Annotated in this window: 31 protein-coding genes, 2 tRNA genes and 2 pseudogenes; 14 read left to right on the top strand and 21 right to left on the bottom strand. The window is 74.3% G+C overall.

Annotation, left to right across the window (positions count from 1 at the left end; genetic code table 11):
- Positions 1-169: 169 nt before the first annotated feature.
- The gene (locus ACZ4UX_RS21360) at positions 170-1,078 is read right to left on the bottom strand and encodes an NADP-dependent oxidoreductase (protein ID WP_465707816.1); all 909 of its coding nucleotides are present in this window, start codon (positions 1,076-1,078) and stop codon (positions 170-172) included.
- A gap of 257 nt (positions 1,079-1,335) precedes the next feature.
- Between ACZ4UX_RS21360 and ACZ4UX_RS21355 the strand changes: the two genes are divergently transcribed.
- Both ACZ4UX_RS21355 and pgi read left to right on the top strand, forming a co-directional pair.
- Positions 1,336-2,919 (top strand): Na+/H+ antiporter, encoded by a 1,584-nt coding sequence (locus ACZ4UX_RS21355; RefSeq protein ID WP_329487767.1) that lies wholly within the window; start codon positions 1,336-1,338, stop codon positions 2,917-2,919.
- Positions 2,920-3,175: 256 nt separating this feature from the next.
- Entirely contained in the window at positions 3,176-4,837 is a 1,662-nt protein-coding gene (gene pgi / locus ACZ4UX_RS21350; protein ID WP_465707815.1) for a glucose-6-phosphate isomerase, read from the top strand.
- 110 nt (positions 4,838-4,947) lie between these two features.
- Here pgi and ACZ4UX_RS21345 read toward each other — a convergent pair.
- The 6 genes from ACZ4UX_RS21345 to ACZ4UX_RS21320 all read right to left on the bottom strand — a co-directional run bounded on the left by ACZ4UX_RS21345 (position 4,948) and on the right by ACZ4UX_RS21320 (position 10,844).
- Positions 4,948-5,021 (bottom strand) — tRNA-Lys (locus ACZ4UX_RS21345).
- A 147-nt stretch (positions 5,022-5,168) separates the two neighbouring features.
- Positions 5,169-5,822 carry a bifunctional DNA primase/polymerase gene (locus tag ACZ4UX_RS21340; RefSeq protein ID WP_465707814.1) on the bottom strand — a complete coding sequence of 218 codons (654 nt, stop codon included), beginning with the start codon at positions 5,820-5,822 and terminating at the stop codon, positions 5,169-5,171.
- A 62-nt stretch (positions 5,823-5,884) separates the two neighbouring features.
- A complete protein-coding gene (locus ACZ4UX_RS21335; RefSeq protein ID WP_465707813.1) occupies positions 5,885-6,292 on the bottom strand; it encodes a hypothetical protein in 408 nt (135 codons plus the stop codon).
- 213 nt (positions 6,293-6,505) lie between these two features.
- On the bottom strand, positions 6,506-7,861 hold the full coding sequence (locus ACZ4UX_RS21330; RefSeq protein WP_465707900.1) for an AAA family ATPase: 1,356 nt from the start codon (positions 7,859-7,861) through the stop codon (positions 6,506-6,508).
- Between the two features lie 8 nt (positions 7,862-7,869).
- Positions 7,870-9,519 (bottom strand): hypothetical protein, encoded by a 1,650-nt coding sequence (locus ACZ4UX_RS21325; RefSeq protein WP_465707812.1) that lies wholly within the window; start codon positions 9,517-9,519, stop codon positions 7,870-7,872.
- Entirely contained in the window at positions 9,516-10,844 is a 1,329-nt protein-coding gene (locus ACZ4UX_RS21320; protein WP_465707811.1) for a hypothetical protein, read from the bottom strand. Before ACZ4UX_RS21320 ends, ACZ4UX_RS21325 begins: the two co-directional genes overlap by 4 nt.
- Positions 10,845-11,080: 236 nt before the next feature.
- On the opposite strand from ACZ4UX_RS21320, the gene ACZ4UX_RS21315 reads away from it, so the two are divergent.
- Positions 11,081-11,731: a histidine phosphatase family protein gene (locus ACZ4UX_RS21315; RefSeq protein WP_465707810.1), complete on the top strand. Its 651-nt coding sequence runs from the start codon at positions 11,081-11,083 to the stop codon at positions 11,729-11,731.
- A gap of 82 nt (positions 11,732-11,813) precedes the next feature.
- On the opposite strand, the gene ACZ4UX_RS21310 is transcribed toward ACZ4UX_RS21315, so the two are convergent.
- Positions 11,814-13,421: a tetratricopeptide repeat protein gene (locus ACZ4UX_RS21310; RefSeq protein WP_465707809.1), complete on the bottom strand. Its 1,608-nt coding sequence runs from the start codon at positions 13,419-13,421 to the stop codon at positions 11,814-11,816.
- Between the two features lie 480 nt (positions 13,422-13,901).
- Here ACZ4UX_RS21310 and ACZ4UX_RS21305 point away from each other — a divergent pair, with 480 nt between their 5' ends.
- Both ACZ4UX_RS21305 and ACZ4UX_RS21300 read left to right on the top strand, forming a co-directional pair.
- Positions 13,902-14,423, top strand: a complete 522-nt coding sequence (locus ACZ4UX_RS21305; RefSeq protein ID WP_465707808.1) for a hypothetical protein — start codon at positions 13,902-13,904, stop codon at positions 14,421-14,423.
- Positions 14,424-14,617: 194 nt separating this feature from the next.
- Positions 14,618-15,577 (top strand): spermidine synthase, encoded by a 960-nt coding sequence (locus ACZ4UX_RS21300; RefSeq protein ID WP_465707807.1) that lies wholly within the window; start codon positions 14,618-14,620, stop codon positions 15,575-15,577.
- Positions 15,578-15,794: 217 nt separating this feature from the next.
- Here ACZ4UX_RS21300 and ACZ4UX_RS21295 read toward each other — a convergent pair whose 3' ends face one another.
- The 5 genes and pseudogenes from ACZ4UX_RS21295 to ACZ4UX_RS21275 form a co-directional block, all read right to left on the bottom strand.
- Positions 15,795-16,823, bottom strand: a complete 1,029-nt coding sequence (locus tag ACZ4UX_RS21295) for a hypothetical protein (RefSeq protein WP_465707806.1) — start codon at positions 16,821-16,823, stop codon at positions 15,795-15,797.
- Positions 16,824-16,955: 132 nt separating this feature from the next.
- Entirely contained in the window at positions 16,956-17,402 is a 447-nt protein-coding gene (locus tag ACZ4UX_RS21290) for a DUF4442 domain-containing protein (protein ID WP_329487756.1), read from the bottom strand.
- Between the two features lie 142 nt (positions 17,403-17,544).
- Positions 17,545-17,620, bottom strand: a tRNA-His gene (locus ACZ4UX_RS21285).
- A gap of 182 nt (positions 17,621-17,802) precedes the next feature.
- The gene (gene orn, locus ACZ4UX_RS21280) at positions 17,803-18,405 is read right to left on the bottom strand and encodes an oligoribonuclease (protein ID WP_465707805.1); all 603 of its coding nucleotides are present in this window, start codon (positions 18,403-18,405) and stop codon (positions 17,803-17,805) included.
- Positions 18,406-19,231: 826 nt separating this feature from the next.
- Positions 19,232-20,231 (bottom strand): annotated as a pseudogene (locus ACZ4UX_RS21275) (helix-turn-helix domain-containing protein); the annotation flags it as partial.
- 1,140 nt (positions 20,232-21,371) lie between these two features.
- Between ACZ4UX_RS21275 and ACZ4UX_RS21270 the strand changes: the two are divergent.
- Positions 21,372-22,190, top strand: coding sequence for a GNAT family N-acetyltransferase (locus ACZ4UX_RS21270; protein WP_465707804.1), 819 nt, complete (start codon positions 21,372-21,374; stop codon positions 22,188-22,190).
- Positions 22,191-22,422: 232 nt separating this feature from the next.
- Here ACZ4UX_RS21270 and ACZ4UX_RS21265 read toward each other — a convergent pair whose 3' ends face one another.
- Positions 22,423-23,334 (bottom strand): HAD family hydrolase, encoded by a 912-nt coding sequence (locus tag ACZ4UX_RS21265; RefSeq protein ID WP_465707803.1) that lies wholly within the window; start codon positions 23,332-23,334, stop codon positions 22,423-22,425.
- A gap of 1,118 nt (positions 23,335-24,452) precedes the next feature.
- Here ACZ4UX_RS21265 and ACZ4UX_RS21260 point away from each other — a divergent pair.
- Positions 24,453-24,887: pseudogene (locus ACZ4UX_RS21260) on the top strand (universal stress protein); the annotation flags it as partial.
- A 296-nt stretch (positions 24,888-25,183) separates the two neighbouring features.
- Here the strand turns inward: ACZ4UX_RS21260 and ACZ4UX_RS21255 are convergent.
- From ACZ4UX_RS21255 to ACZ4UX_RS21240, 4 genes are all read right to left on the bottom strand, one after another.
- The gene (locus tag ACZ4UX_RS21255; RefSeq protein ID WP_329487752.1) at positions 25,184-26,374 is read right to left on the bottom strand and encodes an acyl-CoA dehydrogenase family protein; all 1,191 of its coding nucleotides are present in this window, start codon (positions 26,372-26,374) and stop codon (positions 25,184-25,186) included.
- A 179-nt stretch (positions 26,375-26,553) separates the two neighbouring features.
- On the bottom strand, positions 26,554-27,540 hold the full coding sequence (locus tag ACZ4UX_RS21250; protein WP_465707802.1) for a hydroxymethylglutaryl-CoA lyase: 987 nt from the start codon (positions 27,538-27,540) through the stop codon (positions 26,554-26,556).
- A complete protein-coding gene (locus ACZ4UX_RS21245) occupies positions 27,537-29,924 on the bottom strand; it encodes an acetyl/propionyl/methylcrotonyl-CoA carboxylase subunit alpha (protein WP_465707801.1) in 2,388 nt (795 codons plus the stop codon). Before ACZ4UX_RS21245 ends, ACZ4UX_RS21250 begins: the two co-directional genes overlap by 4 nt.
- A gap of 256 nt (positions 29,925-30,180) precedes the next feature.
- Positions 30,181-31,914, bottom strand: coding sequence for a carboxyl transferase domain-containing protein (locus ACZ4UX_RS21240; RefSeq protein WP_380387887.1), 1,734 nt, complete (start codon positions 31,912-31,914; stop codon positions 30,181-30,183).
- A 133-nt stretch (positions 31,915-32,047) separates the two neighbouring features.
- Between ACZ4UX_RS21240 and ACZ4UX_RS21235 the strand changes: the two genes are divergently transcribed.
- Entirely contained in the window at positions 32,048-32,704 is a 657-nt protein-coding gene (locus ACZ4UX_RS21235; RefSeq protein ID WP_352294963.1) for a TetR/AcrR family transcriptional regulator, read from the top strand.
- 599 nt (positions 32,705-33,303) lie between these two features.
- Positions 33,304-37,161 carry an ABC transporter ATP-binding protein gene (locus tag ACZ4UX_RS21230; protein WP_465707899.1) on the top strand — a complete coding sequence of 1,286 codons (3,858 nt, stop codon included), beginning with the start codon at positions 33,304-33,306 and terminating at the stop codon, positions 37,159-37,161.
- A 48-nt stretch (positions 37,162-37,209) separates the two neighbouring features.
- Here the strand turns inward: ACZ4UX_RS21230 and ACZ4UX_RS21225 are convergent, their stop codons facing one another.
- A complete protein-coding gene (locus tag ACZ4UX_RS21225) occupies positions 37,210-38,229 on the bottom strand; it encodes an ATP-grasp domain-containing protein (RefSeq protein WP_465707800.1) in 1,020 nt (339 codons plus the stop codon).
- A gap of 222 nt (positions 38,230-38,451) precedes the next feature.
- On the opposite strand from ACZ4UX_RS21225, the gene ACZ4UX_RS21220 reads away from it, so the two are divergent.
- Positions 38,452-38,982 (top strand): NUDIX hydrolase, encoded by a 531-nt coding sequence (locus ACZ4UX_RS21220; RefSeq protein ID WP_465707799.1) that lies wholly within the window; start codon positions 38,452-38,454, stop codon positions 38,980-38,982.
- Between the two features lie 82 nt (positions 38,983-39,064).
- Here ACZ4UX_RS21220 and ACZ4UX_RS21215 read toward each other — a convergent pair whose 3' ends face one another.
- Both ACZ4UX_RS21215 and ACZ4UX_RS21210 read right to left on the bottom strand, forming a co-directional pair.
- Positions 39,065-40,372: a hypothetical protein gene (locus ACZ4UX_RS21215; protein WP_465707798.1), complete on the bottom strand. Its 1,308-nt coding sequence runs from the start codon at positions 40,370-40,372 to the stop codon at positions 39,065-39,067.
- A gap of 142 nt (positions 40,373-40,514) precedes the next feature.
- Positions 40,515-41,615 carry an ABC transporter substrate-binding protein gene (locus tag ACZ4UX_RS21210; protein ID WP_465707797.1) on the bottom strand — a complete coding sequence of 367 codons (1,101 nt, stop codon included), beginning with the start codon at positions 41,613-41,615 and terminating at the stop codon, positions 40,515-40,517.
- A 441-nt stretch (positions 41,616-42,056) separates the two neighbouring features.
- Between ACZ4UX_RS21210 and ACZ4UX_RS21205 the strand changes: the two genes are divergently transcribed.
- The 4 genes from ACZ4UX_RS21205 (at position 42,057) to ACZ4UX_RS21190 (ending at position 46,546) form a co-directional block, all read left to right on the top strand.
- Positions 42,057-43,514: an APC family permease gene (locus ACZ4UX_RS21205; protein ID WP_465707898.1), complete on the top strand. Its 1,458-nt coding sequence runs from the start codon at positions 42,057-42,059 to the stop codon at positions 43,512-43,514.
- 175 nt (positions 43,515-43,689) lie between these two features.
- Entirely contained in the window at positions 43,690-44,784 is a 1,095-nt protein-coding gene (gene trpS, locus ACZ4UX_RS21200; RefSeq protein WP_465707796.1) for a tryptophan--tRNA ligase, read from the top strand.
- 97 nt (positions 44,785-44,881) lie between these two features.
- Positions 44,882-45,838, top strand: coding sequence for a S66 peptidase family protein (locus ACZ4UX_RS21195; RefSeq protein WP_465707795.1), 957 nt, complete (start codon positions 44,882-44,884; stop codon positions 45,836-45,838).
- A 33-nt stretch (positions 45,839-45,871) separates the two neighbouring features.
- Positions 45,872-46,546, top strand: a complete 675-nt coding sequence (locus tag ACZ4UX_RS21190; protein WP_359839929.1) for a nucleoside/nucleotide kinase family protein — start codon at positions 45,872-45,874, stop codon at positions 46,544-46,546.
- The last annotated feature ends 357 nt before the right edge of the window (positions 46,547-46,903 follow it).

Raw genomic sequence — 46,903 nt, 5'->3', positions numbered from 1 at the left:
GGGGAAGGAGTGCGTTTCACGAACCGGGGGAGGGGGGGGCCGTGTGGAACGGGAGAAGCCTCATTGGGAAAACAAAAAAAACCATTGTGGGGGCCCCCCCCCCCCCCCGCGCCCCGGCCCGCCGCCGGGGGCCGGGGCGCGGCGTCCGGGGATCGGGGGCGCGCCGGGATCACGGGGTGAGCACCACCTTGCCCCGGACGTGGCCGGTGCCGACCATCCGGTGCGCCTCGGCCGCGCGCTCCAGCGGGAAGGTGTCGGCGATCTCCAGCCGCAGACCGCCCGCCTCCCAGAGTTCGACCAGCTCGGCCAGCCGGGCCGCCGTCCGCGGCCCCCGCAACATGCGCAGGCCGAGCCGCGCGGCGGTCGGGAAGTCCACGATGGTGCCGATCCGGTCCCGGTCGGCGACCAGCTCCACGGAGGCCTCCAGGGCGCCGCGCCCGGCCGCGTCGAAGGCCGCGTCCACCCCCTGCGGCGCCACCGCCCGCACCCGCTCGACCAGCCCGTCCCCGTACCCGACCGGGATCGCGCCCAGCTCGCGCAGATAGGCGTGGTTGCGTTCGCTCGCGGTGCCGATCACGGTGGCGCCCCAGGCGCGGGCGAGCTGGACGGCGACCGTGCCGACTCCGCCCGAGGCGCCGTGCACCAGGACGGTGTCGCCCCGGCCGACCCCCAGCAGGGTCAGCGCGACATGGGCGGTCTGCCCGGAGGCGGACAGCGAGCCCGCCTGCTCCCACGGCATCCCGGCCGGCTTGGGGACCAGCTGGGAGCCGTCGACGGTGACGAACTCGGCGTGGCTGTTCAGCGGCCGGAAGCCCAGCACCTGGTCGCCGACCGCCCAGCCCCGGCTGTCGGGGCCGAGCTGGTCGACCACCCCGGCGAACTCGTTGCCCGGGACGGCGGGCAGCTCGACCCGCACGCCCGGTGGTGCCCAGCCCTCCCGGACGGCGAGGTCGGCGGGCTGCACCCCGGCCGCGTGGACCCGGACCCGCACCTCGCCCGGTCCGGCGGCGGGGGTGGGTACCTCGGTCACCCGCAGTACCTCTGGGCCGCCGAACCGGGGGACGGTCACAGCCTTCATCTGGAGCTCCTGCCTCGTGGTCCGCGCTCTCGGTCCTGCCTGCGCCCCGATCATCGAAGGTGAAGCGGACTTGAGGTCAAGGGCCCTCCGGCGTGTTGCGTCAACTGAGCGCATTGTCGGATTTATCCTCGACGGCGGCCCGAGTCGCGCCCGGCCGCCCCCGTCGTCCGCCACCTGCCCGTCGCCACCCGCTCTCCGCCAGCCACCCGCCGCCACCCGCTCTCCGCCACCGATCCGCCGTCGAGAGGAACCTCCCCGTGGGCCAGCTGCCCCTGCTCTTCGTGGTGCTGCTCGCCTCCGTCGTGACCATGCCGCTCGCCCGGCGGACGGGCGTGCCGCAGCCCGTGCTGATGACCCTGCTGGGCATCGTCATGGCGCTGGTCCCGCAGATCCCGGACGTCACCCTCGACCCGGACCTGATCCTCCCGCTGGTCCTGCCGCCGCTGATCTTCGCCGTCGCCCGGCGCTCCTCGGTCCGCTACTTCCGGGCCAACATCCGCTCCATCCTGCTGCTCGCGGTCGCGCTGGTGGTGGTCACCACCACCGCGGTCGCCGGCACCGTGCACGCCCTGCTTCCCGCGCTGCCGGTCGCGGCCGCCGTCGCGGTCGGCGCGCTGGTCTCCCCGCCGGACCCGGTCGCCGCCGTCGCGGTGGCCGGCAGCATCGGCCTGCCGCGCCGGCTGGTGTCGATCCTGGAGAGCGAGGGCCTGTTCAACGACGTCACCGCGATCGTCATCTACTCGCTGGCCATCGACGCGGTGGTCAGCGGCGACTTCTCGCCCGGCCACGCGGTGCTGCGCTTCGTGCTCTCGGCCGTCCTCGCCGTCATCATCGGCGTCGGCCTCGGCTGGCTCAACGCCAAGCTCGCCTCCTTCCTGGAGGACCCCACCCAGCAGGTCGCGCTCAACCTGCTGGTGCCGTTCGCCGCCTACACCCTGGCCGAGGAGATCCACGGCTCCGGTGTGCTCGCCGTCGTGGTCTGCGCGCTCTACCTGGCGGAACGCGCCGCGGAGGCCGACGCCGTCTCCTACCGGCTGGTCGGCAACGCCTTCTGGGAGATCGTCGAGATCCTGATCACCGGGGTCGCCTTCGGCCTGATCGGCCTGGAGCTGGCCACCGTCCTGAAGGAGGCCGGCACCGGCTGGACGAGCATGCTCGGCGACGCGGCCGCCGTCATCGCCGTCGTGGTCGTGACCCGGCTGCTCTGGCTGCTGCCGGCCGGCTGGCTCTCCCGGAAGCTGCGGGCCGACGTGGAGGAGGACACCCCGATCAGCTGGCAGGAGAGCGTGGTGCTCTGGTGGTCCGGGATGCGCGGGGTGGCCACCGTCGCGCTCGCCCTGGCCGTCCCGCTGACCGTCGACTCCGGCGAGGGCTTCCCCGAACGCGGCCGGCTGGTCTTCATCGCCTTCAGCGTCGTCCTCTTCACCCTGCTGGTCCAGGGGCTCACCCTGCCGTGGCTGGCCAAGCGGCTGCACCTGGACATCGACCAGGACAAGCACGAGCAGGCGGTGCGCGAGCTCTGGTGGCGGGCCGCCCGGGCCGGGCTCGAACGGCTCGGCGAACTGGAGGAGCAGGACAAGCTGCCCGCCGAGGTCGCCGACCGCCTGCGGGACCGTCAGCACGACCGGCTGGCCCGGCTCTGCCCGGAGAAGTACGCCGAGGAGGAGGCCAGCGAGGCCAAGCTGCGGCTGAGCCAGTGGCGCGCCGCGTACAGCGTCGAGCAGGAGATGATCGCCGCCTCCCGGCGCGAGATGCTGGCCGCCCGCAGCGAGCTCGGCGCCGACCCGGAGCTGGTCGACCGGGTGCTGCGCGGGCTCGACCTCCGCTCCGAACGGAAGTGACGCGCCGTCCGGGGGCGCCGGCGGCGCCCGCGCAGCCGGCCCGGGGGCACCCCGGCGTCGGCCCGCCGGGCCGGTGGCCGCCGGGCCACGGAGCGTCCCCGAACGGAATGTGCGCAGGTGGTCCCGACGTTGCATAGGCTGGCCCCGGGCAGGCCGTCAACGGAGTCGGCGCACCATCAGTACCCGCACGACCTCGCGAAAACCCTCCCGCCTGGCCCTGCCGGTATCTGCACCCAGATGAAACGAGGAGCCACCGATGTCGGAGACCCGTGCCGACTCCCGTACCCCCCTGGACCGCACCCCGCAGTGGGCCGCCCTCGGCAAGCACCGCGCGGAGCTGGGCGAGACGCACCTGCGCGAGCTGTTCGCCGCCGACCCGGAGCGCGGCCGCCGCTACACCCTCCAGGTCGGCGACCTGCACGTGGACTACGCCAAGCAGCTGGTCACGGACGAGACGCTGACCCTGCTGCGCGAGCTCGCCGAGGCCACCGGCGTCGCCCGGCTGCGGGACGCGATGTTCCGCGGCGAGAAGATCAACAACACCGAGCACCGCGCCGTCCTGCACACCGCGCTGCGCGCCCCGCGCGGCGCCGTCGTCGAGGTGGACGGCGAGAACGTGGTGCCGGCCGTGCACGCCGTCCTCGACAAGATGGCGGCCTTCGCCGAGCAGGTCCGCGGCGGCGACTGGCGCGGCCACACCGGCAAGCGGATCCGCACGGTCGTCAACATCGGCATCGGCGGCTCCGACCTCGGCCCCGCGATGGCCTACGAGGCGCTGCGCTCCTTCGCCGACCGCGACCTCGACGTCCGCTTCGTCTCCAACGTGGACGGCGCCGACCTGCACGAGGCCGTCCGCGACCTCGACCCGGCGGAGACGCTCTTCATCGTCGCCTCCAAGACCTTCACCACCATCGAGACCATCACCAACGCGGTCTCCGCCCGCGGCTGGCTGCTCGCGGGCCTGGACGCCGGCACCGAGGCGGTGGCGAAGCACTTCGTCGCCCTCTCCACCAACGCCGAGGGCGTCGCGGACTTCGGCATCGACACCGCCAACATGTTCGAGTTCTGGGACTGGGTGGGCGGCCGCTACTCCTACGACTCGGCGATCGGCCTCTCGCTGATGATCGCCATCGGCCCGGACGCCTTCCGCGAGATGCTGGACGGCTTCCACCTGGTCGACGAGCACTTCCGCACCGCTCCCGCCGAGGAGAACGTCCCGCTGCTGCTCGGCCTGCTCGGCGTCTGGTACGGGGCCTTCTTCGACGCCCAGGCGCACGCGGTGCTGCCGTACTCGCACTACCTGTCGAAGTTCACCGCCTACCTCCAGCAGCTGGACATGGAGTCCAACGGCAAGTCGGTGGACCGCGAGGGCAACCCGGTGAGCTGGCAGACCGGCCCGGTGGTCTGGGGCACGCCCGGCACCAACGGCCAGCACGCCTACTACCAGCTGCTGCACCAGGGCACCAAGGTCATCCCGGCCGACTTCATCGGCTTCGCCCGGCCGGTCGCCGACCTGCCCGACGGCCTGGTCGCCCAGCACGACCTGCTGCTCGCCAACTTCTTCGCCCAGACCCAGGCGCTGGCCTTCGGCAAGACGCCGGAGGAGGTCGCGGCCGAGGGCGTGCCGGCCGAGCTGGTCCCGCACAAGACCTTCAAGGGCAACCACCCGACCACCACCATCCTGGCCGGGGAGCTGACCCCGTCGGTGCTCGGCCAGCTGGTCGCGCTGTACGAGCACAAGGTGTTCGTCCAGGGCGCGATCTGGAACATCGACTCCTTCGACCAGTGGGGCGTCGAGCTCGGCAAGGTGCTCGCCAAGCGGATCGAGCCGGTGCTGCTGACCGGTGAGGGCGCCGACGCGCTGGACAGCTCCACCGCGGAGCTGGTCGCGCGCTACCGCTCGCTGCGCGGCCGCTGAGCCCGCGGGGTGCCGGACGGGATCGACCCGTCCGGCACCCCGTACCTGCCCCAAGGACCGGAAAACGCCGGAAGGCCCCTCGCTCTCGCAAGGGGCCTTCCGGCTGTCTGTGCGCCGCCAGGGACTCGAACCCCGGACCCGCTGATTAAGAGTCAGCTGCTCTAACCAACTGAGCTAGCGGCGCCTGCTGACAGAGAAGACTTTAGCAGCGGCGCGCGGCCCGGCCAAAATCGAATACCCGGAGCCGGGGGCGGCCGCGGCGCCCGGCCCACCGGCAGCGCCGGGCTCAGCCGACCGGCCGACCGGGCTGAGCCCACCCGCGGGGCCGGGCTCAGCCCATCGGCAGGGCCGTCGAACCGGCCCGCTCGGCCGACTCCCGGGCCGCCCGGACGCAGGCCCAGAGCACCACCGAGGCGCCCGGCAGCCACGGCTCCCGGGCCTCCGGGGCGACGATCCACCGCCCGGCACCCAGACCGGGCGAGTCCGGGCTGTGCAGCATCCGCTGCACCGGCGGGACGGTCACCGCGTCGCCGCGGCCGTGGCAGAGCAGCGGCGGGACGTCCCGGGCCCACTCCTCCCAGGCGAGCAGCCGCCGCAGCCGGGCCGCCGCCCCGGGCCGGACGAACAGCAGGGTGCGCCCCCGGTACACGGCGACCGGGCCGCAGCCGGGGCCGGAGGTCCACAGCTCGTCCAGCACCCGCCGGCCGAACAGGGACGGCATGCTGATCACGTCGAAGGCGCGCCCGCAGGGCAGCACCGAGGGCGCCCACGGGCGCGACTCCCAGAGGGCGCGCATGCTGCGGGGGTACTCGCTGGCGGAGGCGAGCCAGGCCTCCCCGGCCACCGTGACGTACTCCACCGACTGATAGGTCCAGATGTCCACGGACAGCAGAGTGGGGTGTCCGCCGGGTGTCCGGGAGGGAAAGCGTGGTTCGCCGGACAGCACGGCGGGGAGCGGCGTACCCTGCCGCGCCGCATATGCCACTGGCGAGGTTGCCGACCCGATCGCGGCCCGGCCCCCGATCGCGGTCCGGTCCCCGGGAGGGGTCAGCCGTCGTGGCGGCGGGGCTGGAGCAGGCCGCGGCCGTACTCGATCATCTTGGTCGCGTAGTCCGGCGTCCAGTCCGCCCGCTCGGCGATCTCGGCCTCGGAGAGCGCGTCGAACCGGCGGGTGTCCGCGAGCTGCGCGGCGGCGACGGCCTGGAAGTCGGTGGCCCGCTCGGCGGCCGCGCGGAAGGCCAGCGCCAGCTCGGTGGAGCGGCGCAGCAGCTCGGCCGGGTCCTCTATCGACTCCAGGTCGAAGAACCGCTCCGGCTCCGGCTCGGCGAGGTTCGGCTCGAACAGCAGCTGGACCGGGCGCCGGCGGCGGGCGGGCGCTTCACCGGCGCCTGCGCCCGGACCGGCCGGCACGGTCGAACGGCTCGGGTCGGACGCCTGGGCGTGGGAGTCGGGCATGGACGGACACCTCCGGGGGCTCGGTGGGGGCGGACTGCGGCGGCCGGGGAGGACGCCGCCCGGTCCTGGCCGCCGTCCATTGTCTCGCGGCGACTGCCGGTAACGGAACGGTGCGAGTCCGGGCGCTATTCCCTCCCGGCGCGCCGGGGGCGTGCACCCGGCGGGAGGCGCCGCCGACCTGCGGGAACGGGCCACCGCCCCCGGCCGGCCCGCTCAGCGCGCCAGCCGTACCCGGTGCCCGGCGAGGTGCTGCAGCACCTGGTGGTTGGCCTCCCAGCCGTCGGGGAACTTGACCGAGACGCCCAGCTGGACGGGTTCGGTGGCCGGGTGCTCGTCCAGCAGCTCGGCGATGCCGGCCCGGGCCACCACGATGCACGCGTGCCGGTGCCGGGAGGCGAGCACGCAGAGCCGGCCCGTCTCCAGGTGGAAGGCGGTCGCGTCCGGCCGCCCGGAGAGCGGGTGCAGCACCACCGTGACGTCGTACTCCCGGCCCTGCAGCCGGTTGGCGGTGTCCACCGTGACGGCCGGGCCGGTCGTCGGGTCGACCGGGACGCCGGCCCTGACCAGCGCCGCCCGGACGGCCGCCGCCTGGTCCCGGTGGGCCGTGCCGACCGCGATCCGGCCGGGGGCGAGCGGGACGGTGCCCTGCTCGGAGTGGGCCGTCAGACCGCGCTCCAGCAGCCGGCGGACGGTCGCCGCCACGGCGGCCACCGCCTGCGGATCGGTCCGGACGGTGTGCCGGGCGGGCAGCTCCAGCAGCGCCCAGCCGTGCTCGGCCGCCCGGTCGATCGCCGCGTCCAGCGCGGAACCGTCCGGCCGCACCGAGGCGGTGAGCAGCCGGTCGCCGGGCCCGGTGCCGGACCGGAACGGCGTGTACGGGTAGAACGCGTCGGAGATCAGCGGCGCCGCGCTGGCCGGCAGCCGCCAGGAGACCGGCAACCGGTGCGGCTCGATCTGCGGGTTGTGCGCGAGCAGCGTGACCACGGCGCTGCTCGACGGGTCGTACGACAGCCCCGCCCACTGCTCGGTGCCGACCACCGTGAACGGGTCCAGCTGGCCCGGGTCCCCCACGAACAGGGCCCGCTCGAACAGCCGGGCCACCGCGAGCAGGGCGTCCGAGCGCATCTGGTACGCCTCGTCGACGATCGCGTGCCGCCACGGCGCCTCGGTCCTCACCCACTGCCACTTGGCGGCCGTCGAGACCACCACGTCGTGCTCGGCCAGCTCCGCCACCTTGTCGGAGGGCGTGACGTTGGGGTGCCGCAGCACCTCGGGGCCGGGCCGGGAGTCCGCCGCGTGCAGCCGGCCGATCGTCAGCCCGGGCGCCTTCTCGGCCAGCCGGTCGACCAGGTCGTCCACCTGTCCGTTGGTCTGCGCGACGATCATGAGGCGCTCACCGGCCTCGACCAGCTCCCGGGCGGCCCGCACCACCAGGGTGGACTTCCCGGCGCCGGGCGGGGAGTCGACCACCACACCGCGCGGGGCGCCGACGGCCGGGCGGACGGTGGCCTCCAGGATCCTGGCCACCGCGGCGTCGGCGGCCGCCCCGGGGGCCTGCTCGCTGTTCATCGGCCGGGTCACTCCCACTCCTCGACGGCGGTGGCGGCTGCGGCGCCGGCGGCGGCCGGCCCGGTGGTGGCGGCGGCGCCGGGCGGGCCGCCGTGCGTCCACGGCGTGTCGTCCGGCTCGGGCAGCGGCGCGGACTGGCGGACGGTCAGTTCGAACAGGGTGAAGGTGATCCGCTCGCCGGGCTCGGGCAGGCTGCCCGGCTCCGGCTCCTTCCGGCGCCCCATGCCGGACAGCACCCGCAGGGTGATGGTGCCCGCCACCGGGTCGACCGCGGTGATCACCGCCTTCTGCGGGCTCGGCGCGACACCGGAGTCCGCGAGGGGGGAGGCCCGGACCCGGTGCGCCTCCCGGCCGAGGTCCGCGTGCGGGCGGTCGGCGGTCCGGACGGTCACCAGCGGACGCGGCTTGGGCGAGCGCCCCGAGGTGTCGTAGTCCGGCACCACCTCGGTGACCACACCCGCGAAGGCCTCGCCGGCCAGCCGGTGCTCGGCCATCGCCAGCGGGTCGTCCAAGGCCTCCTGGACGTCCAGCCGGGCCTGCTCGCGCTCGCGCTGCGCCAGCTTCCGGGCGGCCGTCACGGCGTCGTCCTGCCGGGGCTGCGGCGGCTCGCCGGCCGCCAGCCGGTCCCGGTGGCCGGTGTAGGACCAGCGGTCGCCCGTCCAGCGCTCCGCCAGGTGCCCGGCCGGCGGCAGCTCGCGGAGCAGGTCCAGCCCGTGCCACACGTCGTGCCAGGTGGGCAGCAGCACCCGGGAGAGCACCGCGCGCAGCTGCTCGACGGCCGTCCGGACGGCGGCCCGGGCCTGCTCCGCGTCGCTGCCGCCGGGCTCCTGGGCGGCGTGCGCCAGGGCGGCCGCGGCGGCGTCGTAGCGGGCGATGGCCGGGCCCAGCACCAGTTCGTCGAAGCGCGGGTCGGTGGCCGGGCCGGCGGGCGGGTGGAGCAGCTGGCCGGCCCCGTCCCGCGCGGACTCGGCCAGCTCGGCGGCCTCGGCCCCGGTCAGGCCGGCCGGCGGCGCGTGCCAGGCCAGCCGGGCGGCGAGGTGCTGGTCCTCCAGGTGGCTCTGGCCGGTCGCCCAGTGCCGGGAGAGCAGGCCGGTCATCGCCAGCAGCAGGCTGGAGCCGGGCACCTGGGCCCGGTCGGTGAGGTGGGTCAGCCAGCGGCCGAGCAGCGGCACCCGGGCCGGCGCCGGGTAGGGGCCCGGCTCGTCGTCCTCCACGGTGCGGCGGAAGCGGGTGGAGCGGCCGAGCAGGGCGAGGTGGTGCACGCCCGCGGCGTTGGGCACGATCAGCTGCGGCGCGTCGGCGCACAGCTCGCGGAAGACCTGCGTCTTCTCGCCGGTCTCCGGATCCTTCTCGGAACCCTCGATCTGCTCCACCTCGTCGGCGAAGGACTCCAGGTAGGGCAGCAGGTCGGCGGCCAGTTCGGCCAGGAAGTCGAAGCGCAGGGTGCGGTTGAGCGGCTGCGGGACGATGTGCAGCCGGGGCGCCGAGCGGTCGGTGCCCAGCAGCACGGCCAGCGGCGCGCCCGCCTCGCCGGCGGCGGTCAGCGGGACGACCACCATCGGGCGTTCGGCGAGGTGCCGGTGGCGGACGGTGGCCAGCGGCTCGGCCCGGCCGCTGCGGACGGCCTCCAGCCGGGCGAGGGTGCCGAGCAGGCTCATCGGGCGGCTCCGGCCCCGGCGAACGCCTCCGCCGGGGGCGCGGCGAGCGGCCGGCCTAGCGCCTCGGCGCGCAGCGCGGCGGCGTACGCGAGCCGGGCGGCGGCCTCGTCGTTGCCGTCGCCGCTGTCGTCCTCGTGCTTGTCGTCGTGGCCGGCGTCGGCGGGGCTGTCGTCGGCGGCCGTGGTTTCGGGGTGGGCGGCCTCGGGGCGGGGGCCGGTCTCCTCGGCGGCGGCCAGTGCCTCGGTGACGGTCCGGATACTGCCCAACTCACCGCGCACGCCCCGGCCGAGCTGCTCGACCCGGTCCTCGCAGCGGGCCCGGGCACGGCAGTGGAAGCCCAGCTCGCAGGTGGAGAGGCAGTCCGGGCTGTACGCGGCCGGCACCGCCTCGACCGACTCGGCCAGCTGCTCGGCCGAGCGGGCGGGGGCCCCCGTCGGATCCGACGCGAGGTCGAAGCCGGCTCCCGGCGGCAGCGCGTCCAGCAGCCGGCCGATGCCGGTCATCCGGCTGAGCTGGCGGCGGGTGGTGGCCAGCTCGCGCCGGACGTCCACGGTCACCGCGGTCGGCCGGTTGCTGAAGTCCTTCGGGCAGACCAGCAGCACGCTCAGCCGGGGGCTGCCCGGCAGCCGCTGCTCGACGTACGGGTTGCGGTCCGGCTCCCGGCCGGCCAGCGCGGCGGCCGTCTCCTGGAGCGCCAGGACGTAGACGGCGGCCTGGCGGGCGGCGGCACCGACCTTGGCCGGGTCCGCACTGCCGTCCAGCACCGGGAAGGACTTGATCTCGATCACGGTGCACCGCCCGCCGTGCACCACGACCGCGTCCGGCTCCAGGTAGGCGGTGCTGCCGGCCACGGTGAGCCGCAGCAGCGGGTGGTCCAGCAGCGTCCAGGCCTGCGGATCGGCGGCGGCCTCGGCCAGTGCGGCGGTCGTCCGCTCGGCCCGGACCGCGGGGCCGGATCGGCGCAGCAGATCGGGCACGGCGAGCGGGGCGCCGCCGTCGGCCGGCAGGCCGAGGTGGCGGCGCAGCGGCTCCAGCAGCGCCGTGTAGTCGTCCTCCTTCAGCCGTGACTCGAAGATCACGCCGCGGGCGAGGGCGAACGGGGACTGGCCGAACGGGGCGGGCCGGCCGAGCCGGGCGGCCAGCGCCGACTTGTCGACCCCGGCGGCGTCGAGCACGGCGCGGCGGTGACAGCCCGGATTGGCGGCGAGCGCGGCGAGCGCGCGGGCGTTCAGGCTGCGCTGCGGTGCGGGACCGCGCAGGTCGGCGAGCCGCTGGGCGAGCGGCTCAAAGTGCCCGTGGGACGGGACGTTCGTCGAGACGTTCATGGTGCGGCCCAGTGTCGCACCCGGGTCCGACAATCCGGTCCGGTCCGGCCATCCGCGGCCATCCGCGCCGATTCCGGGCGGTGGGCGGGCGGGTGTGCCGGTCGCCGCCCACCCGGGGGCCGATTCGCTGCGGCGGCGCCCGGGCTCGTAGGAGGTCCGCAGGTGAGGGATCATGGAGTGCCGGTGCTCAATGGTGAGACCGACCGTTGCCACCGCCCCGCTGCGAGGAGCCACTCATGCCCGCCCGAATCGTCCTGGTCCGCCACGGCGAGACCGAGTGGTCGGCCACCGGCCGCCACACCGGCCGGACCGACATCCCGCTGACCGAGGAGGGCCGCGCGATGGCCCGGGCGCTCGGCGCCCGCCTGGCCGATGCCCCCTGGAACGGCCTGCCGGACGCCCTCGTCTACACCAGCCCGCTCGGCCGCGCCAAGGAGACCTGCGCCCTGGCGGGCTTCGGCGACCGCGCCGTGGACCGGCCGGAGCTGCTGGAGTGGGACTACGGCCAGTACGAGGGCCGGACCGGTCAGGACATCCGCGCCACCGACCACCCCGGCTGGCTGATCTGGCGGGACGGCGTGCCCGGCGGCGAGAAGCTGTCCGAGGTCGCCGCCCGGGTGGACGGCTTCCTCGCCGGCCTCAACGACGAGCACGGCGTGCCGGACGAGGCGACCACGGTCATGCACGGCGCCGACCGCGACGTGGTGCTCTTCGCGCACGGCCACCTGCTGCGCATCCTGACCGCCCGCTGGCTCGGGCTGCCGCCCGAGTACGCCCAGCGCTTCAAGCTCGGGACGGCGGCGCTCTGCGTGCTGTCCTGGGAGTACGGCGCACCGGCGGTCGAGGTCTGGAACGACCTCAGCCACCTGGAGGGCGTGCAGCACTGACCGGCCGCCGCGCCCCGCGTCCGACGGTCGGTCAGGGGCGGGGCGCGGTCGCCGGCACCGGCGACCGCCGGCACCGGCCCGCTCAGGCGGCCGCCGCGAGGTCGTACTCGGTCAGGAACCGGCCGACCTCCGGCACCGTCCGGTGCGGGCGCAGCCGCTCGGCGGTGTCCGCCAGCATGCTGCGGATCCGGGCCGAGCGGACCTCGCCGAACAGGGCCACGGCGGCCGTGCCGTGGCCGGCGGCGCCGGCCACGTCCCCCCGGCCGAGGCGGTCGTGCGCCAGCTCGGCGGTGTACAGCACGCGGTTGCGCACGAAGTGCGGCTCCTGGAGGGCTATGGCCAGCCCCGCCTGTTCGCTGGCCCGGTCCCAGTCGCCCAGCGCGGACCAGCACTGGGACTGCAGCCCGGCGATCTCGGCCTCGCCGAAGAAGGACATCCACTCGGGGTCGGCCTCGGAGGGGCCGCGGTCGAACAGCGTGTACGCCCGGCCGATCGCCCGTTCGCAGGCGGCCCGGTCCTGCAGCAGCGCCCAGCCGCCGGCCTCGCGCATGGCCAGCAGGGAGAGCAGCCGGTCGGAGTCCAGCTGCCGGGCGGCGGCCTGCCCGGCCTGGGCGGCGCGGAGCGCCTCGCGGGGGCGTCCGGCGTCCCGGGCGAGGAAGGCGCTGTTGCAGAACACGTGCGCCTCCAGGGCGGAGTCGCCCGCCATCCGGGCGGTGGCGAGCGCCTCGGCGTAGAGCGACCGGGCGTCCGCCAAGCGGTTCGAGTCGTGCGCCAGCCAGCCCACCGAGATCGCGAGTTCGCCGGCACCGGCCTGAAGTCTTCGCTCCGTCTCGGCGCTGTACTCGCCCTCGTTGAGCAGCACGTAGGCGGTGCGCAGCGACTGCCCGGCCAACTCGAACAGGGCGTCGGCGCCGTACACGTCGTCGGCCAGCCGGATGTCCCGGACGGCCTGCTCGACGTCGAGCACCTCCGCGGCGCCGATCCGGCGGGGCGGGGGCACCGGCCCGGGGCGGCCCGGGACGAAGCCGGTGCCCGGCTCGGGGTCGAACAGGCCCGGGGCGGCGCCGGGTCGGGCGGTCTCCTCGGCCCCGGGTGTGCCCGGGGCGGCGCGGTCGGCGGCCCAGGCCGGCCGGTCGATGCCGATCACGGTGGCCAGCGCGGCCGGGCCGCCGGCCAGGAACGTACGGCGACGCACGTCGTCGTTCTCCTCGTCGAAATGGTGCGGTCCATCGGGCCCCCGGAGTGACGCCGGGGACCTCGGCGACGCAGGTCCGTCCGGTGGGGGTGGTTCCGCGTACGGCGAGGCAGCGTACGGGAGTTGGATGGAGTGCGGCGAGCGCGGGGCGGGCAGGGGCGGGAACTGCGGGTGGAGCCGGGGTGGTGCGGAGCCCGCACCGCCGTCCGCCGAGCGGCGGCGGACGGAGGTGCGGGGGGCGAAGCCGAGGTCGGCCAGCGAGCGGTCCGGCCACATGTGCCGGAAGACGCGCTCGTAGGCGTAGTTGGGGCAGCGGATCTCGCCCGCCTCGACCCGCCCTACGTAGCGGGCGTCGCAGGAGACGTGCTCGCCGATCTCGCGGGCGGCCCGTCGTACGGCCATCGCGAACTCGCCCGGCGAACGGTCGCCGCGCAGTGCGCGCATCACGGTGTTGGGTGACGGGCGGTTCGGCTCGGCCGGTGGGGTGGCTGCCATGGTGCGCTCCGTGGTCGTGCGGGGTGCTGGTGCGAAGTGGGGCGGTTCCGGAGGGTGTCGGTCCTGGGTACGGTGGTTCGGCCCGGTGGTGGTGCCGTGCGGCCCGTCGGCCGACCGGGGCCCGCTCGGTCGCGTGGACTCCGCTCGGCCGCGGGTGGCCCGGTGGGGCCGGCCAGCGGGTGGGCCCGGTGGGGCTGGATGGGCCCGGGCTCGCAACCGACAGTACCCGGAGTCACCGACTGGACACAGCGCGTTTGTGGATGATGTGCTGTCAATTGCGGTCAAACCGGGCGCTGTTGCCTGGATCTGCCATGAAATGCCATGCCTTGCTGTAAGGCGCCCCGTGGCCTCGACCGTGTCCCCGGCGTTGTCCTGTTACGTGGAAGCCCCGGTCGTCGCCCAGGCCCACCGCCCGCAGTGGCGGCCCCCGCCCCGGAGCAGCGGCACTTCCGATCGGACGAGGTGACAGGAGAGCCCGTGATGGCCATCGGAGTACCGCAGTACCACCGCCTGGTCGCCGGAGGGGTGCTGGCGGCCGCCGCCCCCGCCCTGCTGCCCGAGGCGGCCGACGACCGCGGCCCGGGCCGCGGGCCCCTGGAGGGCGGCCGGGCCCCGTACGGCGGCGGCAGCGGGCCGGCCCGCCGGCTCGGCGCGGAGGGCGGTGTGGTGGTCACCGGCTGCGACACCGTCACGGTGGCGCTGCGGCACGGCCTGGAGACGGTCGACATCCTGCGGCTGCGCCGGGCCTGCGGTGCGGCGCTGCAGAGCCGCAACGGCAGCACGGTCTCCTTCTTCGTCCCGGCCGGCACCTCCGAGACGTGGCACCTGCCCGGCAGCTCGTGTACCGCCGGCGCCCTGCTCCTGCCCGCCACCGATCCGCGCTGGGTGATGCCACCGGTCGGAGCGGACTTCACCGCCCGCCCCACCGACGCCTGGGTCCTGCGTTCGGCGCTCTGCGAGGCCGCCTGCACCCTGACCGCCGGCGGCCTCGGACCGTTCTGAGACCCCTTCCGAGGCCCGTCAGGAAGGCCCGCACCGAACGGTGCCGCCCATGCTGCCCGGGCCGCGGAGACACGTCGTGCCCGTCGTCGGGCGGGGCCACCCGGACCGCTTCCGGACCGGCCCCCCCTCTCCTCCTTCCGCCGGTCCCTCGCTGAGCTGCGGAGACCTTCGGCACGACGGCGATAATGGCCGGTATGGGACGAAGCAGCAGGGCCGGCCGCGGCACGGACAAGGCCCGTACCGACAAGGGCCGTACCGACAGGGGCCGTACGGCGGCGGAGCCGCAGTCGGCGGTCACCGGCCCCGGCGGCCGCACGCACGCCCAGGGGGCGCTCACCCGTCCCGTCGACTCCGGGCTGGCCGAACTCCGCCCGGACCGTGACCGTCCCGCCGCCTGGTCGCTGCTGATCGACGGCGCCCCGCAGTCGATGGTCGACCTCGCCGACCCGAGCCACCTGGGCTTCGAGTACCAGCGCCGGCTCGGCCACCTGATCGACCTGGTCGCTCCGCCCGGCCGGCCGGTCACCGTCCTGCACCTCGGCGGCGGCGCCCTCACCCTGGCCCGCTACGTGGCGGCCACCCGCCCGCGCTCCCGCCAGCAGGTCGCCGAGATCGACACCGCGCTCACCGAGCTCGTCCGGACCGAACTCCCGCTGGAACGCGGCTGGCAGATCAAGGTCCGCGGCGCGGACGCCCGCAGCGTCCTGGAGCGGACCCCCGAGGGCACCGTCGACCTGGTGATCGCCGACGTCTTCTCCGGCGCCCGCGTCCCGGCCCACTGCACCACCGTCGAGTTCACCGCACTGGCCGCCCGCGCGCTCGCCCCGGGCGGCTGGTACGCCGTGAACATCGCCGACGGGTCGGCCCTGTCCTTCGCCCGCTCGCAGATCGCCACCCTCGGTGCGGTCTTCCCGGAGCTCTGCCTGGTCGCGGACCCCGCCGTGCTGCGCGGGAAGCGGTTCGGGAACCTGATCCTGGCCGCCGCGCACACGTCCCTCCCGATCGCCGAACTGAGCCGCAAGGTGGCCTCGGACGCCGCCCTCGGCCGGGTCGAACACGGCCGCGCGCTGGCCGACTTCGCCGCCGGTGCGGCGCCCGCCACCGACGTCACCGCCGCCCCCTCCCCGGCCCCGCCGCCGGAGGTCTTCCGGTAGACGTCGGGGCGCGCCCGGCCTGCGCCGCCCGGCTCCCGCCCACCCGTCTCCCGCCCCGCCCGTCTCCGGGTGTTCGGCGGGAGTCCGAAGGCAGGCCCTAGACGCCTGCGCGCCTCAGCGCCAGGGCGCCCTGGGGGAGCCGTCCCCACAGCGGGGGCGACGCCCGGCCGCCGGACCTCGTCGGGCGCCGGTCGGGCCTGGGCGCGCAAGGGCCGGCTCAGTGCCCGCGCGGCAGCCCCCGGTGCTTGCACATCGCGGCGCCGGTGAGCAGCAACCCGGCCGCGATGGGCGCCAGTACGGCTGTCCCGGTGCCGGAGAGGCCGTGCCCGGCGAACTCGGCGGCCGTGCCGGTGACGGCCGGGCTCTCGTGCGGCGCGGACCGGTCGGCGACGGCGGTCCGGGCACTCTCGCCGCCGCCTGCCCCGGGGTTTCCCACGGTCTGCGCCCGACGGTCGGCGGTTTCGCGGTCGGGCGGCGGAGCGGCGGGGCCGTGCGACCCGGTGGCGGTCGGGGCGGACGGTCCGGCCGGAGCGCCGCCGACCCCCGTCCGACCGGGTTCGGCGGCCGGCTCGCCGGTGTCGGCGTCCCGGGAGGCGCGGGTCTCGGCGGAGCGGGTCTGGGCCGGCACGGCGGCGAGCAGCCCGGAGGCGATCGCGAAGGCGTCCGGGACGGAGGCCCGCTGACCGGGCAGCGGCAGGTCGCCCGCTCTGATCCGGTCCTGGAGCAGGCCGCCGACGGGTGCGGCCGCGGCGCTGAGACCGGGCACGGGCACGGCCGCGGTGGCCGGTTCGGCGAGCCGGCCGAGGACGCCGGGCGACGCGGCCTGCCCGGGCGGCGTGCGGCCGGGGGCCGCCTGGCCCGGGCCCGACTGTCCGGCGGGTGCCGGGTCGGCGGACGGCTGATCGGCGGAGGGTCGGTGGGCGGCTGCCTGCCCGCTGGGCGCCGGACCGGGGGAGTGCGGCGCCGCGCCCTGACCGGCCGCGCCCACGGGGTGCCCGGCTGACCCCCCGTCGAGGACCGGGCCGCCGTCCAGCGTCCGGCCGACGGTGCGGCTGACGGGTTCCGGCAGCGGCCCGGCCGCCGCCGCGTAGGCGCCGGCCGCTCCCAGGCCCCAGAGCTGCGCGAGGAGCGCCCCGCCCGCGGCGACGACACGCGGGCGGGGCAGCCACCGGCCGCCGGGGCGCCGGGCGGCACCGACGGCGCGTCGGACGGGTTCCGGGGCCTTGGTCGCGTGATTGGCTCGCACGTGAGTTGAGAACGAGCGAACGGGCCGTGAGGTCACGGGCGTCGTCACGGACAGTCATCACGCGGACCAGGTGTCATCGGCTCGCCGGTCCCGCCGACGGACCCGGTGACCGGGCCAGGGCTCCTGCGGGGATCAGGAGTTGGGGCGCAGCGTCCAGATGACGGTCATGATGCCGGTCACGGCGCCGTCGGCACGGGTGATCTCGACGGTGACGGGGAACTCCGGCCGCTCGCCCTTGTCGAGCTCGGCGACGATGTCCGCGGCCGGACGGCCCAGCACCGCGGTGGCGGTGACCGTGCCCATGGCCAGCTTCTTGTAGGAGATCTCGGCGCTCACCGCGAGCGGCACGGCCCGCGAGAGCTGGTCACCGAAGGCGCCCAGCACGATGCAGCCGCTCGCCGACTCGGCGAGGGTGAACATCGCGCCGGCGTGCGGGCCGCCGACGTGGTTGTGGTACTCGGGCTGGTCCGGCAGCCGGAGGACGGCACGCTCCGGCGTCGTCTCCAGGTACTCCAGCTTGAGGGTGCGTGCCATCGGCACGGTCGAGTCGAGGAGCTGGCCGATCGAAGGTGTGGTCATGGCAGCAATGTTACTAGTCGGTAGCTTCTGGCGGCAGGCCTCCCGGAGGGGAAACCGCGGGAACCGGGAGGAGGCGGGAGGTCATGGGAACGCGAAAACGCCTGAGGGGCCGATCTCTTGAAGAGATCGGCCCCTCAGGCTCTGGGGTGAGTGACGGGACTTGAACCCGCGGCCACCTGGACCACAACCAGGTGCTCTACCAACTGAGCTACACCCACCATCTGTCCGGCTCGTTCCCGCTCTTCGCGTTCCCGTTCCGACAGGAAGAACAATACAGGATCCGGAAGGGTGCTCGCGCCAGGGTTTCCATCAGCCCGGTGCGGGCCTTTCCATCAACCCGATGCGGACCCTCCCGGGGCCGGCGGCGGCCTTCGCGTCCGGCCCGGGAGGTGCGGACGGGTCAGTCCGTCGGGGCGTGGTACTTCTCGGCGATCGCGCGCGCGGTGTCGGTGTCCGGGCCGGGCTGGGGGACGAACACCGCCTCGCGGTAGTACCGCAGTTCGTCGATGCTCTCGCGGATGTCCGCGAGCGCCCGGTGGTTGCCGCCCTTCTGCGGGCTGTTGTAGTACGCCCTCGGGTACCAGCGGCGGGCCAGCTCCTTGATCGAGGAGACGTCGACGATCCGGTAGTGCAGGTGCCCCTCCAGAGCCGGCATGTCCCGGGACAGGAAGCCGCGGTCGGTCGCCACGGAGTTCCCGCACAGCGGCGTCCGCCCGGCCTCCGGCGCGTGCTCGCGCACATAGGCGAGGACGAGTGCCTCGGCCTCGGGGAGCGTGACGCCATGCTCCAGCTCGTCGAGCAGCCCGGAGGAGGTGTGCATGGTGCGTACCACCTCGGGCATGTTCGCCAGGGCCTCGGCGGGCGGGCGGATGATGACGTCGACGCCCTCGCCGAGGACGTTCAGCTCGGAGTCCGTCACCAGCGCCGCGACCTCGACCAGGGCGTCCCGGTCGAGGTCGAGGCCTGTCATTTCACAGTCGATCCATACCAAACGGTCATTCACGCCACTCACCCTACGGCGCGATCACGCGCCACGGGCACCGAAGGAGCCGAGCGGGGTGCCGGGGCGCAGGACTCGGAGCCGTGCGCGTCCTGACCGTGGCCGTCCGGCTCGTGCGCCTCCCGGGCCGTACCGGCCTGGTGGGCGGGGTGGACCGGGTGAGCCTGGTGACCGTCCCGGGCGGGACGGGGGTCACGCGGCTCTCGGGACCCGTCCGGGCTCGCGGCCCGGCCGCCCTGCGGTCGGACCTGGGGGGCGAGGGCCTGGCGGGCCCGGCCCTCCGGCGTCGCCGGCGCGGCCGACGCCGACGCCCGGCCGGTGGCCGCACCGTGCCCCCGGCCGCCGGAGCCGTCCTCCGACGGTCGCTCGGCCGCGCTGCGGTGCCCCTGTCCCTGACCGCGGGCCCCGGGCTGCGGCTGACCGTCCTCCGCCGCGGCGTGCTCCGCCGTGCGCGGCGGCCGGCCCGCCCCGGGACCGGCCTGCGGCGGGACCAGGGGCGGCCGCGCCGGGCCCCGCCCCGTCCCCGGCTGGCCGGAGTGCGGCTGGTGGGCCGCCTGCGGATGCGGGTAGGGCTGGGCGGCACGTGCGTGCACCCCCTGCCCGGACGGCTGGCCGTGCTGGCCGTGCTGCCCGAGCGAGCCGTGCTGGCCCGGGCCGCCGGAGGGGTACGGCAGTGCGGGTGCCGGCCCGTGCTGGCCGGGGACCACCCCGCCCGCCGCCGTGGCGGCGGCCGCCAGGGCCGCCGCGGCATGGGCCGCGGCCGACGCCGGCACGGCACCGGCCAGCCGGAGGTCACCGGCGTGCAGCGGCGCCGGCGTCGGCGAGGCCGAGCCGGGGCGACGGGCCCGGTAGCTGGTCCGGTACGCGGCCGGCGAGACCCCGAGCTGGCGCCGGAAGTGCCCGCGCAGCGCCACCGGCGACCGGAAGCCGCAGCGGCGGGCGACATCGTCCACCGACAGCTCCGACGTCTCCAGCAGCCGCTGCGCCTGGAGCACCCGCTGGGTGATCAGCCACTGCAGCGGGGCGCTGCCGGTGAGCGTGCGGAACCGGCGGTCGAACGTCCGCCGGCTCATGTAGGCACGCGCGGCCAGCACCTCGACGTCGAACTGCTGGTTGAGGTTCTCCAGCGCCCAGGTGACCACCTCGGCGAGCGGGTCGTTGCCGATCTCCTCCGGTAAAGACTGATCGATGTACTGGGCCTGGCCTCCGCCGCTGCGGCGGCTGGGCACCACCAGTCGGCGGGCCAGCGCGTTGGCGGCCTCGGCGCCGTGGTCGCTGCGCACCACGTGCAGGCAGAGGTCGATTCCGGCGGCGGTGCCGGCCGAGGTCAGCACGTCGCCGTCGTCGACGAAGAGCTCCCGCGGGTCGACGTGGACCCGGGGATAGCGCTTGGCCAGGGTCGGCGCGTACATCCAGTGGGTGGTCGCGGGGCGGCCGTCCAGCAGGCCGGCGGCGGCGAGCACGAAGGCGCCGGTGCAGAGGCCGATGATCCGCGCGCCCTCGTGGTGGGCCTTGCGCAGGGCGGTGATCGCCTCGACCGGCGGCGGCTGCGAGATCGAGCGCCAGGCCGGGACGACGATGGTGCCCGCCCGGGCGAGCGCCTCCAGCCCGTACGGAGCGGAGAGGGTGAGGCCTCCGGTCGTGGCCAGCGGCCCCTCCTCGCCGGCGCAGACCAGCAGGCGGTAGCGGGGCACTCCGGCGTCCTGGCGGTCGACGCCGAAGACGGAGAGCGGGATCGAGCTCTCGAAGATCGGGGCGCCGCCGAAGATCAGCACCGCGACGGTCTCGCGCCGGCGCCGGCCCGAGAGCTTCCGGGGGGCGGCGGACATCAGGGGGACCGAGGGGCCGTTCAGGCCGGATCCGCCGCCGGCGCCGTAGCCGCCGTGGCCGTTGACGCCCTGGCCGCCGTGGCCGCCCTGGCCCTGGCTGTTGGGGCCGCCGCCGTTCGCGTTCTGGCCGCTCTGGCCGCTCTGGCCCTGGGAGCCGGGGCTGTGGCCGTTGGGGCCGTGGAGGTTGGGGCTGTGGCCGCCCGAACCCTGCCCGCTCGGACCCTGGCCGAAGGTGCCTCCGGGCAGCCCGGTGGGCGTCGTCGCGGCGCTCGGACCGGTGGAGGGCGGGAACGTCGCGTCCGAGCCCGGATGGCCGAGCGCCCGGCCGAGCTGGTGCCCGCCGGGCTGGGCGCCGGACTGAGCTCCGGGGTGACCGCCAGGATGGCCGGGAACCGACGGGCCGGCATACCCGGCCGTCCCCTGGCCCTGGAGGCCGCCGTGGCTGACGACAGGTCGGCTGACGGGTCGTCCGGCATGCTCCGGGGCGCCCGAGAAGGTGCCTGTGCCGGAGCCCGCTGGTGCGGAGGGGGTGTGTGAGGCCGGTGAGGCCGGAGTGTTCACCGAGGTGTACGGGACGTATGGGGCGGCGCTGGAGGTGCCGGGGGAACGGGGGTTGGCAGCGGTGGCCGAAACGCCGGTGCCTCTCACGGACCGACCCGCGATATCGGCCACGGCCTGGTCGCTGTCAGGACCCGCGTCGCTCCTGCTCACCCTGCTCAAGGCGCTCAAGCCCCCTCGGTGGTGTGGTGTGGTGGTGCGGCACTGCTGGCCAAGATCGAATCTATCGGGTGGACCGTTGCCGTTGTGACAAGTTCACCATCCGACGCTATGTCGACATGGCAATTTGGCGTGATGCATTCGATCACGAAGCGTGGCACCCGTCGACCCTTCTGGGAAGGGGGCCGGTGCAACGGTGGCTGGTTGTCGCGGGGCCGGTCCTGGGGTGCCCCGCTTCGGCGTACCCGGCCGGCGGGTCTGGGCTGCGGCTTTGCCCAAGGGCGAGGGAGTCGCGCGAGATTGACCGAAAATAGGCGGTGCACGGGAGGGCGCACGCCTCTCGAAGTGTGCGCCTCCCTGGCTCCATCCGGCCAGTGCCAGGGCTGCGGATCGGACGCCGGTCGCCCGCGCTACCGTCCTGTCGTGAACAACCTCAGCCGGCTCGAACAGGCCAACGACAACGCCGCCGCCTTCTGGCTCGCCCAAGCGCGCGCCCACGGGTGGCAGCACCTCATCCGTCCCGGGTTCACCGCGGTCCGCTGCGCCCGGACCCCGGACGACGCCCACCGCATCGTGGTGACCCGTCCCTATGACCAACCAGCCGTGCTGGAAGACGAACTGGCGGCCCTGCTGGTGGAGTGGTCCACCACCCGGCTCACGCTGGAGGACCCCTACCTCGGACTCGACATGTCGCGCCACGGCTGCGCGCACGGCCGGGCGATGCCCGTGATGGTCCGTGAGCCCGGCGCGCTCGAAGCACCCTTGCTCGGCGCGCTGCCGTCGACGGGCGCCCGGGCCGGCGGCGACCTGACGGTAGATGAGGCGCTGGACGCCGACGCCTTCGCCGAGGTCGAACACGCGGTGGTCGACGGCTTCCCGATCGAGGACCGCCAGCCCTGGATACGGGGTGTGATGCTGCCCGAGCGCCTCCTGCACGAACCCGGTTGCCGGGCCTGGCGGGCCAGGATCGCCGGTGAACTGGCCGGCGCCTGCCTGACCTTCGACGACGGCCGCGCCACCGGGGTGTACTGGGTCGCGACGCTCCCCGAACACCGCTCCCGGGGCGTGGCCCGTGCCGTCCTGGAGACGGCCCTGGCCGCCGCGGACCCCGACCGCCCGGCGACCCTGCTCGCCACCGCCCTCGGAGAACCGCTGTACCGCAAGCTCGGCTTCACCGTGGCGGCCCGCAGCCACTGGTGGACGAGGTCGGCCCCCGCGGAGTCGGCCCCCGCGCAGCCGTAGCAGGCCGTGCGCCCGGTCCCGTGTGCCCGGCCCCGCGTGCCGCGGTAAAGGTGGCGAGCAGGGCCGTCGGTCGGTCGCCGCGGTCGGTCGTCGGTCGTCGGGCGGTCCGGCGCCGGGCGCAGTCGGGCCCGGGCCGTCCGTCCGGCCGGCGACTCACCCGGCCGGTGTTCCCCGGACGCTCCTCGGCGGTAGGTCGGCCACGGGTGACTGCGGCAACTCCGGCAGAACGGTTTCAGACACGGACGGCCGCCACGGCGGCCGGAGCGCCGCTGTCCGGGCGGCCCCCGGGAACAGGCGCACGCGGGCCGTCCAGGGCGGAAAGCGGGGCCTGCGCGCCGGTTCGCGCGCCGGACAGCGCTGCTGCGGGCGCCGCCCCGTCGGCGGGCCCCCGGAGCCGCCGGCCGCCTACCATCGCGGCCGTGCCCACCGCCCGCCGGTGGCCCGGTCCGGCGGCCCGGATGCCGGGCCTGGCGCCCGGCGCGCTGCGTGCGGCGAGTACCTGCCCGACGGCCTCCGGCAGACCGGCCGCCTTGAGCGTCGGCCGGTAGCCCGGCTCGGCCCAGGGGCGGCCGTGGTGCAGCCAGACGCTGCGCAGCCCGGTCAGCTCCGCGCCGGCGATGTCGGCGGGTGCGTGGTCCCCGACCATCCAGGTGTTCGAAGCCCAGTCGCCGGTGGGCGCGATGCCGCACCGCTGCGCGGCGATCTCGAAGATCAACGGGTCCGGCTTGACGCACTCCGCCTCCTCCGAGATGACCCAGCCGTCGACCATCGGTCCCAGCCCGGTCCGGCGGATCTTCTCCAACTGCGGCCGGGTGTTGCCGTTGCTGACGATGCCGAGCGTCCACCCGGCCGCACGCGCCGCCCGCAGCGCGTCGATGTTGCGGGAGGGGCAGTGGATGTGGGAGTTGATGCCGCGTCGGAAGTGGGCGAGCAGGAAGTCGAGCGAGTCGTCCAGGCCGTAGCGGCGCTGGATCGCGGACAGTACGGTGCTGCGCGGCACGTACCCGCCGCCGTCGATGGTGACCAGCCAGTCGAGGTCGTCCGGTGGGAGGCCTCGCTCGGTCAGGAAGTCCCGGGCCCAGGCTCGGAAGGCGGCGTCCCTGGGGAGCAGCGTGTTGTCGAGGTCGAACAGGAGCAGCGGCATGTCGTGCATGGTGCCAGCGGCCGCGGGTATGCACGTGGCAAATGCCAGGCAGCGTCGCGAACCCGTGCGAATTGGCTGAAACGGATAGTGGCAGGCGTGGCAGGGATGGGGCCGGGCTTGGAGTGCGGGGCGGCTGTTCGGGGCGGGGGAGACGATCCGGGGGAGGTGGGGGTGGCCACAGCGGTTCGGCGGCGGACCGGTCGGCGCGAGGCCCACCGGGAGCGGCCCGACGGTGGAACGCTGCGCGGCCTGGAGCCGGGCAGAGGAGGGCCTGACGTCGATCCGGACGCGGCGCGGGGGTGGACCCGGATGCGGCCCGCTCCGGTGGGCCGAGGGACGGCGGCCGGGGGACGGCGCAGAGGGCGCGGTACGGCGCACGGGCTGTGGGCTGTGGCGGCCTCGTTCGGACGTCCTGCGATGCCGGTGGCCGGTGTCGGGTGGCGACGGATCGTTGTCGATCAATGACAGTCCGGTCACGGTGTCCCGGTGGCCTGTTGCATCGCTCCGTTCGCTCAGTCAAGCTCCAGAGACCCTCCTTTGCCGGAGGGGGCGCGACCGCGCGCTGGCAGGGGGCGCATCGCCGGCGGCGGGCGCATCCTCCATTCGCGGTAACAAAGCCGTTCCGAGGCTTTGCCGCTGGGCTGAGTCTCCTGCCCGTCGTACTCTGAAAGGAACAGGTCACAAACGGTGGTGCTCGGCGCAGACCGACGTCTTCCCGCGTGCGGGCCTGCTGCCCGGGCAGCGTTGTCCTCTCTTGTCGGCCCATCTTCCTCGAAGAGCCTTGAGCCATGGCTGGTTTTGAGTCCTCCCGACCGGTTGAACCGGATGCGGTCCGCAGCGCGGGCGCAGTGCCCGGGGGAGACAGTGGTTGTGCACAGACCGGAGTCGGCGCGGACCCTGAGGTGGGCGCGGACGCCGTGGATATCCGGGGATTCTCCCGCCTGCTTCGCACTATCGCGCGCCGGGGCCGCTCCGGCTCCCGCCAGCAGCGGGGCGACCACCGGCCCGACCCGGCGGAGTCCGCGATGACGGGCCGCCTGGGGCCGGGTGCCGACCACCCGGGAGGTTCCGGCCTGCCGAGCGCCGCCGGCGAACCCGCGGTGCAGCAGAAGCCCGGTGGCTCGTGCGACCCCGCCTTCCAGCACGGTGTGGTGGTGGGATTCGACGGCTCGCTGTCGAGCGAGCGTGCCCTGGCCTATGCGGTGGGCATGGCTCGTCGCTCGAAGTGCGGGCTGGTGATCGTGCACGTGGCCAATCGCCTGCCGGCCACGGTGTGGGCGGGCTGCGAACCTCCCGTCTTCGTCGACCTTCCCGATCACCGGACCGAGGTGCTCGGTCTGGAGCTCGCCTGCGCGGACTTCCTCGCCGGGGTGCCCTGGATCCTGGTCGAGCGGGGCGGCGACATCTGCCATGAGATCGAGGAGGTCGGCCGCGAGTACGCTGCGGACGCGATCGTCGTCGGCAGCACGCACGGTCTGCTCGGCAAGATCTTCGGATCGGTCTCCGGTCGGCTGGCCCGTCGCGCCAACCGTCCGGTGATTGTGATTCCCTGACGGTTCATCGGCTACTGGGGGAGCGCTGATCCGGCGGCTCCGTACCGGGTGCCCGGTGGCGGTGCCTGCCGCCGTCGTCGGCGCGTCCGCCCGCTGTGCTTTCGTCCGGTGCCTCGGGTGCCTCCTCTCCGGTGGTCCGGATGTTCATGGATCTCTGACGACTGCCGTGAAGGGCAGGGCGGCCTGCCCGGGCCCCGCTGTCTCTCGGCCCCGTCTCTCGGCCTGCTGGTGCACCGGCAGGCCGAGAGACGGAGAGCCGAGGGCGCCGACGGCGCCCCGGAGCTGGTGCGGGTGCTTCAGGAGGTGACGCCGAGCTCACGGGCGATGAGCATGCGCTGCACCTCCGAGGTGCCCTCCCCGATCTCCAGGATCTTGGAGTCACGCCAGAAGCGCGCGACCGGGAATTCGTTCATGAAGCCGTACCCGCCGTGGATCTGGGTCGCTTCACGGGCGTTGTCGACGGCGGCCTCGGACGAGTACAGCTTGGCGATCGCGGCCTCCTTCTTGAACGGTTCGCCGTGCAGCAGCCGGGATGCGGCGTCCCGCCAGGCCAGGCGGGAGGTGTGGGCGCGCATCTCCATGTCGGCGAGCTTGAACTGGATGGCCTGGTTGGCGCCGATAGGACGGCCGAAGGCCCGGCGCTGGCCGGCGTAGAGGACTGACTGGTCGACGCACCCCTGGGCCAGGCCGGTGGCCAGGGCTGCGATCGCGATGCGGCCCTCGTCGAGGATCCGCAGGAACTGGGCGTAGCCGCGGCCGCGCTCGCCCAGCAGGTTGGCCGCGGGGACGCGGCAGTCGGTAAAGGACAATTCGCGGGTGTCGGATGCGTTCCACCCGACCTTCGAGTACTTCTTGGACACCTGGAACCCCGGGGTTCCGGTGGGCACGATGATGGAAGAGATTTCCCGCCGTGGCGAGGGGAATTCGCCCTCTTCACTCGAACGAGCGATCGGTTCGGTGAGCGCGGTGACGGTGACCAGGCCGGTGATCTCGGTACCGGAGTTGGTGATGAAGCACTTGGTGCCGTTGATGACCCACTCGTCGGTGGCCTCGTCGTAGCGCGCCGTGGTGCGGGTCGCGCCGGCGTCGGAGCCGCCCTCGGGCTCGGTCAGGCCGAACGCCCCGAGCAGCTCGCCGGAGGTCAGCCGCGGCAGCCACTCGCGCTTCTGCTCCTCCGTCCCGAAGCGGTAGATCGGCATCGCGCCGAGCGAGACCGCGGCCTCCAGGGTGATCGCCACCGAGGAGTCGACCCGGGCGAGCTCCTCCAGGACCAGGCAGAGCGCGAAGTAGTCGCCGCCCATGCCCCCGTACTCCTCGGAGAACGGCAGGCCGAAGAGGCCCATCCGCCCCATCTCACGGACGATCTCGTAGGGGAACTCGCCCTGCTCGTAGAACTCGCCGATCTTCGGCGCGACCACGTCCTGGGCGAACTCGGCGACGGTGCGCCGCAGTTCCTCGTACTCGCTGTTCAGCCGGTGATCGAGCATGGTGATCCTCCTGGGGCCCGGCCGGGGTGGCCGCGGGCGTGATCGGGATGACCGCATGTCGGTCCGATGATGTGACGGACATGCGGGCTGTCGAGCGGGTCGGGTGGTACGGCGAGATCCGGCCGGACCGGGTCGCGGCCGACGCGGGTCCTCGCGGGGTCTCGAAGCGTGCGGGGCGGTCAGTCCCGGCCGTCGCCGAGCAGCGCCTGGACGGTGCGCGACGGGCTCGGCCGGCCGAGTTGCCGCGCCATCCAGCCACTGGTGGAGACGAGGGCGCGGAGGTCGACGCCGGTCCGGATGCCGAGGCCGTGCAGCATCCAGACCAGGTCCTCGGTGGCCAGGTTGCCGGTGGCGCTCTTGGCGTACGGGCAGCCGCCCAGGCCGCCGGCCGAGGCGTCGACCGTGGTCACGCCACCGCGCAGGGCGGCCAGGGTGTTGCTGAGCGCCTGGCCGTAGGTGTCGTGGAAGTGCACCGCGAGCCTGTCGACCGGGACTCCGGCCCGGCCGAAGCCGTCCAGCAGCGCGGTGACCTGGCCCGGGGTGGCGACGCCGATGGTGTCGCCGAGGCTCAGTTCGGTGCAGCCCATCTCCAGCAGCCGCACGCCGAAGCGGATCACCTGCTCGGCCGGCACCGGGCCCTCCCACGGGTCGCCGAAGCACATCGAGAGGTAGCCGCGCACGCGGACGCCGGCGCCGGTGGCGCGTTCCACCACCGGTCGGAACATCGCCATCGCCTCGTCCGCCGAACGGTTGAGGTTGCGGCGGGCGAAGGTCTCGGTGGCGCTGGCGAACACCGCGATGTCGGTGGCGTGGTGGGCGAGCGCCCGGTCCAGCCCGCGCTCGTTGGGCACCAGGACCGGCAGTCGCAGCCCGGGGTGGCGGGCGGGCAACCCGGCCAGCCGGGGTGCCAGTTCCTCGGCGTCGGCGAGCTGGGGCACCCACTTCGGGTGGACGAAGCTGGTGGCCTCCACCGTGCGCAGGCCCGCGCCGGCGAGCCGGGCGATGAACTCGGCCTTGACCTCCACGGGGACGAGGGCGCTCTCGTTCTGCAGGCCGTCGCGCGGCCCGACCTCGTGGATCCGGACCTCCTCGGGCAGGCCCGGGGCGCGGACCTCGGCGGGCAGGCCCAGGTCGAGCGCGTCGGGCTCGGGCGCGGCGGCGGTCATGACCGCACCTGGGCGGCGACCGCACCGAGCGCCGGGCCGTCCGCGGGCGATCCGGCGGAGGCCGGTCCGCCCTTCCCCGGTTCCTCCCCGCCCGGTCCGTCCTCGGCCGGGGTGACCACGACCAGCAGCTCCTCCATCGCCACCGTGGCTCCCGCGGTGGCCCGCAGCTCGCTCACGGTGCCGTCGTGCGGGGCGGCGATCACGTGTTCCATCTTCATGGCCTCCAGGACGAGCAGCGGTTGGCCCTTGCGGACCAGCTCGCCGGCCGTGGTCTTCACGACGGTGACCGTGCCGGGCATCGGGGCGGTGAGGGCGCCGTGGTGGGCGCCGCCGGCGGTGGTGCTCTCGCCGACCGGGTCGTAGCCGTGCACCGGCCAGGCGTCGCCGTCGATCCCGAGCCAGGTCACCGGGCCGGTGGCCGTGCCGGGGGCGCCGTCGGCGGCCAGGGCGAACGTCGTCTGGAGCCCGTCGGCGGTGAGGTGCAGCCGGTCGCCCGACCGGACGGCCCGGGCCCGGTGGACCGGTCCGGAGCCGAGCCGGATGTCCACCTCACGGGTGACGCCCGGGGGAATGTCAGTGGCCTCGGCTACGTTGCCGACAGTGACCGGACGGATGCTCACCGACACCGGGTCCTGGCCGGGGGTACGGAGTCGATGGGCGGTCCAGGCCGCTTGGCCGCCGATGCGCCAGCCGGAGGGAAGGGAGAAGGGGTCGGTCCAGCCGTCGCCGTCGGCGGTGGGAGTGAGGCTCAGGTGCCGCGCGAGCGCGGCCGCGTAGTAGAGGAGGTGGGCGGGCGTCGGAGCCTCGGTGGGCCGGGGGGCGGTGCCCCCGGCGGCTTCGTCGGAGTGGTCGGGGTCTGCGTCGGCGGCGCCGGTGTCGGCGGTCGGAGCGGTGGAGGCCGCGTTGGCCGGAGCGTAGGGCGAGGCGAGCAGTGCGGGCTGCTGCTGCGCCGTCTGCTCCACCAGCCCGGTGTCGAGGCGGCCGGCGACGACATCGGGGTGGGCGAGCAGTCGCCGCAGGAAGCCCGTGTTGGTGGTCACGCCCAGGGTCCGGGTGTCGGCCAGCGCGGCGCGGAGCCGGCGCAGTGCGGTCGGGCGGTCGGGCCCGTACGCGATGACCTTGGCGAGCATGGGGTCGTAGGAGCTGGTGATCTCGGTGCCCGGGGCGACACCCGAGTCCACCCTGATGCCTTCGCCCTGCGGCTCGTCGAGGACGAGGATGCGTCCACCGGTGGGGAGGAAGTCCCGCTCCGGGTCCTCCGCACAGATCCGGGCCTCGATGGCGTGGCCCAGGAAGGAGATGTCCGGCTGGGTGAAGGTGAGGCGCTCGCCCGAGGCGATCCGCAGCTGCCACTCGACCAGGTCCAGTCGTCGCTGCTGGGTGCCGCCCGTTCCGGCGGAGCCGTCGGTGGTGCCGCCGACGGCGACGGCGAGTTCGGTGACGGGGTGTTCGACCTGGAGGCGGGTGTTCATCTCCATGAAGAAGAAGTCCCGTACCCCCTCGGTGGGGACGGGGGAGTCCGGGTCGAGGCCGGGGACGATGAACTCCACGGTGCCGGCCCCGGTGTAGCCGCAGGACTCCGCGGCGCGGACGGCGGCTGCGCCCATCGCGGCGCGGGTCTCGGCATTGAGCAGAACGGAGGGTGCTTCCTCGATCAACTTCTGGTGGCGGCGCTGCAGGCTGCACTCGCGCTCGCCGAGGTGCACGGTGGTGCCGTGGGCGTCGGCGAGCACCTGGACCTCGATGTGGCGCGGCCGGTCGACCCACCGCTCCAGCAGCAGGGTGTCGTCGCCGAATGCGGTGCGGGCGACCCGCCGGGCGGCGGCGATCTCGGTCGGCAGCTCGGCCCGGTCCCGCACCAGGCGCATGCCCTTGCCGCCGCCACCGGCGGACGGCTTGAGCAGCACGGGGAAGCCGATCTCGTCGGCGGCCGCGACGAGTTCCCCGTCGGTGGGCGCGGTGGCCTCGCTGCCCGGGACCACCGGTACGCCGGCGGCCCGTACGGCCTCCTTGGCGTTGATCTTGTCACCCATCAGCTCGACCGCAGCGGGAGGAGGACCGATGAAGACCAGGCCCGCGTCGGCGCAGGCGCGCGCGAAGGAGGAGTTCTCGGCGAGGAAGCCGTAGCCGGGGTGAACGGCCTGGGCACCGGTGCGGCGGGCCGCGGCGAGGATCTGGTCGGTCCGCAGGTACGTCTCGGTGGCCGAGCTGTCACTGCGGTCGGCCGGTCCGAGCCGTACCGCGACATCGGCCTCGCGGACGTGCGGTGCGTCGGCGTCCGCGTCGCTGAAAACGGCGACGGAGCGCACGCCGAGCCGCCGCAGGGTGCGGATCACCCGGACGGCGATCTCGCCACGGTTGGCGACCAGAACTGTGTCGAACATGGGAGGCGATCCTCCGGGTCGAGGGGAGCCGTGCGAAGGAGGTGGTGGGAGGCGGCGGCAGCAGCAGCGACGCGTCGTGCGCGGCCGGGCGGGCCGCCGTCGGGCCGGGCCCGGGTCGGCACGCCCGGTGCGACACGCGGGCCGACGAGCGGGTCGAGCGGTCCGGCGGCTCGGGTCTGGCGGGTGTGCCGGGCCCGGGAGGGCCGCTCGTCCGGAGGAGGCTCCGTGGTGACGCGCGGCCCTGCCCGGGCGGCCGTCACATCCGGAAGACGCCGTACGGTCCGGGCGGCGGGAGCGGGGCGTTGGCGCAGGCGGTGAGGGCGAGTCCGAGGACGGTGCGGGTGTCCATCGGGTCGATCACTCCGTCGTCCCAGAGCCGTGCGGTGGCGTAGTAGGCGTTCCCCTGGCGGTCGTACTGCTCCCGGACGGGGCGCTTGAACTCCTCCTCCGCCTCGGTGGGCCAGGACTCGCCGTGGGCTTCGAGCTGGTCGCGCCGGACGGTGGCCAGCACCGAGGCGGCCTGCTCGCCGCCCATCACGGAGATCTTCGCGCCCGGCCACATCCACAGGAAGCGGGGCGAGTAGGCCCGGCCGCACATCGAGTAGTTGCCGGCCCCGTACGAGCCGCCGATCACCACCGTCAGCTTCGGGACGCGGGTGGAGGCGACGGCGTTCACCATCTTGGCGCCGTGCTTGGCGATGCCGCCCGCCTCGTACTGCCGCCCGACCATGAAACCGGTGATGTTCTGGAGGAAGAGGAGGGGGATCCCCCGCTGGTCGCACAACTCGATGAAGTGGGCGCCCTTGAGGGCGGACTCCGCGAAGAGCACACCGTTGTTGGCGACGATGCCGACGGGGTGGCCGTGGATCCGGGCGAACCCCGTCACCAGGGTCGCGCCGTACTCGGCCTTGAACTCGGCGAACCGGCTGCCGTCGACCAGCCGCGCGATCACCTCGCGGACGTCGTACGGCGTCCGGGGGTCGACCGGGACGGCTCCGTACAGACCCGCCGGGTCGACGGCGGGCGGCTCGGCCGGGGCCAGCGGCCACGGCCTGGCCGCGCGCGGGCCCAGCCCGGCGACGATGGTGCGCACGATGGAGAGGGCGTGGGCGTCGTCCTCGGCCAGGTGGTCCGTCACGCCGGAGGTGCGGGAGTGGAGGTCGCCGCCGCCGAGCTCCTCGGCGGTCACCACCTCGCCGGTGGCGGCCTTCACCAGCGGCGGTCCGCCGAGGAAGATCGTGCCCTGGTTGCGGACGATGACGGCCTGGTCGCTCATCGCCGGTACGTACGCGCCGCCCGCCGTGCAGGAGCCGAGCACGGCGGCGATCTGCGGGATCCCGGCGGCGGAGAGGCGGGCCTGGTTGTAGAAGATCCGGCCGAAGTGGTCACGGTCCGGGAAGACCTCGTCCTGCATCGGCAGGAAGGCGCCGCCGGAGTCCACCAGGTAGACGCAGGGGAGCCGGTTCTCCAGCGCGACCTCCTGGGCGCGCAGGTGCTTCTTCACCGTCATCGGGTAGTAGGTGCCGCCCTTGACGGTGGCGTCGTTGGCGACGACGACCACCTCGCGCCCGGCGACCCGGCCGATGCCCGCGATCACGCCGGCCGCCGGAGCGGCTCCGTCGTACATCCCGTCGGCCGCCAGCGGCGCCAGTTCGAGGAACGGCGAGGCCGGGTCGAGCAGCGTGTCCACCCGGTCGCGGGGGAGCAGTTTGCCGCGGGCGGTGTGGCGCGCCCGGGCCTTGGCCCCGCCGCCGAGAGCGGCTGCGGCGAGCTTCTCGCGCAACTCGCCGACCAGCGCACGATGGGCCTCGGTGTTGGCCCGGTAGGCCTCCGAGCCCGGGTCGGCGGCGGTGCCGAGCCGGGGGGCGGGCGCGGCGGCGCCCGGTGGAACGGCTCCGGCGGCCGCGCCGTTCGTCGCGCCGCCCGCCGTGGTTCCGGCCGCTGCGCCGCCGTGGACGCCGGTGGGTGCACCGGCGGTGGAGATGACCATTCCAAGAGCTCCCTTGCTCTCGGCACCAGGTGGGCAGCAGAGCCCGGGTGTGCCTGCGACCCCCACGTTAATGAGCGTTAACTCGTGCCGCCCAGGTTAACGGGCGATAACCCGACTGTCTACGATGGGCAGCATGCCGAACGTCCCAGGCGCCTCCGCGCTCCCACGCCGTGACCAGATCCGCAGGGAGGCCGCGCGGCTGTTCGCCGCCCGGGGCTTCCTGGGCGTGGGTGTCGACGAGATCGGCAAAGCCGTCGGCATCAGCGGGCCGGGGCTCTACCGGCACTTCGCCGGCAAGGACGCGATGCTCGCCGATCTCCTGATCGGCATCAGTGAGCGCCTCCTGGAGGAGGGCCGCCGCCGGGCGGGTGGCGGCGACGGCGGCGCCGAAGCGCTGGACGCCCTGATCAGGGGGCATGTCGACTTCGCGCTGGACGACCGCGACCTGATCACCCTGCACGACCGCGAGCTGCTGAACCTCAAGGACGAGGACCGCCGGACGGTCCGCCGGCTCCAGCGCGGCTACGTCGAACTGTGGGTGGACGTGGTCCGCCGGGCCCATCCGTCGCTGGCCGTGCCCGATGCCGAGCCGGTGGCGCGGGCCGCGGTGCACGCCGTCTTCGGGCTGATCAACTCGACTCCGCACAGCCTCGGCCCGAGTCCCGCCCAGGAGGACCGCGGCGCGCAGGAGGACCGCGTCGCCCTCCAGCGCGACAGCATGGCCGCCCTGCTGCACAGCCTGGCGCACGGCGCCTTCTCGGCAGCCGCCGGCACGGCCGCGCGCAGCTGAATCGAGCGGCGCGGGCGGCCGGGCCGGTCGGGGGCGGCCGGGAGGGCCGCCCGGTCGTGCGCCGTCGCACCGAACGGTCCGACGGCAAGCGGTCGACGGCAAGCGCTCGACGGGGCCGGGCCGGGTCCGGCTGACCACCCGCCGGACGACCGGGGTCGGCCGTCCGGCCTAGGCCCAAAGGACGGCGCCGGGCTGCGTCGGTGGCCGGTGGGCGTTCGGCGCGATCTCGTTCACCCTGGAGGGTGACGGCCGAGGCGCGCGCCCCGGCCGGGAATCACCGCAGGCCGCAGGCTGTTGGTTCCTCAGCCGGGCCGGTTCACCCGGCCTGCCCTGGCCAGAAAGTCCATGGCGGCCACCGGACGAAATGGTTAGCATCCCTAAATATGCCTGAGACTCATGGATCTACGGTGGAGCTTTCCCCGAGCGGCACCCGGACCGGCCCGCGCGGCACGAAGGGGCGGCGGGGCGGTACCGGCCTGCCCGGCGGCAAGCACGGCGGGCAGGCCGCGGACGGAGCCCGGCCGGACGGCGCCGGGGTCCCGGCCGACGGCGGCGGGAGCCCGGGCGAGGGTTCGGCCGACGGGACCGGCACGGGCTGGCTGCGCCGGCTGATCGGCTACTGCTGGCGCTCGCGGCGCAGCGTGCTGCTCGCCTTCGGCGCCTCGATCGTCGGGATGGCCGTCACGGCGCTGGTGCCGCTGGTCACCAAGTTGATCATCGACGACGTCATCACCGCGCACACCCGCTCGCTGGCGCCGTGGGCCGTGGCGCTGCTGGCGGCGGCCGCCCTGGTGTTCGCCTGCACCCAGGTCCGTCGCTACTACGGGGGCCAGCTCGCCCTCGACGTCCAGCACGACCTGCGCAGCGACCTCTTCCGTTCGCTCGGCCGGCTCGACGGCCACCGGCAGGACCGCCTCGACACCGGCCAGGTGGTCGGCCGGGCCACCTCCGACCTCCAGCTGATCAACGGCCTGCTCTCGATGCTGCCGATGATGACCGGCTACCTGTTGATGTTCGTCATGTCGCTGGCCGTGATGCTCTGGCTGTCGCCGCCGCTCACCCTGATCGCGCTGGTCATGGGCCCGGCGCTGTGGTGGGTCTCGGTCCTGAGCCGCAAGCGGCTGTTCCCCGCCACCTGGGCGGCCCAGCAGGAGGCGGCCGCCGTCGCGGGTGTGGTCGACGAGTCGGTCGGCGGAGTCCGGGTGGTCAAGGGCTTCGGCCAGGAGTCCCAGGAGCTGGACAAGCTGGCGGCGGCCTCGCACAACCTATTCGCGGCCCGGCTCCGGTCGATCCGGCTCAACAGCCGCTACAACCCGGCGATGCAGGCGATCCCGGCGCTCGCCCAGGTCGCGGTGCTGGCCTTCGGCGGCTGGCTGGCGGTCGAGGGCCAGGTCACCCTCGGCACCTTCGTCGCCTTCTCCACCTACGTCGCGCAGATGACCGGTCCGGTCCGGATGCTGACCATGGTCATCACCGTCGGCCAGCAGGCCCGGGCCGGTGTGGAGCGGGTGCTGCAGCTGATCGACGAGCGGCCGCTGGTGCAGGAGCGCCCGGACGCCGTCACCCTCGACTTCACCCGCGCCGACGGCTCCCACCCGGCCCAGGACGGCGCCGGACCGCCGCCGGCCGCCGCCGACGACCGCTTCGGGCGGCCCGTCGGCCCCCGGACCGCCGAGGTGGCGCTGGAGTTCGACCAGGTCGAGTTCCGCTACGACCCCGAGCACCCCGCCCCCGTCCTGCACGGGCTCACCCTGAAGCTCGCCCCCGGCGAGACGCTGGCCCTGGTCGGCGCGTCCGGCTCGGGCAAGTCGACGGTGGCGCAGCTGGTTCCCCGGTTCTACGACCCGGCGGGCGGCGCGGTCCGGCTCTACGGCCATGACCTGCGCGACCTCACCCTCGACTCGGTGCGGTCGGCCGTCGGCATCGTTCCCGAGGAGAGCTTCCTGTTCTCCGAGACGGTCCGCACCAACATCGCGTACGGGCGGCCGGACGCTACTGACGAGCAGGTCGTGGCGGCCGCCCGCGCCGCGCAGGCGGACGAGTTCGTCCGGGAGCTGCCCGACGGGTACGCGACCAAGGTCGGTGAGCAGGGCCTGACCCTCTCCGGCGGCCAGCGCCAGCGCATAGCCCTGGCCCGGGCGATCCTCACCGACCCGCGGATCCTGCTGCTCGACGACGCCACCTCGGCGGTCGACCCGCAGATCGAGGCGGAGATCCACGACGCCCTGCGGTCGGTGATGGCCGGCCGCACCACGCTGCTGATCGCGCACCGCCGGTCGACCCTCCAGCTGGCCGACCGGATCGCGGTCCTGGACCACGGCCGCCTGCTGGACATCGGTACGCACGAGGAACTCGACGCCCGATGTCCCCAGTACCGCGTCCTGATCTCCGACCCCGAGGCCGGCCGGACCAAGCCCCCGACCGCCACCGCCACCACCGCCGGTGCCGTCACCGCCGACACCGACACCGAGGCCGAGTCCGAGCCCCGGACCACGGGCACCTCCGCACAGCCGCCCGCCGTCGCCCCGCCGACGCCCGCCCCGCCGACGCCCGCCCTGGCGACGCCCGCGCTGGCCAAGGCGGCCCGCACCGCGGACCCCGCCCTCCTCGACAAGGTCGCCGCCCTCCCGCTGGCCACCGACACCCCGGCGGTCGCCCGGGCCGAGGCCGAGGCCGGCGACCCGGACTTCAGCCTCCGCCGCCTGCTGCGCCCGTTCCGCCGGCCGCTCGCCCTCGCCCTGCTCCTGGTCACCCTGGACGCTGGCGCCGGGCTGGTGCTGCCGATCCTGATCCGGCACGGCATCGACGACGGCGTGAGCAAGGGCCTGATGTCGGGCGTCGCCGTCGCCTCGCTGGTGGCGCTGGTGATCGTGCTGCTGGACTGGGTGGTGCAGAGCGCCGAGAGCCGGGTCAGCGGCCGCACCGGAGAGCGGGTGCTCTACACCCTCCGGCTCAAGATCTTCGCGCACCTCAACCGGCTCGGCCTGGACTACTACGAGCGCGAGCTGTCCGGCCGGATCATGACCCGGATGACCACCGACCTGGACTCGCTGACCTCCTTCCTGCAGACCGGGGTGGTCACGGCGGTGGTCAGCCTGCTGACCTTCCTCGGCATCTTCGCCGCCCTGCTGATCATCGACGCGGGCCTGGCCCTGGTGGTCTTCGCCGTGCTGCCGCTGCTGGTGGTGGCGACGCTGGTGTTCCGCAAGAAGTCCAAGACGCAGTACGAGATCTCCCGCGACCTGATCAGCACGGTCAACGCCGACCTCCAGGAGAACGTCGCGGGCATGCGGATCGTCCAGGCCTTCCGTCGGCTGGACGCCAACACCGACCGCTTCGTCGCCCGGGGGATGGCCTACCGCGAGGCCCGGGTGCGGGCGCAGCTCTACATCTCGCTGTACTTCCCGTTCGTGCAGTTCCTCTCCAGCGTCGCCGCCGCACTGGTGCTGATCGTGGGGGCCTCGCGGGTCGACGCCGGGACGCTGACGGTCGGCGCCCTGGTGGCGTACCTGCTCTACATCGACCTCTTCTTCGCACCGGTCAACCAGCTCTCGCAGGTGTTCGACGGCTACCAGCAGGCCGCCGTCGGTCTGGGCCGCACGCGTGAGCTGCTGCGGACCCCGACCACCACCGCCGAGGTCGCCGATCCGGTGCCGGTGACGGCGGCGCTGCGCGGCGAGATCGAGTTCGTGGGCGTCGGCTTCGCCTACAACGGCGGCGCCGACGGGGCCCGGGAGGTGCTCACCGGAGTGGATCTCCGGATACCCGCCGGCCAGACGGTGGCGCTGGTCGGTGAGACGGGCGCCGGCAAGTCGACCCTGGTCAAGCTGGTCGCCCGGTTCTACGACGCGACCTCCGGCACCGTCCGGGTGGACGGCGTCGACCTGACCAGGTACGACCTCGCGCAGTACCGCCACCGGCTCGGCGTCGTGCCGCAGGAGGCCTACCTGTTCGCGGGCACGGTGCGCCAGGCGATCGCGTACGGCCGGCCCTCGGCCACGGCGGCCGAGGTGGAGGCGGCGGCCCGGGCGGTCGGTGCGCACGACATGATCCGCCACCTGTCCGACGGGTACGACCACGAGGTCACCGGCCGTGGGCGGAACCTCTCGGCGGGGCAGCGCCAGCTGATCGCGCTGGCCCGGGCCGAACTGGTCGACCCGGACATCCTGCTCCTGGACGAGGCCACCGCCGCGCTCGACCTGGCCACCGAGGCGGCGGTCAACCACGCGGCGGACCGGCTCAGCGGCGGCCGCACCACGCTGGTCATCGCCCACCGCCTCACCACCGCGGAACGCGCCGACCGGGTCGTCGTCCTGGACCACGGCAGGGTGGTCGAGGACGGCACGCACACCGAACTGCTCGCGCGGGGAGGCGTGTACACGCGGCTCTGGCAGGCGTTCATCGCCGACAAGCACCCGGTGCCCGACGACGTCGCGGGCCAGGTCCTCGGCCGCTGATCCTCCCGGTCCCGCAGTCCGCCGCCCGGCCCTCGCGCCGAACCGGCGTCAGGCCGCGATCAGCGAGGTGAGCAGCGCGGACGCGTCGATCCCGCGCGGCAGGTCGCTGACCTGACCGTCACCCACCTCCACCACCCGCCAGCCGGAGCCGTCGGCCCGGCTGGCGAGGTCGGTGGTGACGAAGCGGCAGCCGAGGGCACGGACCAGCGGCCGGACGTCGGTGAGGTCCGGTTCGGCCGACTGGCCGGGCGTGTCCGGATGGGGCCCGACCAGCACGGGTTCGCCGTCCAGCCACCAGACCCGGGCCTCCACCGCCCGCTCGTCCCCACCCCGGCGGGCCCCGGAGGCGCCGCCGCTCGCGCCTTCCCCCGGTGCGTCCGGTCCGTCCCCGTTCCCGCCGTCCCCGTTCCCGCCGCTCTCGTTTCCGCGGCTCCCGCTCCGCCCGCTCCCGGCGCCCCCGGCCCGTCGGAACTCCTCGTACCGGCGCAGCACCACGCCGCCGGTGAGGTACTCGCCCTGCAACTCGACGAAGCGCGTCACCACCCGCCCGACGGCGGCCAGGTCGGCCATGTCGGGGACGTAGCAGGCCTCGTGCCACTCGTGCTTCCGGGACTTCACGTAGTCCTTGACGATCGCCGGACCGCGCCCGCCGAGCCGCTCGACGGCGGCGGCGAGTTCCGCCGGCTCCGGCCGGGCCGCCGTCCGCACCGGAATCCAGACGCTCGGCGGTGTCGCCCCCTCGAACACGCCGTACCAACCGGGCAGTTCGTGCGCCGAGGCGTACCCGGCCGCGCTGGTCAGCAGATGGGCGCCGCGCCCGGCGAGCGCCTGGGCAAAGGCCGCGTAGTCGGCCGACGGAACCATCCAACCCCGGTACCAGAGCGGGCCGCAGTCCCGCGGTACCTGACGGACCGCCTCCTTCGCGTTCCCCGCGAGCAGTGCGTCGTGGTCGACGAGGTACAGCTCACCACCCAGGCCCCGCAGGACACGGGCCTCCCAGGCGAAGTGCGGATCGGGCCGGTGCGGGTTGAGCGGGTCAGCCGGGAAGAGGAGCGCGGGTGCGGGCATGGGCGTCAGGCTACGTCCACCGGCCGTTTCCGGGGGTGCCAACACCCCTTCTCCGCCGGGGCGATGCCGTTCCCGCGGCCCACCGTCCGCTCGACGCCGCACCGCCCACAGCCCGTCCGACGCCGCCCGCGAATCGACCCGTCCGCGAATCGACCCGCCCGCGAATCGACCCGCCCCGCAATCCGTTCGACGCAGCTGGGCCCGAACTGGGAAGGTGACCCGATGCGAAATCTGTGGCGACGCGCGAAGCGAACCCCGAGGCAGGCCGCCCGGACGGTGGTACTCGACGAGAACGGGTCGGTCTTCCTCCTCCGCTCGGACAACAGCGAGGTCGGCGTCCACTGGACCATGCCCGGCGGCGGCATCGAGAAGGACGAGACGCCGTGGACCGGCGCCCGTCGTGAGCTCTGGGAGGAGACCGGCTGGACCGATCTCGAACCCGGTCCGTTGCTCTGCACCTGGGAACACGACTTCACCTGGCACGGCATACCCGTCCGCCAGCACGAGCACATCTACCTGACCAGCGGGCCGCGCCGGGAGCCGGTGGGCGACCTCAGCGCGATGCACGCCGCCGACCGGATCCTCGACTGGCGCTGGTGGACGGCCGACGACCTCACCGACGAAGACGCCGACGCGGTCTGGCCCCCTCGGCTCGCGGAGCTGCTGGCCGATGTCCGGGAGGGCTGGCTGGCCGACCGCCGCGAGCCGGTGCCCGTCGAGTTCGGCTACGTCCCGAACGTGCCGAGGGTCTGACGCGCCCGACGCCTCGGAATCATGGACGAGGCGGCGCCCCTGGCGGTCGGCCCGGCGGCTCCCGACGGCCCGTCCCCCGCGGCTACGAGGGCTGCTGCTGCCCCCCGCGTCGGCCCGCCCGCCCGGCCGGGCCGACCTGCCAGCCGTGCAGGTCGAGCTCCCGGTCGTGCAGCGCGCCGGGGTTGATCAGCACCGAGAGCTGCGCGGAAGCCAGCTGGTCGAGGGCGACGCCGGTGGCGGACAGCAGTTGGTCGGTCGACACCGAGACGGCGATGGCGGGTCGCCAGCCCGGCAGGATCACCAGACTGGTGCCGCGGCCGATGCGCACGGGCTCGGCCGCCACCCGGACCGGCTGCCGTTCTTCGGGGCGGCCGACGGCCTCGGGGAGCTGGGGGGTGCCGCCGATCAGGATGCCCAGCGGCGTCTCGGCGCTCCCGTCGGGAGCGCCCCCGCCGGTGGCGTTCCCGTCGTTACCGTCCGCCTCCGCACCGGCGCCGGCCACCGGCCCCGCCGCCCCGACGAGCGGGTCGGGGGTCGTCGGCGGCAGGAGGAGCGCAGGAGCGGCGGCCCCGGCGCCGGAAGCCTCCAGCGGCCGGTCCGGTTCGGGGGCCTCCGGGTGCATCCGGCGTAGCCGCCGGGAGGGGGAGGGCCGCTTGGACAGGACGGTCCGCAGCTCCGCCTGAGCGGCCCGGAGCACGGGGACGCTGCGTTCCTCCGTCGGCTCCGGCGCCCGGAGCCGTACGAACGCCTCCGGGCCGGTGGTGGACGCGGTCCGGGGCTCGTCCGTCGTTCCCGCTTCGGTGCCTCCGAGGGCTTCGGCGAGCAGCGCGCGGACCTCGGCGACCGGCCGACGACAGGCGGCGGCCAGCTCGGCGAGCGAGCGGCCCTGGCCGTGGGCGGTGCGCAGCCGGTCGGCCAGCCCCGCGCGAAGCCGGGCGGCCGTCTGTCCGTTCGCGTCGACGGCACGCCCGGCGCCACCCGGGCCATCGCCGCCATCGCCGCCGACACCGCGTCTACCGGCGCCTTCACCAGGGCCTTCAGCAGCGCCGGTGCCGGAGTCCCGGACGTCCTCCCCGTCGGCCCCACCGCCCCGGGGCCGCGGTACGGACCCGTCGGAGGAGGCCCCGCCGGCACCGTGGTCGCCGGCCGGGGCCGCCAGCGTGCAGCGCGAGTCCACGGTTGCGGTGCTCGCCCCGGTTCCCGGTATGCCCTCGGTGACAGGCGTCCGGTGGGACCCGTGGGACGCGCAGGACACGATTCCGTCGGACGCGCCGCCCCCGGACGCGCCGCCCCCGGGCACGCCGACCGCGAGCGCGCCGACGGAGGACGCGCCGGCGGTGGGTGGGCCGGACGGGGGCAGGTCGGCGGCGTTCTGATGGAGCGTGGTCATCGGCAGGTGCCCTTCGGGGTACGGTCCCGATGATCCTCCCGCACCCCGGGACCAGCTCCAAGCGCCTTACCGGCGGGTGTGTGCGAGGACACCGCCCTGGTCAGCTCCGCTCCCGCCCGGTCGCCCGCCGTGCCGCCCGGGCTCAGGTGCTCGGTGCGACGAACCCCTTGAGGTCGGCCAGCACGGCATTGGCCGCCAGGACGCCGAGCCCGAGGAACCAGGTCTCGTCCGAAACCGGCCGCGCCTGGCCGGACTTGGTCGCCCCGAGGGTCTTCCAGAGCGCGCCGCCGAGTACCGCGTCCTGGTTGGTGGAGCTGGGGGTGCCGTACACGCCGTAGAAGATCCAGTCGGCGTCGGCCTTGTCGATCTGCTCGGGGCTGATCTCGACCGCGAGTTCCTTGACCTGCTCGATCTTGGGCTGCGGCAGCGGCACGTCGGTGAGGATGGTGCCGATGAAGGAGAGCTCCGCGTAGAGCCGGGTCTTGCCGGGCATGAAGCGCAGCGGCGTGATGGTGGGCCGCTTGTCGCCCAGCCCGGCGCCGATCGCGGTGGCCGCGGCCTGGTACGCGTCGAGCTGGGCCTGGGCCTGCGCCTCCAGCCCGAACGGCGCGGCGTTGAGCTTGAAGTTCTGCTTCCAGGGGTAGCCCGGGCGCAGCGAGAAGACGGTCGGCGCGATCTTGGAGAGCTGCGCGTACTGGTCCTGCGCGCGCAGCTGGCTGCCGAGGATCAGGTCGGGCTTGAGCGCGGCGATGGCCTCCAGGTTGAGGCTGTTGATGGTGCCGACGGCGGCCGGGCTGCCGACCGCGTCCTTGAGGTAGGCCGGCATGCTCTTGGAACCGTCGGTGTAGACGACGCCGACCGGTTGGATGCCCAGGGCGACGACGTTGTCGAGCTCGCCGGTGTCCAGCACCACGACCCGGACCGGCTTGGCCGGGATGACGGTCTCGCCCATGGCGTGCTTGACGGTGCGCGGGTAGACGCCGGGGGCGGCGTCGGTGCCGAAGTCCTTCATCTTCTCGATCACGGCGGCGTAGTCGTCGCCGCCCTGCTTGACCGACTTCTGGTTCGGCGAGGAGCCGGACGAGGCCTGCGTCGACCCGCTCGCGGCTCCGCCGGAGCTGCCACAGGCGGTGAGCAGCCCGCCGAGGCCGAGGACGGCACCACCGGTGAGCCCGGCGGCGAGGAACCGCCGGCGGGACGGGGTGCGGCTGACGAGGGTCCGGTCGGCGGGGTGGGGGGCCACGCGACGCTCCTTCTCGATCGATCGATGTTAGGTGAGGCAAACCTATCCGACGGTTCGGTCCGGATCGATCGAGGGTTCGGGGTGCGGGGGAGAAATCATCTCAACCCATGACACAAGGGATAAATCAAATCGCCCTCAGTCCTTGGAAACCAAGGTACATGAGTCGAGCTGCCATGAATCCACCGCCCCGCCTCCCTTTACGACGAAGGAATCGAATCGAGTGGCTCAGATCACCAAGGGTTGGCCTACACAACCTTCGACGCCTCCACCTAGGGTGCGCAGGTGTTTGATCAGCAGCTCTCAGAGCACGGAAGCAGCGGACGGGCAACGGCGCCCGCCGCTCCGCAGGGCGCCCCGGACAGTGGCGCCAGTGGTGGAGTCCCCGACCGGGGGGCGGCGGGGGCAGCGGGGGACAAGGGCCTACGGGGGAACTCGGTAGGCCTGTTGAGCAGCGTGGTCCTGGGCCTCTCCACGGTCGCCCCGGTCTACTGCCTGACCGCGACGCTGGGCCCGACGGTCACGGCCGTCGGCGTGCAGATGCCCGCGGTGTTCCTGGCCGGCTTCCTGCCGATGCTGCTCGTCGCGTTCGCCTACAAGGAGCTGAACAAGGACTTCCCGGACTGCGGCACGTCCTTCAGCTGGACGGTCCGGGCCTTCGGCCCCCGGGTCGGCTGGATGGCGGGCTGGGGCCTGACGGTCGCGACCATCATCGTGCTCTCCAACCTGGCCGGGGTGGCGACCGACTTCCTCTACCTGATGCTCGGTGAGATGACCGGCAGCGGCGGAATCGCCGAACTGAACGACAACAAGGCCGTTCACCTGCTCACCGTGGTCGTGCTGATCGCCGCCGCCACCGCGATGAGCTACCGGGGGATGACGGCCACCAAGTGGTTCCAGTACAGCCTGGTCGGCCTCCAGCTGGCCGTCCTGGTGCTCTTCTCGGTCATCGCCATCGGCAAGGCCGCCGCCGGCGACCTGCCGCACTCGATCGGCTTCTCCGCCTCCTGGCTCGACCCGCTCCAGGTGAGCTCGTTCAGCGCGTTCACCGCCGGGCTGTCGCTCTCGATCTTCATGTACTGGGGCTGGGACACCTGCCTCACCATGAACGAGGAGACCCTCGGCAGCGCCAAGACCCCGGGCCGGGCCGCGATGATCTCCATGGTCACCCTGGTGGGCTCGTACCTGCTGGTCGCGATCGCCGCCCAGATGTTCGCCGGCGTCGGCGCCACCGGTACCGGCCTCGGCAACCCGGACACCGCCGACAACGTCTTCTCCGCGCTGGCCCGGCCGGTGCTCGGCTCGCCGTGGAGCATCCTGCTCTTCCTGGCCGTCGTCGCCAGCGCCGCCGCCAGCCTGCAGACCACCTTCATCCCGGTGGCCCGCACCCTGCTCGCGATGAGCTCCTACCGGGCCGTGCCGCCGCGCTTCGGCACCGTGCACCCGCGCTTCCGCACCCCCGGCTACGCGACGGTCGCCGCCGGCGCCGCCACCGCGGTGTTCTACGTCGGGATGAGCCTGATCAGCGAGAACGTCGTCCAGGACACCATCCTGGCGCTCGGGCTGATGATCTGCTTCTACTACGCCCTGACCGCCTTCGCCTGCGTCTGGCACTTCCGCGCCTCGCTGCGCACCAGCCCGCGGAACCTCGTGCTGCGCGGCCTCGCACCCCTGCTCGGCGGGGTGCTGCTCGCGGGCGTCTTCCTGCAGACCCTCACCGACGCCTGGGACCCGGCGTACGGCAGCGGCGCCGTTCTCGGCATCGGCTCGGTGTTCGTCATCGGCGTCGGCATCCTGCTGCTCGGGGCGGTGCTGATGACCTGCTACGCCGCGTTCCGGCCCGAGTTCTTCCGCGGCGAGACGCTGCACGCGGGAACACCCGCGCTGGTCGTGGAGGACTGACGCTATCCTCGAACGCATGAAGCGCTTCGCAGGTCTCGACTGGTGGCCGTCCTAGGACGGCCACCAGCCACGCCTGACCAGGGCCGTCCGGATGGACGGCCCTGTCGCGTTCTCCGACGGGACGGGCCCGGAACCCCGGACGGCCACCACCACCGCCGTTCCGAGGAGAGATCCGATGACCACCACCGTCCCCGCCACCACCTCCACCCATCCCGCCGTCGACCATCCGACCGTCGACCGGCCCGGCGCCGATCTGGACGAGCTGATCCGCCGGGACCCTGGCGCCCACCGTGTCCTGACCGGCGACCGCCCCACCGGCCCGCTCCACCTCGGCCACTACTTCGGCACCCTGCAGAACCGGGTCCGCCTCCAGCGCCTCGGCACCGAAATGTTCGTCGTGGTGGCCGATTACCAGGTCATCACCGACCGGGACGTCGCCGACCGCCTCGCCGAGCACACCGAGAACCTCGTCCTCGACTACCTGGCCGCCGGGCTCGACCCGGACCGCGCCACGATCTTCGCCCACAGCGCCGTCCCCGCCCTCAACCAGCTCCTGCTCCCCTTCCTCAGCCTGGTCAGCGTGGCGGAACTGGGCCGCAACCCCACCGTCAAGGACGAGATCGCCCACTCCGGCCAGTCCGTGGTGAACGGGCTGATGTTCACCTACCCCGTCCACCAGGCCGCCGACATCCTCTTCTGCAAGGCGAACGTCGTGCCGGTCGGCCAGGACCAGTTGCCCCACCTCGAAGTGGCCCGCACCGTCGCCCGCCGCTTCAACGCGCGCTACCCGCACCCGGACGGCACCGGTGTGTTCCCCCGCCCGGACGCCCTGCTGTCCGCCGCCCCCATGCTGCTCGGCACCGACGGCGGAAAGATGAGCAAGAGCCGCGGCAACGCCGTCGCGCTCTCCGCCACCGCCGACGCCACCGCCCGGCTGATCCGCGGCGCCAGGACCGACACCGACCGCCGGATCACCTACGACCCGGCCGCCCGGCCCGAGGTCTCCAGCCTGGTCCTGCTCGCGGCGCTCTGCCAGGACCGCGCACCGGAACTGGTCGCCGAGGAGATCGGTGACGGCGGCGCCGCCGCGCTGAAGCGCACGGTGACCGAGGCCGTCAACGAACGCTTCGGCCCGATGCGCGCCCGCCGAGAGGAACTCGCCGCCGACCGCGGGTACGTCCGACAGGTCCTGCGGGACGGTGCCGAACGGGCCAACGCCGTCGCCGACGCCACCCTCGCCGAGGTCAGGGCGGTGATGGGATCGGTCTGAACCGAACGGGGCATACCACCTCCGGGCGGCTCCGGCCGGTCTGAGCGCGCGTCACCCCTCCCCACAGTGCCATCCGCACCCTGGAAGGATCCCGGCCATGGACCAGTACCCGACCACGCCCGGCCGCGGGCTGACCCGCCCGCCGCAGCTCCGTCCGGGGGACCACGTCGTCGTGGTCGCCCCCAGCAGCCCGATCGACCCCGAGCGGCTCACCGCCGGGTGCGCGATCCTGCGCTCCTGGGGGCTGCGGGTCACGGTCGCCCCGCACGCCCTCGACACCCACCCCACCCTCGGCCACCTGGCCGGCACCGACGCGGACCGGGCGGCGGACCTCCAGTCCGCCTGGCTCGACCCCACCGTCGACGCCGTCATCTGCGCCCGCGGCGGCTACGGCGTCCACCGCATGGTCGACCTGCTCGACTGGGACGCGATGCGCGCCGCCCCGCCCAAGGTGCTGGTGGGCTTCAGCGACGTCTCCTCCCTGCACGAGGCCTTCGCCCAGCGCCTCGGCGTGGCCACGCTGTACGGGCCGATGAGCTCCGGCGCCTCCTTCATCGCCGACGGACCGACGGCCGAACACCTGCGGCGCACCCTCTTCGACCCCTCGGCCACGACGGTCCTCACCTCGGCCACCGCCTCGGCCCTCGTCCCCGGCCGGGCCCGCGGCATCACCGCCGGGGGCTGCGTACACGTCCTCACCGCCGAGCGCGGCACGCCCGCGGGCCGGCCGTCCTACGCGGGCAGCATCCTGATCCTGGAGGACGTCAACGAGCATCCGTACCAGCTCGACCGCCTCTTCACCCAGCTGCTGCGCTCCGGGGCCTTCGAGGGGGTCGCGGGGATCGCCCTCGGTTCCTGGGAGGGCTGCGGCCGCCCCGAGCGGGTCCGGGAGCTCATGCTCGACCGGCTCGGGCCGCTCGGCGTCCCCGTCCTGTGGGAGCTGGGCTTCGGCCACTGCCCCTCCACCCTCACCGTCCCGCTGGGCCTGCCCGCCCTGCTCGACGCCGACGCCGGGACCCTCACCCTGGAGACGCCCGCACTCGCCGCCCGCTGAGGCCGGCCGCGCCGGGATCAGTAGGGTGCGGCCATGAACGAGGACACCCTCATCACCCTCGCGCTCGGCCTCCTCCGGGGGCCGGGAAGCAATGCCCGCGCCATCCTCGGACTTGCCGGCCCGCCCGGCGCCGGCAAGTCCACCCTGGCCCGGTACCTGGTCGCCGAGGTCGAGCGCCGGGAGGGACCCGGCAGCGCCGCCTACCTCCCGCTCGACGGCTTCCACCTCTCCGCCGCCCAGCTGGACCGGCTCGGCCTGGCCCACCGCAAGGGCGCGCCGGCCACCTTCGACGCGCACGGCTACGTCGCACTGCTGCGCCGGGTCGCAGCAGACCGGTTCCAGCCCATCTACGTCCCCGACTTCGACCGCCGCCTCGACGAACCCGTCGCCGCGCGCCATGTCGTGCCGCCGCAGGCCCGCCTCGTCGTCACCGAGGGCAACTACCTCGCCGCCGCCGAACACCCCTGGCCGGACGCCCGCCGACTCATGCGCGAGCTTTGGTACGTCGACGCCGACGACAGCCTCCGCGAGGAGCGCCTGGTCGAGCGCCACCGGGCCGGTGGCCGCGACGAGGCCACGGCCCGGCAGTGGGTCACCGGCAACGACCACCCGAACGGCGAGTATGTGAAGGCCGGCCGCTCGCTCTGCACGCGGACGGTGCCCGGCACCGGGTTGCCTCAGGCTCCGGACGGGCGTAGTGTTCTCTAGTCGCTCGGCTGGGAGCACCGGACACGTGTCTACGCGGACGGTCCCGGAGCGGCCAATCCCTTGAAACATCACTTCCCGGTTCGGGCTGGGTTGTGCTTTGTCATTTCGACGGCAGGCACGGCTCATGCCTTATTCGGTGTGCCTGTTTATATGGATTGCGGCCGGATTCGCCTTTCGGGGCGGGGATCGGCTAGAGTTTGAAACGTCGGACAGGGCGTCAAGCCCGAGAAGACACCAGCGAGTTGGATGAACGAAGCGCCGGAAGCGGAGCGGAAAACATCTGGTAAGCTGGAAACACGAAAGAACGAAGCGCCCGGAGGGCCCGCTGGAAGGCGGTCCGAAGGAAGTGTCCGTTCC

Source organism: Kitasatospora sp. NPDC028961 (assembly GCF_055564815.1).
This window is presented reverse-complemented; position numbering and strand designations above follow the sequence as displayed.

What these genes read in the sequence shown, in the direction of transcription:
- ACZ4UX_RS21360 (WP_465707816.1), bottom strand. Translation starts at nt 1,078, where the DNA reads ATGAAGGCTGTGACCGTCCCCCGGTTCGGCGGCCCAGAGGTACTGCGG.
- pgi (WP_465707815.1), top strand. Translation starts at nt 3,176, where the DNA reads ATGTCGGAGACCCGTGCCGACTCCCGTACCCCCCTGGACCGCACCCCG.
- ACZ4UX_RS21335 (WP_465707813.1), bottom strand. Translation starts at nt 6,292, where the DNA reads ATGCCCGACTCCCACGCCCAGGCGTCCGACCCGAGCCGTTCGACCGTG.
- ACZ4UX_RS21330 (WP_465707900.1), bottom strand. Translation starts at nt 7,861, where the DNA reads ATGAACAGCGAGCAGGCCCCCGGGGCGGCCGCCGACGCCGCGGTGGCC.
- ACZ4UX_RS21325 (WP_465707812.1), bottom strand. Translation starts at nt 9,519, where the DNA reads ATGAGCCTGCTCGGCACCCTCGCCCGGCTGGAGGCCGTCCGCAGCGGC.
- ACZ4UX_RS21320 (WP_465707811.1), bottom strand. Translation starts at nt 10,844, where the DNA reads ATGAACGTCTCGACGAACGTCCCGTCCCACGGGCACTTTGAGCCGCTC.
- ACZ4UX_RS21315 (WP_465707810.1), top strand. Translation starts at nt 11,081, where the DNA reads ATGCCCGCCCGAATCGTCCTGGTCCGCCACGGCGAGACCGAGTGGTCG.
- ACZ4UX_RS21310 (WP_465707809.1), bottom strand. Translation starts at nt 13,421, where the DNA reads ATGGCAGCCACCCCACCGGCCGAGCCGAACCGCCCGTCACCCAACACC.
- ACZ4UX_RS21305 (WP_465707808.1), top strand. Translation starts at nt 13,902, where the DNA reads ATGGCCATCGGAGTACCGCAGTACCACCGCCTGGTCGCCGGAGGGGTG.
- ACZ4UX_RS21300 (WP_465707807.1), top strand. Translation starts at nt 14,618, where the DNA reads ATGGGACGAAGCAGCAGGGCCGGCCGCGGCACGGACAAGGCCCGTACC.
- ACZ4UX_RS21290 (WP_329487756.1), bottom strand. Translation starts at nt 17,402, where the DNA reads ATGACCACACCTTCGATCGGCCAGCTCCTCGACTCGACCGTGCCGATG.
- ACZ4UX_RS21265 (WP_465707803.1), bottom strand. Translation starts at nt 23,334, where the DNA reads ATGCCGCTGCTCCTGTTCGACCTCGACAACACGCTGCTCCCCAGGGAC.
- ACZ4UX_RS21255 (WP_329487752.1), bottom strand. Translation starts at nt 26,374, where the DNA reads ATGCTCGATCACCGGCTGAACAGCGAGTACGAGGAACTGCGGCGCACC.
- ACZ4UX_RS21250 (WP_465707802.1), bottom strand. Translation starts at nt 27,540, where the DNA reads ATGACCGCCGCCGCGCCCGAGCCCGACGCGCTCGACCTGGGCCTGCCC.
- ACZ4UX_RS21245 (WP_465707801.1), bottom strand. Translation starts at nt 29,924, where the DNA reads ATGTTCGACACAGTTCTGGTCGCCAACCGTGGCGAGATCGCCGTCCGG.
- ACZ4UX_RS21240 (WP_380387887.1), bottom strand. Translation starts at nt 31,914, where the DNA reads ATGGTCATCTCCACCGCCGGTGCACCCACCGGCGTCCACGGCGGCGCA.
- ACZ4UX_RS21235 (WP_352294963.1), top strand. Translation starts at nt 32,048, where the DNA reads ATGCCGAACGTCCCAGGCGCCTCCGCGCTCCCACGCCGTGACCAGATC.
- ACZ4UX_RS21225 (WP_465707800.1), bottom strand. Translation starts at nt 38,229, where the DNA reads ATGCCCGCACCCGCGCTCCTCTTCCCGGCTGACCCGCTCAACCCGCAC.
- ACZ4UX_RS21220 (WP_465707799.1), top strand. Translation starts at nt 38,452, where the DNA reads ATGCGAAATCTGTGGCGACGCGCGAAGCGAACCCCGAGGCAGGCCGCC.
- ACZ4UX_RS21215 (WP_465707798.1), bottom strand. Translation starts at nt 40,372, where the DNA reads ATGACCACGCTCCATCAGAACGCCGCCGACCTGCCCCCGTCCGGCCCA.
- trpS (WP_465707796.1), top strand. Translation starts at nt 43,690, where the DNA reads ATGACCACCACCGTCCCCGCCACCACCTCCACCCATCCCGCCGTCGAC.
- ACZ4UX_RS21195 (WP_465707795.1), top strand. Translation starts at nt 44,882, where the DNA reads ATGGACCAGTACCCGACCACGCCCGGCCGCGGGCTGACCCGCCCGCCG.
- ACZ4UX_RS21190 (WP_359839929.1), top strand. Translation starts at nt 45,872, where the DNA reads ATGAACGAGGACACCCTCATCACCCTCGCGCTCGGCCTCCTCCGGGGG.